The organism is Candidatus Tectomicrobia bacterium (assembly GCA_016192135.1).
In the GTDB taxonomy this organism is placed as follows: Bacteria; UBA8248; UBA8248; order UBA8248; family UBA8248; genus 2-12-FULL-69-37.
The window spans coordinates 1-55,162 of the sequence record JACPUR010000030.1 but is presented as its reverse complement, the minus strand read 5'-3'; the positions used below and the strand labels follow the sequence as shown (position 1 = coordinate 55,162).

54 protein-coding genes and 1 pseudogene (1 of these 55 cut by a window edge) are annotated in these 55,162 nt (G+C 69.9%); 29 read left to right on the top strand and 26 right to left on the bottom strand.

Features of this window, described 5'->3' with window-relative positions; genetic code table 11:
* Positions 1–156 carry the 5' portion of a PAS domain S-box protein gene (locus HYZ11_12580; GenBank protein MBI3128434.1) on the bottom strand. 1,791 nt of this gene lie to the left of the window's left edge, so the window shows 156 of its 1,947 coding nt (coding positions 1–156); the start codon lies at positions 154–156; its stop codon lies off the left edge, out of view.
* Positions 157–313: 157 nt separating this feature from the next.
* Positions 314–802, bottom strand: coding sequence for a pantetheine-phosphate adenylyltransferase (gene coaD / locus HYZ11_12575; GenBank protein MBI3128433.1), 489 nt, complete (start codon positions 800–802; stop codon positions 314–316).
* A 131-nt stretch (positions 803–933) separates the two neighbouring features.
* On the opposite strand from coaD, the gene HYZ11_12570 reads away from it, so the two are divergent.
* Positions 934–1,812 (top strand): EamA family transporter, encoded by an 879-nt coding sequence (locus tag HYZ11_12570; protein MBI3128432.1) that lies wholly within the window; start codon positions 934–936, stop codon positions 1,810–1,812.
* A gap of 13 nt (positions 1,813–1,825) precedes the next feature.
* On the opposite strand, the gene HYZ11_12565 is transcribed toward HYZ11_12570, so the two are convergent.
* On the bottom strand, positions 1,826–2,458 hold the full coding sequence (locus tag HYZ11_12565; protein MBI3128431.1) for a LysE family translocator: 633 nt from the start codon (positions 2,456–2,458) through the stop codon (positions 1,826–1,828).
* An 11-nt stretch (positions 2,459–2,469) separates the two neighbouring features.
* A complete protein-coding gene (locus tag HYZ11_12560) occupies positions 2,470–3,033 on the bottom strand; it encodes a molybdenum cofactor biosynthesis protein MoaB (GenBank protein ID MBI3128430.1) in 564 nt (187 codons plus the stop codon).
* Between the two features lie 547 nt (positions 3,034–3,580).
* On the opposite strand from HYZ11_12560, the gene HYZ11_12555 reads away from it, so the two are divergent.
* Complete coding sequence (locus HYZ11_12555; GenBank protein ID MBI3128429.1) at positions 3,581–4,135, top strand: hypothetical protein; 555 nt, start codon at positions 3,581–3,583, stop codon at positions 4,133–4,135.
* Between the two features lie 142 nt (positions 4,136–4,277).
* On the top strand, positions 4,278–4,808 hold the full coding sequence (locus HYZ11_12550) for a hypothetical protein (protein MBI3128428.1): 531 nt from the start codon (positions 4,278–4,280) through the stop codon (positions 4,806–4,808).
* 98 nt (positions 4,809–4,906) lie between these two features.
* On the opposite strand, the gene HYZ11_12545 is transcribed toward HYZ11_12550, so the two are convergent.
* Positions 4,907–5,164 carry a hypothetical protein gene (locus HYZ11_12545; GenBank protein MBI3128427.1) on the bottom strand — a complete coding sequence of 86 codons (258 nt, stop codon included), beginning with the start codon at positions 5,162–5,164 and terminating at the stop codon, positions 4,907–4,909.
* Positions 5,165–5,397: 233 nt separating this feature from the next.
* Between HYZ11_12545 and HYZ11_12540 the strand changes: the two genes are divergently transcribed.
* From HYZ11_12540 to HYZ11_12525, 4 genes are all read left to right on the top strand, one after another.
* Positions 5,398–6,192 (top strand): hypothetical protein, encoded by a 795-nt coding sequence (locus HYZ11_12540; protein MBI3128426.1) that lies wholly within the window; start codon positions 5,398–5,400, stop codon positions 6,190–6,192.
* Between the two features lie 540 nt (positions 6,193–6,732).
* On the top strand, positions 6,733–7,455 hold the full coding sequence (locus HYZ11_12535) for an SDR family oxidoreductase (protein ID MBI3128425.1): 723 nt from the start codon (positions 6,733–6,735) through the stop codon (positions 7,453–7,455).
* 328 nt (positions 7,456–7,783) lie between these two features.
* Complete coding sequence (locus HYZ11_12530) at positions 7,784–8,557, top strand: SDR family oxidoreductase (protein MBI3128424.1); 774 nt, start codon at positions 7,784–7,786, stop codon at positions 8,555–8,557.
* A 137-nt stretch (positions 8,558–8,694) separates the two neighbouring features.
* Complete coding sequence (locus HYZ11_12525) at positions 8,695–9,027, top strand: hypothetical protein (protein MBI3128423.1); 333 nt, start codon at positions 8,695–8,697, stop codon at positions 9,025–9,027.
* A 152-nt stretch (positions 9,028–9,179) separates the two neighbouring features.
* Here the strand turns inward: HYZ11_12525 and HYZ11_12520 are convergent, their stop codons facing one another.
* From HYZ11_12520 to HYZ11_12505, 4 genes are all read right to left on the bottom strand, one after another.
* Positions 9,180–9,629 (bottom strand): DUF2231 domain-containing protein, encoded by a 450-nt coding sequence (locus tag HYZ11_12520; protein ID MBI3128422.1) that lies wholly within the window; start codon positions 9,627–9,629, stop codon positions 9,180–9,182.
* 329 nt (positions 9,630–9,958) lie between these two features.
* The gene (locus HYZ11_12515; protein ID MBI3128421.1) at positions 9,959–10,258 is read right to left on the bottom strand and encodes a type II toxin-antitoxin system Phd/YefM family antitoxin; all 300 of its coding nucleotides are present in this window, start codon (positions 10,256–10,258) and stop codon (positions 9,959–9,961) included.
* A complete protein-coding gene (locus tag HYZ11_12510) occupies positions 10,255–10,524 on the bottom strand; it encodes a type II toxin-antitoxin system RelE/ParE family toxin (GenBank protein MBI3128420.1) in 270 nt (89 codons plus the stop codon). Before HYZ11_12510 ends, HYZ11_12515 begins: the two co-directional genes overlap by 4 nt.
* A gap of 247 nt (positions 10,525–10,771) precedes the next feature.
* Entirely contained in the window at positions 10,772–11,947 is a 1,176-nt protein-coding gene (locus HYZ11_12505) for an amidohydrolase family protein (GenBank protein ID MBI3128419.1), read from the bottom strand.
* Between the two features lie 359 nt (positions 11,948–12,306).
* Here HYZ11_12505 and HYZ11_12500 point away from each other — a divergent pair, with 359 nt between their 5' ends.
* The 3 genes from HYZ11_12500 (at position 12,307) to HYZ11_12490 (ending at position 13,724) form a co-directional block, all read left to right on the top strand.
* Positions 12,307–13,074, top strand: a complete 768-nt coding sequence (locus HYZ11_12500) for a class I SAM-dependent methyltransferase (GenBank protein ID MBI3128418.1) — start codon at positions 12,307–12,309, stop codon at positions 13,072–13,074.
* 183 nt (positions 13,075–13,257) lie between these two features.
* Positions 13,258–13,431, top strand: coding sequence for a hypothetical protein (locus HYZ11_12495; GenBank protein MBI3128417.1), 174 nt, complete (start codon positions 13,258–13,260; stop codon positions 13,429–13,431).
* Between the two features lie 101 nt (positions 13,432–13,532).
* Complete coding sequence (locus HYZ11_12490; GenBank protein ID MBI3128416.1) at positions 13,533–13,724, top strand: hypothetical protein; 192 nt, start codon at positions 13,533–13,535, stop codon at positions 13,722–13,724.
* 74 nt (positions 13,725–13,798) lie between these two features.
* Here the strand turns inward: HYZ11_12490 and HYZ11_12485 are convergent, their stop codons facing one another.
* Positions 13,799–14,884 (bottom strand): nitronate monooxygenase, encoded by a 1,086-nt coding sequence (locus tag HYZ11_12485; protein ID MBI3128415.1) that lies wholly within the window; start codon positions 14,882–14,884, stop codon positions 13,799–13,801.
* 202 nt (positions 14,885–15,086) lie between these two features.
* Here HYZ11_12485 and HYZ11_12480 point away from each other — a divergent pair, with 202 nt between their 5' ends.
* The gene (locus HYZ11_12480; GenBank protein ID MBI3128414.1) at positions 15,087–15,875 is read left to right on the top strand and encodes a PAS domain-containing protein; all 789 of its coding nucleotides are present in this window, start codon (positions 15,087–15,089) and stop codon (positions 15,873–15,875) included.
* Positions 15,876–16,079: 204 nt separating this feature from the next.
* Here HYZ11_12480 and HYZ11_12475 read toward each other — a convergent pair whose 3' ends face one another.
* A complete protein-coding gene (locus HYZ11_12475) occupies positions 16,080–16,367 on the bottom strand; it encodes a hypothetical protein (protein MBI3128413.1) in 288 nt (95 codons plus the stop codon).
* Between the two features lie 356 nt (positions 16,368–16,723).
* Between HYZ11_12475 and HYZ11_12470 the strand changes: the two genes are divergently transcribed.
* The 6 genes from HYZ11_12470 to HYZ11_12445 all read left to right on the top strand — a co-directional run bounded on the left by HYZ11_12470 (position 16,724) and on the right by HYZ11_12445 (position 22,869).
* The gene (locus tag HYZ11_12470; GenBank protein ID MBI3128412.1) at positions 16,724–17,785 is read left to right on the top strand and encodes an NTP transferase domain-containing protein; all 1,062 of its coding nucleotides are present in this window, start codon (positions 16,724–16,726) and stop codon (positions 17,783–17,785) included.
* Positions 17,782–18,060, top strand: coding sequence for a translation elongation factor-like protein (locus HYZ11_12465; protein ID MBI3128411.1), 279 nt, complete (start codon positions 17,782–17,784; stop codon positions 18,058–18,060). The genes HYZ11_12470 and HYZ11_12465 overlap by 4 nt, the downstream gene beginning before the upstream one ends.
* 41 nt (positions 18,061–18,101) lie before the next feature.
* Positions 18,102–18,641, top strand: a complete 540-nt coding sequence (locus HYZ11_12460) for a universal stress protein (protein ID MBI3128410.1) — start codon at positions 18,102–18,104, stop codon at positions 18,639–18,641.
* 381 nt (positions 18,642–19,022) lie between these two features.
* A complete protein-coding gene (locus HYZ11_12455; GenBank protein ID MBI3128409.1) occupies positions 19,023–19,361 on the top strand; it encodes a hypothetical protein in 339 nt (112 codons plus the stop codon).
* A 261-nt stretch (positions 19,362–19,622) separates the two neighbouring features.
* Complete coding sequence (locus HYZ11_12450; GenBank protein MBI3128408.1) at positions 19,623–21,695, top strand: 4Fe-4S binding protein; 2,073 nt, start codon at positions 19,623–19,625, stop codon at positions 21,693–21,695.
* A gap of 370 nt (positions 21,696–22,065) precedes the next feature.
* A complete protein-coding gene (locus HYZ11_12445) occupies positions 22,066–22,869 on the top strand; it encodes an SUMF1/EgtB/PvdO family nonheme iron enzyme (GenBank protein ID MBI3128407.1) in 804 nt (267 codons plus the stop codon).
* Between the two features lie 204 nt (positions 22,870–23,073).
* On the opposite strand, the gene HYZ11_12440 is transcribed toward HYZ11_12445, so the two are convergent.
* Both HYZ11_12440 and HYZ11_12435 read right to left on the bottom strand, forming a co-directional pair.
* Positions 23,074–24,069, bottom strand: coding sequence for an alpha-ketoacid dehydrogenase subunit beta (locus tag HYZ11_12440; protein MBI3128406.1), 996 nt, complete (start codon positions 24,067–24,069; stop codon positions 23,074–23,076).
* 18 nt (positions 24,070–24,087) lie between these two features.
* On the bottom strand, positions 24,088–25,062 hold the full coding sequence (locus tag HYZ11_12435) for a thiamine pyrophosphate-dependent dehydrogenase E1 component subunit alpha (protein ID MBI3128405.1): 975 nt from the start codon (positions 25,060–25,062) through the stop codon (positions 24,088–24,090).
* 132 nt (positions 25,063–25,194) lie between these two features.
* On the opposite strand from HYZ11_12435, the pseudogene HYZ11_12430 reads away from it, so the two are divergent.
* From HYZ11_12430 to HYZ11_12420, 3 genes and pseudogenes are all read left to right on the top strand, one after another.
* Positions 25,195–25,893 (top strand): annotated as a pseudogene (locus HYZ11_12430) (DUF3486 family protein).
* Positions 25,894–26,281: 388 nt separating this feature from the next.
* Complete coding sequence (locus HYZ11_12425; protein MBI3128404.1) at positions 26,282–27,334, top strand: carbon-nitrogen hydrolase family protein; 1,053 nt, start codon at positions 26,282–26,284, stop codon at positions 27,332–27,334.
* 180 nt (positions 27,335–27,514) lie between these two features.
* Complete coding sequence (locus HYZ11_12420; protein ID MBI3128403.1) at positions 27,515–29,005, top strand: HAMP domain-containing histidine kinase; 1,491 nt, start codon at positions 27,515–27,517, stop codon at positions 29,003–29,005.
* 73 nt (positions 29,006–29,078) lie between these two features.
* On the opposite strand, the gene HYZ11_12415 is transcribed toward HYZ11_12420, so the two are convergent.
* Together HYZ11_12415 and HYZ11_12410 are read right to left on the bottom strand one after the other, a co-directional pair.
* Positions 29,079–30,593 carry a NapC/NirT family cytochrome c gene (locus HYZ11_12415; protein ID MBI3128402.1) on the bottom strand — a complete coding sequence of 505 codons (1,515 nt, stop codon included), beginning with the start codon at positions 30,591–30,593 and terminating at the stop codon, positions 29,079–29,081.
* Between the two features lie 114 nt (positions 30,594–30,707).
* Positions 30,708–31,901 (bottom strand): tetratricopeptide repeat protein, encoded by a 1,194-nt coding sequence (locus tag HYZ11_12410; GenBank protein MBI3128401.1) that lies wholly within the window; start codon positions 31,899–31,901, stop codon positions 30,708–30,710.
* A gap of 342 nt (positions 31,902–32,243) precedes the next feature.
* Between HYZ11_12410 and HYZ11_12405 the strand changes: the two genes are divergently transcribed.
* Complete coding sequence (locus tag HYZ11_12405) at positions 32,244–33,413, top strand: FAD-binding oxidoreductase (protein ID MBI3128400.1); 1,170 nt, start codon at positions 32,244–32,246, stop codon at positions 33,411–33,413.
* A gap of 368 nt (positions 33,414–33,781) precedes the next feature.
* A complete protein-coding gene (locus HYZ11_12400; protein ID MBI3128399.1) occupies positions 33,782–34,204 on the top strand; it encodes a TM2 domain-containing protein in 423 nt (140 codons plus the stop codon).
* 26 nt (positions 34,205–34,230) lie between these two features.
* Here the strand turns inward: HYZ11_12400 and HYZ11_12395 are convergent, their stop codons facing one another.
* From HYZ11_12395 to HYZ11_12375, 5 genes are all read right to left on the bottom strand, one after another.
* The gene (locus tag HYZ11_12395) at positions 34,231–35,829 is read right to left on the bottom strand and encodes a sulfurtransferase (GenBank protein ID MBI3128398.1); all 1,599 of its coding nucleotides are present in this window, start codon (positions 35,827–35,829) and stop codon (positions 34,231–34,233) included.
* Positions 35,830–36,735 (bottom strand): NAD(P)-dependent oxidoreductase, encoded by a 906-nt coding sequence (locus HYZ11_12390; protein ID MBI3128397.1) that lies wholly within the window; start codon positions 36,733–36,735, stop codon positions 35,830–35,832.
* A 99-nt stretch (positions 36,736–36,834) separates the two neighbouring features.
* On the bottom strand, positions 36,835–37,941 hold the full coding sequence (locus HYZ11_12385) for a carotenoid 1,2-hydratase (protein ID MBI3128396.1): 1,107 nt from the start codon (positions 37,939–37,941) through the stop codon (positions 36,835–36,837).
* Complete coding sequence (locus HYZ11_12380; GenBank protein MBI3128395.1) at positions 37,941–40,550, bottom strand: ABC transporter permease; 2,610 nt, start codon at positions 40,548–40,550, stop codon at positions 37,941–37,943. The genes HYZ11_12385 and HYZ11_12380 overlap by 1 nt, the downstream gene beginning before the upstream one ends.
* The gene (locus HYZ11_12375; protein ID MBI3128394.1) at positions 40,547–41,233 is read right to left on the bottom strand and encodes an ABC transporter ATP-binding protein; all 687 of its coding nucleotides are present in this window, start codon (positions 41,231–41,233) and stop codon (positions 40,547–40,549) included. The genes HYZ11_12380 and HYZ11_12375 overlap by 4 nt, the downstream gene beginning before the upstream one ends.
* Before the next feature lie 76 nt (positions 41,234–41,309).
* Here HYZ11_12375 and HYZ11_12370 point away from each other — a divergent pair, with 76 nt between their 5' ends.
* Entirely contained in the window at positions 41,310–41,696 is a 387-nt protein-coding gene (locus HYZ11_12370) for a VOC family protein (GenBank protein MBI3128393.1), read from the top strand.
* 152 nt (positions 41,697–41,848) lie between these two features.
* On the opposite strand, the gene HYZ11_12365 is transcribed toward HYZ11_12370, so the two are convergent.
* From HYZ11_12365 to HYZ11_12350, 4 genes are all read right to left on the bottom strand, one after another.
* On the bottom strand, positions 41,849–42,730 hold the full coding sequence (locus HYZ11_12365) for a PIG-L family deacetylase (protein ID MBI3128392.1): 882 nt from the start codon (positions 42,728–42,730) through the stop codon (positions 41,849–41,851).
* Positions 42,731–42,806: 76 nt separating this feature from the next.
* On the bottom strand, positions 42,807–43,712 hold the full coding sequence (locus HYZ11_12360; GenBank protein MBI3128391.1) for a 2-oxoacid:ferredoxin oxidoreductase subunit beta: 906 nt from the start codon (positions 43,710–43,712) through the stop codon (positions 42,807–42,809).
* Positions 43,713–43,833: 121 nt separating this feature from the next.
* Positions 43,834–45,693 (bottom strand): 2-oxoacid:acceptor oxidoreductase subunit alpha, encoded by a 1,860-nt coding sequence (locus HYZ11_12355; GenBank protein ID MBI3128390.1) that lies wholly within the window; start codon positions 45,691–45,693, stop codon positions 43,834–43,836.
* Between the two features lie 262 nt (positions 45,694–45,955).
* Complete coding sequence (locus HYZ11_12350; GenBank protein ID MBI3128389.1) at positions 45,956–46,543, bottom strand: HDIG domain-containing protein; 588 nt, start codon at positions 46,541–46,543, stop codon at positions 45,956–45,958.
* 186 nt (positions 46,544–46,729) lie between these two features.
* Here HYZ11_12350 and HYZ11_12345 point away from each other — a divergent pair, with 186 nt between their 5' ends.
* Complete coding sequence (locus tag HYZ11_12345) at positions 46,730–47,962, top strand: aminopeptidase P family protein (protein ID MBI3128388.1); 1,233 nt, start codon at positions 46,730–46,732, stop codon at positions 47,960–47,962.
* 237 nt (positions 47,963–48,199) lie between these two features.
* Here HYZ11_12345 and HYZ11_12340 read toward each other — a convergent pair whose 3' ends face one another.
* Complete coding sequence (locus HYZ11_12340; protein ID MBI3128387.1) at positions 48,200–48,778, bottom strand: class I SAM-dependent methyltransferase; 579 nt, start codon at positions 48,776–48,778, stop codon at positions 48,200–48,202.
* Positions 48,779–49,095: 317 nt separating this feature from the next.
* On the opposite strand from HYZ11_12340, the gene HYZ11_12335 reads away from it, so the two are divergent.
* The 3 genes from HYZ11_12335 (at position 49,096) to HYZ11_12325 (ending at position 52,389) form a co-directional block, all read left to right on the top strand.
* Positions 49,096–50,352 (top strand): aldo/keto reductase, encoded by a 1,257-nt coding sequence (locus tag HYZ11_12335; protein MBI3128386.1) that lies wholly within the window; start codon positions 49,096–49,098, stop codon positions 50,350–50,352.
* 115 nt (positions 50,353–50,467) lie between these two features.
* Positions 50,468–51,415 carry an NAD(P)H-binding protein gene (locus HYZ11_12330; GenBank protein MBI3128385.1) on the top strand — a complete coding sequence of 316 codons (948 nt, stop codon included), beginning with the start codon at positions 50,468–50,470 and terminating at the stop codon, positions 51,413–51,415.
* A gap of 2 nt (positions 51,416–51,417) precedes the next feature.
* Entirely contained in the window at positions 51,418–52,389 is a 972-nt protein-coding gene (locus HYZ11_12325; GenBank protein ID MBI3128384.1) for a flippase-like domain-containing protein, read from the top strand.
* Here HYZ11_12325 and HYZ11_12320 read toward each other — a convergent pair.
* The gene (locus tag HYZ11_12320; protein ID MBI3128383.1) at positions 52,292–52,879 is read right to left on the bottom strand and encodes a CDP-alcohol phosphatidyltransferase family protein; all 588 of its coding nucleotides are present in this window, start codon (positions 52,877–52,879) and stop codon (positions 52,292–52,294) included. The genes HYZ11_12325 and HYZ11_12320 overlap by 98 nt on opposite strands.
* 219 nt (positions 52,880–53,098) lie before the next feature.
* Between HYZ11_12320 and nrfD the strand changes: the two genes are divergently transcribed.
* Both nrfD and HYZ11_12310 read left to right on the top strand, forming a co-directional pair.
* The gene (gene nrfD / locus HYZ11_12315) at positions 53,099–54,619 is read left to right on the top strand and encodes a polysulfide reductase NrfD (GenBank protein ID MBI3128382.1); all 1,521 of its coding nucleotides are present in this window, start codon (positions 53,099–53,101) and stop codon (positions 54,617–54,619) included.
* Between the two features lie 13 nt (positions 54,620–54,632).
* Positions 54,633–55,162 (top strand): molybdopterin-dependent oxidoreductase (locus tag HYZ11_12310; GenBank protein ID MBI3128381.1); only part of this gene is annotated, 530 nt, incomplete at its 3' end.

The window sequence follows — 55,162 nt, the reverse complement described above, 5'->3', positions numbered from 1 at the left end:
GCCGGGCATCCAGGCGTCGAGGAGGCGGTCGGCCAGGGTGAGGGCGGCGAAGGAGGCCAGGGAGGCGACGGCGTAGGAGAGGAAGACCAGGCCGGGGTCGTAGGCCCCCACCAGGGCCTGGGAGGGGTCCCGCGTTCCGTCGAGGAAATGAAGCAAATGCGGCCCAATCATATTCGCAGTCATATTGCGGCGGCGGAAGTCCGAAGCCTGCGGGAAAAAAGGAGTATAGCGGACGAACCGGGGATATTAAAGAGGCCATTTCCCGAAAGAGGCCATTTCTCGAAAGAGGCCGTTTCCCGCGCCTAGAGGCGCCTTATGCCTTGAGGCGCCGGGCCAGGGCCTCGCAGACGGAGGGGGGGGCCAGGCGGCTGATGTCCCCGCCGAGGGAGGCCACCTCCTTCACGAGGCTCGAGCTGATGAAGCTGTACTGCTCGCTGGGCATGAGGAAGATGGTTTCGAGCTGGTCGTCCAGGCGGCGGTTCATCAAGGTCATCTGGAACTCGTAGTCGAAATCGCTCACCGCGCGCAGCCCCCGGATGATGGCCCGGGCGCCGATGCGCCGGGCGAAGGCCACCAGGAGCTCGCGCTCGAAGCTCATCACCTCGACGTCCGCCGTGTCCCGGAACTCCTCCAGGAAGAACGCGCGGCGCTCCTCGAAGCTGAACAGGGGCGCCTTCGAGGGGTGGACCGAGATCGCCACCGTCACCCGGGAGAAGAGCCTGAGGCCGCGCCGGACGATGTCCAGGTGGCCGTTCGTGGGCGGATCGAAGGTGCCCGGGTAGATGGCATGGGTATTCGCCAAGGAGGGCCGCCTCCTTCTCCGGTCCGGCGGAAGCCGGCATGCGATCGTTCCAAATGGCCCGGCCAACCTAGTCTTAACGCCCGAGGTGTGTCAACCTGACGCCATCTCAACGCCCGGCTTCGGAGGCCGCCTTGGAGCCCCTCGCCCTCCTCCTCGTCGTGGTCTCGGGCTTCATCCACGCCGGGTGGAACTTCTGGGTGAAGGGCAGCGGCGACCCGCTGGCCGCCCTCTGGAGCGCGCTCGCCGCGGCCCTCGTCCTCTACCTCCCCCTGTTCGTCGCCCGCTTCCCGGGGATGGACTCCCTCCAGGCGGGGGCGCCTTTCATCCTGGCGACGGGCGTCATCCACGCCTTCTACTTCCTCGCCCTGGCGCGCGCCTACCAGACCGGAGACCTCTCGACCGTCTATCCCCTGGCCCGTGGCTCGGCCCCGCTCCTGACCGCCGTCTTCGCCGGGATCTTCCTGGGGGAGCGCGTCTCCCCCGCGGGGGGCGCCGGCATCCTCCTGATCGTGTCGGGGGCCGCCGCCGTCCACGCTTTCCCGCTGTGGGCCGGGCCGCGGGCGCCCGCCCAGGCGGGCCGCGGCGGCGCCATCCGCTGGGCCTTGGCGACGGGGCTCGCGACCTCCGTCTACTCGGTGGTGGACAAGGCGGGGGTAACGCGAGTCTCCCCCGAGGCCTACATCTACCTCATGGTCCTCATCTCGGTCCTCTTCCTCGCGCCCTGGGCGCTGAGCGGCGGGCGCGGGCGGAGCCTGCGGGCGCTGGCGGGGGAGCCCGGCGCCTGGCTCCGGATCGCGGTCGGGGGGCTGTGCACCATGGGCTCCTACCTCCTCGTCCTCTTCGCCATGCGGATGAGCAAGGTGAGCTACGTGGTGCCGGCGCGCGAGGTGAGCGTGGTGCTGGGGGCCGCGCTGGGGGTCTTCGTCCTCAAGGAAGGGGGCGCGGCCCGTAAGATGGGCGGGGCGGCCCTCGTCGCGGCGGGGCTGGCGCTACTGGCGATGGCGAGGTGAGGGGCGGCCCCCTTCAGCCCCTCTTGGAGACCACCAGCCGCGCGGCGAGGCCGATGAACACCAGGCCCGAGAACCACGCCAAGGCCTTGGAGAACCCGACGCTGCGGAGAAGCCGCTGGCTGAGCCCGCCGCTAAAAACCGCCACCACCACGTTCACCGCCGTGTCGGTGACGTTAAAAAGCAGCCCGAGCAGGAGGATCTGAAGCGCGGCCGAACCGATCTCCGGGCGGACGAACTGGGGCAGAAACGCCAGGAAGAAGAGCGCCACCTTGGGGTTCAGCACGTTGGTGATGACCCCCTGGAGGAACAGCGCCTCCGGCGAGGACGTTGCGTCCCCGTCCAGCCTCTTCTGCGCGACCGGCTTGCGGATGGCCTGCACGCCCAGCCACACGAGGTAGGCGGCGCCCGCGTAGCGGACGGCGTCGAAGGCCGCGGGGGACGCGGCGAGGATGGCCGAGAGCCCGAAGGCCGCGGCGACGGCGTGGAGCAAGGCTCCCACCCCGACGCCGAGCGAGGAGACGAGGCCGGCCCTCGGCCCCTGGCCCACCGCATTCGCCAGCACGTAGAGCATATTCGGGCCGGGTGTGATGCTGAGCACGAAGCCCGTCACGATGAACACGGCGAGCGCACCCGGGTCGATCGGCATGTCCGCTTCTCCTACTTCTTCAGCACCTCTCTTACCATGTGGCTGATCTCGGGGAGGATGATCTTCTCCATCCCGGTGCGGCAGGCGTTCCCGGAGCCGGGGAGGGTCATGACGATCGATTCGCGGTAGGTGCCGGCGGTGGCGCGGGTGAGCATGGCCGCGGTACCGATGTCCTGGTAGCTCACGAAGCGGAAGAGCTCGCCGAAGCCCGGCATCTCCTTCTCGATCATCGAGGCGACGACGTCGTAGGTGGTGTCGCGCCGGGTGATGCCGGTGCCGCCGCTGGTGATGACGACCTGCACCCCCGCCCCGGCGCAGGCGGCCTCGATGGCGGCGCGGATCTGGTCGGGCTCGTCCTTCACGATGCGGTAGAAGGCCACGCGGTGGCCGCGGTCCTGGAGCATGTCCTGGATGAGCCTGCCGCTCGTGTCGTTGGCCTCGGTGCGGGTGTCGCTCACGGTGATGACGGCGCAGGTGACGGCGTCCGGCCCCTCGGCCCGGTGCTCCTCGTAAGTCTTCTTCTGGGCGGCGGCCGAGACCTCCTCGCGCGAGGGGCCTCCGGGCGTGGGGTTCATGGCGATCTCCTCGGGTTTTCCGGGCGACAAGCGCATTTCTTTTGTATCCCAGGGCCGGGGGAGGGGCAAACTTCAAACCCGGACATGAATGGCGTTGGTTATTTCTCCCTCCCCCGCCGGGGGAGGGCTGGGGTGGGGGAAGGCCCGCTGGCGGGTTTTCCCCCCCCCCGTCCCCCCCCCCGGGGGGGGGGGGGGGGGGGGGGGGGAAAGGCCCGCTGGCGGGTTTTCCCTCCCCCCGTCCCCCTCCCGGAGGGAGGGGGGGGGCCGCCCCGCTTCCGCTTGCCGTCCAAGTTACGCGTGGCTTGCCATACGTCCCTGACAGCCGCGCGCATGGATGCTTCTTATTTCAGGGGCGGCCGGGCCGGGCAAAGGCTGGCTCCGCCTGCGAATTTGGGCCGCAGGGCCGCTCGATCTCCCCGGGACGAAAACACAAAATTCTTCGAAAGCCCGCGGAGAGCGGAAACAATTCTCCTCCTCCGCGTGTCTGATCATGTAGAGGCGCGGCTCGGGCCGCGCGCAGGCCGCCGGCGATGGGGAGGGCAGCGCGGTGCTCAAGATTCTCCGTTACCTTGGGATGGCGGGTTTCGCCGCGCTCGCGGGATGCGCGGGCATCTACTACTCCCCCTCCTCGGGCCCGGTGGGGGAGGCGCACCAGCCCCGGCTCGAGGCCGTCTGGGCGGCGGAAGCCGTGGGGTACGGCAACATCTGGCGCGTCTACATCCGGGCGAGCGACCCGGACGGGGACCTCGACAAGGTCTGGGTCACCTTCGCCCGCTTCGGGGGCACCTATCCCGGGACCTTCGTCCCCCTGACGCAGCCCCTCCGCGAGGCGAACGGATACGTCCAGTTCTGGGCCTGGCCCAAGGGCGGGCTCAAGCTGGGCGAGCTGCCCATCTACGCCTCGGCGATGGTGCGCGTGGAGGACCGGGCGGGGAACCAGAGCCACGCCATCGCCATCCCCTTCGTCCTCATGCATCATTCGGGGCCGGACGGGGCGGCGCCTCCGGCGGGTTTCAGCCGCGACACCAAGCTGGCCGAGATGGAGATGAACATGGAGATCGAGCTCGGCGCGGGCGACGGCGACCGGGGCTCGGGGAACTGACTGAAGGCGAAAGGCCCAGAGAGCGTTCCGCGCCGGGGGGTGGGAAATACTTTTCCCCCGCGGCACGTTGTGCAGGTGGACGTGTTGTGCGGATGGAGAGGGCGCGGCACGATCCCCTGCCGCCAGCGGGGAGGAGACTTCGGTGTCGTGGTTCCAGCGCGCGATCACACTGGTCTGCCTGGCCGCCCTCGGGGGATGCACGGGATTCTACCGGTCCCCGGAAGGCCCCATCGGGGAAGGGCACCGTCCCACCCTGGAGGCCGTCTGGGCCGAGGAGACCGCCGGCTTCAGCAACCTCTGGCGCATCTACATCCGGGCGAGCGATCCGGACGGGGACCTCGACAAGGTGTGGGTCACCTTCAGACGCTTCGGGGGCACCTATCCGGGCACTTTCGTCATGCTCTCGCAGCCCCAGGGCGCGGCCAACGGCTACATCCGGCTCTGGGTGAGGCCCAGGGGCGCGACCGACACGGTTGAGCTGCCCATCCATGCGGCCGCCGAGATCAGCGTGGGGGACCGGGCCGGGAACCAGAGCCTCACCCGCGTCATCTCCTTCACCATCGCCCACGGGCCCGTGCCGGAGGGGAGCGTCCCCCCGGCCGGCTTCGCGCGGGACAACATGCTGGCCGAGATGAACATGGAGAACCTGGATCTCCGGCAGGGCAAAGGATGACGTCGGCCGGGACCGCTGAATGTACCGCGAGAAGCGAAGGGCCCGGAGAGGATGCCCTCTCCGGGCCCGGTTTTTTTCCGGCCGGAGCGCCCGGCGGGCTACATCTTCGCCTTGTAGCCCTTGTCCGTCATGCACTTGGTGTAGACCTTCTCCTGTTCGTAGGAGTAGGGCATGACGTGGCCGGCGACGGGGTTGTTGCCCTCGATGACCGGCAGGCCCGCCTTGCCGGCGCACTCGTTCACGTCTTTCACGCTTTGGGCATGCATCGCCCCCGGCTTGTTCCAGGTGGTCGAGACGCACCCGGCCGCGATCAGGGCCAGGACGAGCAATCCCGCGATTCCCAGACACTTGCGCATGCAACTCCCTCCTCGCTGGACAACCGAAAGTGCGGGCGCCGCCCCAGTGCCCAATCCTCGCCCGGCGCGGCGAACTCTGCCTGAATGGAAGGCTTCCGGAGGGCCCCACCCCCTCCGGCAACGTAAATCCAATGTAACACAGGGGAGGGCCGCAATCGAGCCGCCCCCGCCGTGCTAGAATCGCCCGCGTTTCCGCCCGTTTCCTTCCCCCGCACGGCGCCGGAGGCTTCCGGATGTCCCGCACGAGCGCGGCGCGGCGCACCGGCTGGGCCCTGCCCGCCCTCCTCCTGGCCGCGCTCTTCCTCCTAGGCCCGGAGGCCCGGGCCGCCGGCGTCCGCGTCTCCCAGGAATCGAAGCCCGGCGCCGGCGACTTCGCCCGCAACGTGCTGGGCCGCCTCCAGATCGTCCACGCGCCCGGCCAGACGGCCGGGGAGTTCTACGCCTACAACGAAGTCGCGAACTGGTCCTACAACGGCCGGCGGCCCGTCCTGCGCGCCGGGGCCAGCCATCTCTTCCTCGCGCGGGTGAAGGAGGGCCTCGCCCTCTTCATGGTGCACGACCGGCCGAACAACTCCGGCGGCGGCATGGCCGTCACCCGCACCGAGGCGGAGGGCAACGCCCTGACGGCCCGCATGCTGGTGCAGGACGACCCCCTGGGGCAGCGCGACCAGTACGAGGCGGACCCCCGCGGCGCCTCCTTCACCGCCTGGCACATGTGGAACCTCTGCTGCACCGACGGCCTCGTCACCGGCCCCTACGCCGGGAACTGGAAGATCTACGTCCGCTTCCTCGAGCCGCCCGCCGGGCTCAAGGAGTGGGCCGCCCTCTCGGGCGACGGGGGGGAGATCCGCCTCCGCCTCGAGCCCGGGCGGCGCGTGCTCCTCGAGCCGGAGGGGGACATGGTGAGGGGGCCGGGGCCATCCACTGCGGATGCCGCTGTCATTCCGAGCGCAGCGCTGGTATTCAGGGCAGGCCAAGCGGAAAGCCGTCATTCTGAGCCCTGCGCTTGCGCTCAGGACTCGGAATGACGGCCACAGGCCCCGGACCCTGCAGGTAAGGCAGGATTGGCTCTCCCCTCCTCCCGTCCCCCTGTGGCAAGTAGCTGCGCGGTTTTACGCTCTTCCCTCCCCTCCGGGGGAGGGTTAGGGTGGGGGAAGATTCTCAGCGGCCTCCCTCCCCCGCCCCCTCCCAAGGGGAGGGGGAAATGGACAGTGGGTCAGTTTCGCGATTCCGCTGTCATTCCGAGCGCAGCGAGGAATCTGCTTTTGTAAGAACCAGAAGCAGATTCCTCGGTCGCCCTCTTTTGGGTCCCCAGGCGGCTTGCCGCCTGGGCGGGCTCCCTCGGAATGACATCCGTGGCACAGACTGACCCACTACCGGGAAATGCGCGCTCCATGAAGGTGCCGTGCATAATCGCAAAATGGAAGGAAGCGGCTCAGCGGCTCCCAGCCTTCCCCCCTCCCCGTCCCCTCCCCCCGCTGTGGTAGGATGAAGCCCCAGCGGCTCCCTTTCCCCGGCGGCGCGAGGGTCCTCCGCGCCCGCGGATAGGTCCGCGAGGAGGCGATGCCATGGACCTGACCGGCAAGGTGGCCCTCATCCAGGGCGGCGGCGCGGGGGTGGGCCGGGCCTGCGCCCTCGCCTTGGCGGCCCGGGGCTGCAAGGTCGCCTTCGGCGGGAGGACGCTCGAGCCCATCCAGCAGCTGGCCGAGGAGATCCGCGCCGGGGGCGGCGAGGCGCTGCCCGTGCGGGCGGACGTGACGGACCCGGCCGGCGCCCGCCACCTCTTCGGGCAGGCCCGGGAGGCGTTCGGCCCCGTGGACATCCTGGTGAACAACGTGGGGAGCCTCGTGATGGGGCCCCTCTCCGAGCTCGAGCCGGAGGGCTGGCACCTCGTCCTGGCGCAGAACCTCCACGCGGCCTATTACTGCTGCCGCGAGGCGCTGGCCGACATGCTGCCCCGGCGCTCGGGCGTCATCGTCAACATCGGCTCGGGCGGCGCCATCCACCCCGAGGGCAACGCCGCGGCCTACTGCACCGCCAAGCACGGCCTGCGGGGGCTCACCCTCTCCCTCGCCGAGGAGGTCCGGCGGAAGGGCGTGAAGGTGGCCCTCGTGAACCCGGTCGGGATCATCGACAAGCCCGCCATCCGCAAGCGCGGGCGCGCCGGCAAGCCCGACTCCTGGATGCTCCCCGAGGACATCGCCCGGGCCGTTCTCTTCCTCGCCGAGCAGGGCCCCCGGGGCCTCACCACCGAGATCAACGTCGCGCCCCAGGCGCCGGAGTACGGATGAGGGGGGAGAATTTTCACCCGCCCTCTGGTAAGGTGCGGCCGTTCGCCGGCCCGGGAGAGCCCCTCGCATCGCGCAAGGCATGCCCCGCAAAGGGTGTCATCCTGAGCCCTGCGCTTGCGCTCAGGACAGGCTCCGCGAAGGATATCGGCTTCGGTTCTTTTTGAAGCGAACCCCGAGATTCTTCGGCCCTCGGCAAGCTCGGGCCTCAGAATGACACCCAGGGACGGGCAGCCGGAACGGGAAAGGAGAGCGTCATCGAATCCTCGCCCACGATCCTCTCGAAGGAGATTCGCGCGTGACGGAAACGGACCTCAAGGGCAAGTGGGCCTTGATCCTCGGGTCGAGCAGCGGCTTCGGCGGCGCCGTGGCCGCCCGGCTCGCCCGGGAGGGGATGAACGTCTTCGGCGTCCATCTCGACCGCAAGGCCACCATCCCCAACGCCGAGCGCGTCCAGGAGGAGATCAAGAGGGCGGGCGCCCAGGCGGTCTTCTTCAACACGAACGCCGCCGGGCACGGCGAGCGCGCCGAGGTGCTCGCCCAGATGAAGGCCCACCTCGGCGCCGGGGCGCAGGGCGCGGTGCGGGTGCTCTTGCACAGCCTGGCCTTCGGCACCCTCAAGCCCTACATCTCGGACGACCCGGCCGGCGCCCTCACCCCCAAGCAGCTCGAGATGACCCTCGACGTCATGGCCAACAGCCTCGTCTACTGGACGCAGGACCTGGTGCGCGAGGGCCTGATGGGCGAGGGCGGGCGCATCTTCGCCATGACGAGCTCGGGCGGCCACCGCGTGTGGCCCACCTACGGGGCCGTCTCGGCCGCCAAGGCGGCCCTCGAGAGCCACATCCGCCAGCTCGCCTTCGAGCTCGCCTCCAAGGGCATCTCGGCGAACAGCGTCCAGGCCGGGGTCACCGACACCCCGGCGCTGCGCAAGATCCCGGGCAACGAGGAGATGCTCGAGCTGGCGCAGCGCATGAACCCCCACAAGCGCCTCACCACGCCCGGGGTGGTGGCGGACGCCATCGCCTGCTTCTCCCGCCCGGGCACGCGGTGGATGACGGGCAACGTCATCCGCGTGGACGGCGGCGAGGACATCGCGGGGTAGGCCGGGGCTGATCACCGGCAGCGAATCCGCTGTCATTCCGAGCGAGCAAAGCGAGAGAGGAATCTGCTTTTGAACAGCAGATTCCTCGGGCATGCGCCCTCGGAATGACAACCGACGGGCCGCAGGAGCCTTCCCCCATGCCCAAATCCACCTGGCGCCCCTGGGCGGGGGCCGCCTTCGCCGCCCTGGGCGGCCTCCTCCTCCTCTGGAGCCTCGGCCGCCCGCCCGCCCCGCCCGGCCCCGGGCCCTTCGACCTCACCCTCGCCTTCGCGGGCCAGACGCTCCTCCGCCTCCCCGTCTCCCCCGAGGCCATGGCCGCCCTCCTCTGGCTCCGGTGGCTGCTCGTCCCGCTCGCGCCCCTCCTGCTGGGCGCCTTCCTCCTGTTCCTCGAGACGCCGCGCGGGCGGCGGGCGGAGGAGAGAATCCTCGGCTGGATCGAGCGGGTGCGGGAGTGGGAGAAGGGGGAGTGAGCGGGGAATCCCGCCTCTGAAAGCGCAGGGGCGCATTGCAATACGCCCCTACAGAATTCGAGGCCCAAGCGTTTGTAGGGGCGAGGCATGCCTCGCCTCATCCAGATGAACGGACGAGCGGCGAATTCGTAGGGGCGACCGGCCGGTCGCCCCTACTCCTTCCGCCCGATCCCGAACTTGAAGACGAGCTCGCCCCCGAGCCAGCCGCCCGCGCCGAGGAGGACGAGCCCGATGAGGGAGGCCAGCAGGGACGGAAGGGACGAGACGCCGGCCGCGGGACGGAGGAAGAGGCTGGCCCCGAAGGCGAGGGTGGCCCCGGCCATGCAGATCATGTGCAGGACGGCGGTGCGCGAGGCCGGGCCGCGCCTGGGCATGACGAAGTACTCCATCAGGCCCGCCGCGATGGTGGGCAGGCTCATCACCAGCCCGGCGGCGATGCTCCAGAAGGCGAACAGCGCCCAAGCGGTGCCTCCCCACAACAGGCTGACCACGTCCCAGAGCACCGACACCGTCCACATGACGATGGGGAAATCCGTCAGGATGGGGTGGACCGGGCGGCCCCGGAAGCGGGCCCCGCACGAGCGGTCCCCGGGGCTAGCCATGGTGGTACACCGCGAAGAGGAGGAGGAAGCCGAGGGCGAAGCCGAAGACGGCCCCCTGGAGGCACAGGATGTGGTCCGCCACGGGCATGGTTTTCTCCTTCCGCGGGGGGCGGGCAGGCGGCGGGGGAGCGCGGGGGAAAGGGCGGCGGCCGGATGTAAATCTAATGTATCGGGGATTGGCGGTGCGTATCGGATTGTATGGAAAACCGGCCGGAAGATACCTGGAGGGGGAGACGGGGGATCGCCCTACCGGCGGGACGGGTGGCCCCCGGCCGCGCGAAAAAACCGCCCGCCCGGCGGGGGCCGGGCGGGCGGCAGAGCTTCGCGCGTTACGCCGTCTTTCGCCTCTTGCGGGCGGGGAGCCTCACCCCGAGCTCCCGGGCCACCTCCTCCAAGGGATAGGTCTTCTCTTTGCCCTGGGCCACCCTCGCCACGATCTTGCGCGCCGCCTCGGCGTCGATGCGGTCCTCGATGGCCTCCAATGCCTCTATGTCGTCCGGCGGCACGACGTAGGCGATGGTCTTGCCGCGCCGGGTGAGCGCGATCCTCTCTTTCCCGTAAGCGGCCAAGTTGATCACCTCGGAAAACGCATTCCGCGCCGCGACCGTCGTAAAAGTCGTCTTCTTCATCCGAACCCCCGATACACTTCCCTGCGATGCCCCACGCGTACAACAAGGATCAAAAGCCGCACATCAAAAATCTGGTAAATCACACGGTAGGCGCCGACTCGAATCCTGTAGGCGTCAGCACCTCTCACCTTCTTGCACCCAACGGGCCTGGGCTCCTCCGCCAGCTCTTCAATGGCGGTCAGGATGTCCTCTTTCGTTTGGGGCGATACCTTCTTGAGATCACGTTTTGCGCTTTCAGCAAGCTCTACCCTATAATGTCCATGCACCGAACTCTTCGAGAGCCAAGTCGGTCACCGTCCGGGCGGGGTAACACAAGACCACATTGCACACGCTTAAACGTACATTTAAGCGCTCTCAATGTCAATGGTATTCCTCCCTCGAACAAAACCGCCCGCCCCAGGGGACCGGAGCGGGCGGGGGAGCCTTGGTCTGTAGGGGCAGGCCCCTGTGCCTGCCCCCTGCACGGGGCGGCCACGGGGGGCCGCCCCTACAGATGGGAACCGCGTCTCTCCCTCACCCCTTCTTCTGCTTGGCCATGATCCTGCGGGTGACGTCGCCCTCGGCGGTCTTGCCCTTGGGGGGCTGGTTCCGGCCCGGGAAGTCGAGCTGGTTCTTCTTGGGGTCGATGCCCGCGAGGCGCGCCAGGGTGAGCCCCAGGAACTCGGCCTTGAGCTCCTTGGTGATGGGCGGGTAGCCCCACTTCTCCTGGAGCTCCTCGTCGATCTCGAGCTTCAAGACGGCCTCGACCGCCTGGTAGGGGTCGGACGCGGGCCAGTCGCTCCCCCAGACGAAGCGGTTGTAGCCCGCGATCTGAAGGGTGGTGCCCACCATGTGGGCGAAGCGGTGGGGCGCCCGCATGAGCCAGGGCAGGAGGATGGAGTAGCTCACGTAGATGTGGGGGTGCTTCCACATAAGCATCACCAGGTCTTCCCAGTAGGGATAGCCGCCGTGGTAGGCGACTATCTTGAGGTCCGGGAAGTCCATGGCCACGTCGTCCAGCAGGATGGGCTGGGTATAGCGGGTGGGCCCCATGCGGATGGTGATGCCGGTGTGGAAGTAGCAGACGATGCCCTTGGCCTGGCACATCTCGTAGACGGGCCAGAGCCGGCGATCGTTCATGGGGCAGTCCTCGGGCTGGTAGAACTTGGTGAACTTGAAGTTGTAGTTGTCGTGGAGGTACTCGAGCTCCCAGAGCACGTCCTTGATCTTCCTCTTCGAGAACGGCCCCACGTTCGAGATGCCGATGACGCGGTCGGGGTACTTCTCGATGGCGTCGATCACGTGCTGGTTGGTCGAGAAGGGGGCGCTGTCGCCCGAGGTGTCGATGAAGGACTCGCGCATCAGGGTGATCTGGTCCACCCCCGAGCGGTCCATGTCGCCCATGATCTTGTCGATGTGCCAGTCCATGCCCGGGTGGATGGCCGCCTGCTTGCCGGAGCGGTGGTCCACCCACTGCCACCAGTTGCACATCTTGTGGGCGTACTCGAAGGTCTTGGTGCCCGGGAAGTACTTGATGAAGCGGCGGTAGTTCTCGGGCATGACGTGCACTTCGCAGTCGAGGATGTAGTAGTCGTTGGCCGTCTCGCCCGTCTTGGGGTTCGAGGGCAGCGGCATGATGGTGTCCCAGGTGGGGGGCTTCCCGCCGCCTCCCGTCCGAGCCGCGGCCTTCGGATTCGCCTTTCTCGCCATGACGTGCCTCCCTGAATGAGGTCAGAAACCGCGCGCGGGGCGCCCCGCCGAATCCCGCCGTTCCCATGTGCAAGAGTGCGGCTGTGCAAGTGGGGCCATGGTAAGGGGCCGCCCCCGGGCTGTAAAGCCGACGGTAGGGGGTCAGTCAGTGCCACAGATGTCATTCCGAGGGAGCGCAGCGACCGAGGAATCTGCTTCCGGTTCTTGCAAAAGCAGATTCCTCGCTGCGCTCGGAATGACAACAGAATCGCGAAACTGACCCACTCCCAAGCCAACCGCCCCCCGGGACAGGGCGCCCATCCCGGGCTACAATGCGGCATCCGCCGCTTTTCGGACCCCAAGGCGTTCCGGGAGCCGCCATGGACCACCACGCCACCGTCCGCGAGGAGTTCGCCCGCCAGGCCGTGACCTTCGGCCGGTCCTCCGTCGTGGCGGCGGAGGGCGAGGCCGAGCGCCTGGCCTGGGCCCTGGGGGAGGCGGGGCGGGGGCGCGTGCTGGACCTGGCCTGCGGGCCGGGCCTCATCAGCGAGGCCCTGGGGCGCGGGGCGCGCGAGGTGGTGGCGTTCGACCTCACCCCCGAGATGCTCGGCGAGGCGCGGGCGCGCTGCGAAAGAGCGGGGCTCCGGAACGTCACCTTCCGCCAGGGCCGGGCCGAGGCCCTGCCCTTCGCCGAGGGCGAGTTCGACGGCGCCGTGACGCGCCTCTCGCTCCACCACTTTCCCGACCCGGCTCCGCCCCTGCGCGAGATGCTCCGCGTCCTCAAGCCGGGGGGGGCCGCCGTGGTGGCGGACTTCGTGGCGTCCGAGGACCCGGGGGAGGCCGCCCTCCACAACGCGCTGGAAGTGCTGCGCGATCCCTCCCACGTGCGGGCGCTCCCCCGGAGCGAACTGCTCGCGCTCGTCCGGGAGGCGGGCTTCGGGATCGTCTCGGAATCGAGGTGGGAGGCCGGGCGGGAGTTCGGGGAGTGGGCCCGGATCGCCAACGCCCCCGCCCGCACCGCGGCGGTGCGGACGGTGATGGAGGCCCTGGCCCGGCGGGGCGCCGCGGCCGGGATCGATCTGCGGGTGGAGGGCGGGGAGATCCGCTTCGCCCACCGCTGGGTGATGCTGACGCTGCGGAGACCGTAGGGGACGGCCTGCCGCGGGGGCGGCCCCCCGTGGGGCGGGCACAGGTTGCCCCTGCACAGACCCAAGACGCCCCTGCGGACACGCATCCCAGTTCGCCTCTATAGGGGCGGTTCGCGAACCGCCCCTACATGGATTCGCGAATCCGATGCACGGCCCCGCCGCCGCGAATCCAAGGAGAATTCCATGCGGAAAGAGCTGGACGACGCCCTCACCCTCTACGAGGGGATGAACGAGGCGGGCCGCAGGCACTGGCGCGAGCGGGCCGTCCCCTCCATCCGCTTCGCGGACGACGCGGAGCGGGAGCTTTTCCTGGAGAACCTCGGCCGCATCGACCGGGGCGAGGAGACGCGGGACTAGGCGCCGGCTTTTCCCCCTTTTCCCCGAAAAATCAATTGCCCGCGGCCCGATTCTGCCTTACCTTTCCTTTACGTTACTTTCTCTCACAACGAGGAGAAATAATGAAAGCCGCCATGGCATGGACGAAGGCCCTCATCGCCGTCGTCGCCCTGGGCGCTCTCAGCGGGTGCTCGGCCATCCACTCTGAGGTGGGTACGCTCTTTGACGAGGAGAAATCGTTCAAGGAATGGTCCACCTGGGACTATCCCGGCAACGAAACCGGCAACCGCCACCGCTACGAGGGGAGGAAGTAGCGCCCGGAGGGGGCGCGTCCCGGTTTCCGTCAAGACACCTGGAAGCCCCGGCCGCGAGGCCGGGGCTTCTTTTTTCACACCGGCTGCACGGGCCGCTCTCCGGGGGCGGGGCCGGCGGAGGGCGCCGGGCGCTCGCCGGCGCCGGAGACCTGCACGAGGCCGGGCAGGCGCTCCGAGAGGATCGCCTCCGCCTCCTCGACGATGCGCCGCACCACCTCCCCCGCCGGCAGGACGGCGCGGATGAGGCCCGCGTCCTGCCCGATCAGGATGGAGGCCTCCTGCGGGTCGCCGTGCTTGCGGGCCTCCTGGACCGCGGCGAAGGCCTCGGCCCGGCACTGCCTCAAGTCCCACTCCCGCCCCGCCCAGCGCTCGATGAAGCGGTTGCGCCAGGCCCGGGCCATGGCCCCCGGCCACACCTGGCCCGAGGCGATGTCGGGGATCTCGGTCAGCACGGTGTCGTGCCCGTCGCTGCGCACGATGACCTCCTTGAAGGACTGCGGCAGCGGCGACTCCTCCGTCGCGAGGAAGCGGGTGCCGATGAGCGCGCCCTGGGCGCCCAGGCAGAGCGCGGCCGCGAGCCCCCGGCCGTCCGCGATCCCCCCGGCCGCGAGCACGGGCACGGGCGAGACGGCGTCCACCATCATGGGGACGAGGGGCAGCGAGCCCATCCAGCCCACGTGGCCGCCCCCCTCGGAGCCCTGCGCCACGATCACGTCCGCCCCCGCCTCGGCCGCGCGCCGGGCCTCGTCCACCCGCCCCGCCATGAACATCACCTTCGAGCCCGCGTCCCGGGCCCGGTCGAAGTAGGGCTTGAGGGGCGTCTCGCGGCGGCACCAGGCGAAGGCCATGACGTCGGGGCGCTCGGCCAGGCCGGCGGCGAAGCCCTCCTCCTGGAGGCGGAAGACGAGGTAGTTGAGGGCGTAGGGCTTCCCGGTCGCGGCGCGGATGGCGGCGCAGGTCTCCCTCAGCTCCTGGGCGCCCATCGGCGTGGCGCCGACCGTGCCGAGCCCTCCCGCCTCCGAGACCGCCGCCGTGAGCTTGGCGGAGCTCGCCGAGGCCATCCCGCCGAGGAAGACGGGGTGGGTGATGCCCAGCAGATCGCAAACCGGGGTGCGGATCATGGCGGTCCCTCCCAGGGCTGTCGCGGCCGGCGACCGCATGCGGGGATTTCCTTCGAGGGAATGCATTATACCGCGAAATCGGCAACCGCGAAGAGCGGTCGGCAGCTCCTGGCGGGCCGAAGGGGCGAGAAGCGCGTGAAAAATAAGATTGAGTCGTTTGCGCGTGTAACGTACTCAATCTTGTCAAGGCACGCCAATTTGCTAGCTTCTGTTGCGGAATGCCGCTGCGGAAATCCGGTGGATGTTAAGAATCCGTAACGAGACTTTCGTCGGGCTCTTTCAGGAAGTCATCGATCCAGGAATTCAGCTCCTGCGCGCCCGTTATGGAACCTGGGTTCTTTTAAGAGATCCCCGCACCTCCGTGGAGTTCATCCCGGCTCGAGATTCCTCGGGCTTGCCCGCTTTCCCTCCATCCATTTCTTCCGGCAGGGTTCGGGAACTGCTCGATATGCCCCGGCCACTCATTGGGATGGATAAGACGTGGGGCGAATCCTTTCTCTCTATCCCGCTCCCTCTGCGCGATTGGACCGCGGGCCTTCTGTACGCCGCGGAGAAGGAGGGTGCATATCGGTTCGAGGGCCCGGATATATTCTTGGGCCAAATCCTCGTGCGGATCATGGATGAGCTGGTCTGCGGAAATAAAACCACCATAGAAATACGCCGGTGCATACGGTTCATGCACGAGATGTTGAACGAAAGCTCCGTCACCTGCATCACGGATGCCGCCCGAACCATCGTCTTCTGGAGCCGGGGAGCCCAGAATTTCTTTGGCTATACGGAACGGGAAGCCCTCGGCCAGTCAATCGTCTCCCTCCTGGTTCCTCCGGAGCAACAGCCAAAGTTCAAGAGAGGGTATTACCCTGGCGTCCATGGCGCCATTGTTCGGGGGAATATTGCGCGCTTCAGCAGCGACCGCCTCCACAAGGATGGGCGGCGGATCTATGCCTCCACCATCATTCATCCCTTCTGTTACGAGATAACCGGCATCGCCGTCTGCGTTTGTTTTATCCGATTCGAGCCCGCTGCGTAATTCGGGAATGCACCGGCCATGGTGGTGCCTCCAACTCCGATGTTCCCGCCAATTTCTCCGAGCTTCGGATTGCGGTATGCCCGTGAGTGAAATTCGCGCTACCTGCGAGCCCGGGGCGAAAAAAACCGCCCCCGCCCCGGAGGGCGGAGGCGTCGGGCGGCTTCACGCGCGGTCAACGGCGCTCGCTTCGAGGCCGCGCCCCCCTCATCCGATCGGCAGGTCCATCGAGAGCCGTTCGTTCTTCGCGGCGGCCGACCGGTCTTTCTCCGCCGCGACCCACACCAGCTCCACCGCGCAATGGTTGCAGATGGGGCCGCCCTCCCCGGTCGCGGCCTCGAAGACGTGCTCGCGGAAGACGCGCCCGCACTTGGGGCAGCGCCACACCATCTCGAACGAGTCCTTCCCCCGGTTCATGGCCAGCCTCCCGGTGACGGCCCTGGGCGGGGGCCCGGCCGCTCCAGGCGAGGGGCCCCCCTCCACGAAAATGAGCAAGCCGCGTGCCTCCCGGGCGGCCCGGCCCGCCGATTCCGGACGGGAGCGGAAATCCCATGCGTCCTTTTTCCCTCCCGCCGCGCCGGCAAGGGTCCGGTTTTCCGGCCCTGGCGCAGGATGCCGCACGATGCGGCCGGCTTGAGGGCATTTTGCCCCTGGCCGACGGGCGGGCGCCGGGGCGGACGGGGGCCTCTCCCGATTCGCGCCGCCCCGCGCGTCGAATCGGGCTTCCGGAATCCTCCCGCCCCAGGCCGCCCGCGGCACCGGGTTTGCTTTTCCCCTGGGCGAGGGCCGGCCCCCGCGCCTTCGCTTCCGAAGGCCCCGCTCCGGCACGCCGCCGCAGGGGAACGCCCGCCATGCCCCCGGCCGTGGAAGCACTCCTCCAGGAGCCGAAAACCGATCCGTGCGCTTGTCCCGCTCCCGAGGGCCGGGCCTGGGCCATCCTCCTCGCGGGGGGCCAGGGGCAGAGGCTCTCCTGCCTCGTCGGCCGGCTCCACGCGGACCGCCGCCCCAAGCAGTTCGCCACCATCATCGGAACCCGCTCCATGCTCCAGCACACCTACGGCCGGGCGCTCGCCCACGCCTCGCCGGACCGCACCCTCGTCGTCATCACCGAGGGGCAGGAGCGCTGGGCCCTCGCCCAGCTCCCGGACGTCCCGGCCGAGAACTTCCTCATCCAGCCCCGGGGCCTGGACACGGGGCCCGCCCTTCTCTTCGCCCTCGCCCTCCTGCTGGAGCGCGACCCGGCCGCTACCTTCCTGAGCTTTCCCACAGACCACTTCATTTTTCCCGAATGGGGACTGAGGCGCTCCGTCGCGCGGGCGCTCTCGGCCCTCGAGGACGCGGGGGAGGAGGCCGCCATCCTCCTCGCCGCCCGCCCCACGGGGCCGCGCGGCGGCATGGGATGGATCCTCCCCGGGGCTCTGGTGCGGCGGAGCCCCGCCCCCCTGCGCCGCGTCGCCCGCTTCGCGGAGAAGCCGGACCCGGAGGCCGCGCGGGACCTCCTCGCCGGGGGCGCGCTCTGGAACACCTTCATCATGGCCGGGAACGCGGGCTCCATGCACCGCCTGATCGCGAGGCGCCACCCCCGCGCCGCCGAGGGCGTGTCGCTCTATCTGGGGCTTCGCCGGCAGGGCGCGTGGAAGCGGGAGTGCGACCGGGCCTTCGGGGGGATCGAGCCCTTCAACCTCTCCAGCCAGGTGCTCGCCCGGGAGCCGGACGCCCTGCTCGTGGCCACGCTCGAAGAAGCCCACTGGAGCGACTGGGGGACGCCGGAAGGCGTCTGGGAAACGCTGCATGCCCTGGCGTGGGACTGCCGGTTCCAGGCGCGCTCCAGCGGGAAGGAGAGTATCGCCGTCCGGACGTGCCGTTTCCCGCAGTGCGTGACCCGCGGGAATACTGAAGGAGGAAGCCAATGACCGAGCACCGCATCGGAAGGATCACCCACTACTACAAGAGGCTTGGGGTCGCCGCCCTCGAGCTGGAGGAGCCGCTGCGGGTGGGCGACCGGGTGCACATCGCCGGCCACACGACCGACCTGGCCCAGCCCGTCGAAACCCTCGAGATCGACCACCGCCGGGTGCTGAAGGCGCTCCCCGGCCAGAGCGCCGGGGTGAAGGTGTACGGCCGGGTGCGCCCGGGAGACGCCGTCCTCCTCGAGGAAGAAGACGGGGACGAGGAGTTCCTTTGGTAGCGGATAGCCGCCTCCACGCAAGAGAGAAAGGACAACGCGATATGAGAATCTTCCAGCCCCGCAGGATCCTCGTGCCAATCGATTTCTCGCCCATCAGCCCGGGCGTGCTCCAGGCGGGCGTGGACATCGCCCAAAAGTGGGAGGCCGAGGTGGTGGCGCTCCATGTGGCGCGGGAGTCCGACTACGTCCCCCACTCCGCCTACGAGTCCCCCTTCCCGCCCCTCGCCCACGACGGCGCGCGGACCGGCCAGCTCAGCAAGTTCCGCGAGGACACCCGGGCCCGCCTCACCTACCAGCTCGAGGACATGCTCCGGCAGGCGGGCGGGGGCCGGAAGTGCAAGGCCCTGCTCCTGTGGGGCGAGCCGGCCAAGGACATCATCCAGATGGCCGGGAGCGGCGGCTTCGACCTCATCGTCATGGCCACCCACGGCCGCACCGGCCTCAACCGCGTGTTCGTGGGCAGCGTGACCGAGGAGGTGCTCCGCCACGCGCCCTGCCCCGTCTTCGCCATCCGCATCAAGGAAGGCCGCGTGGTTCAGGCGGGCCGGGAGGAGGAGGAATTCGCCCTTCCCCTGGTGTAGCCGTGAAATCGAAACAAGTTGCCCGCTCATGTGCCTGTTCCCCGGCGTACTCCCGGCAGGGTTCCGCCCTCTCACTCCGGGAGAGGGGCTGGGGGTGAGGGGCCGCGGCGCCAGGGCCGATTCTGTAGTGGCGAGGCATGCCTCGCCCCTACGAATGGAAACACGGAATGAATGACGTGCTTGGATTCCACATCCAGCTTCCGACTGGGGGGTGTCCACCGGGGAAACCCGGGCGCCCCCCTTTTTTTCGTCAAACATTCGCCTATCTTTTCAATATTGGGGGCCGGCCGGTCAAAAAGGATTGCCGAGTAATTCGGATTATCATATCTTAATTGGGCGGGCCAATGCCAGGAAACCCAACGTGAGCCGGGAGGAACATGGATGACCAAGAAGAAACACAAGCCGCAGGCGAAAAAGGCGTCCGGGGCGCGCATCGCCGCCGGCCTCTTGGCCGCCCTCGGGCTGGCCGGGGGGGTCTTCTACTGGATGGCGCCGCCCTCGAAGATTGACCCCGCGGCCCTCAAGGCCCGGGTGCCGGGCGGGGAACGCCGGCCCACCCTCTCCCCGGCCCTCTTCACCGGGGTGGTGGCCCAGGCCTACCAGGTGGCGAAGGAGATCCCCCAAATCCTCGACCAGCTCTACTGCTGGTGCAGGTGCATCGAGAACTCCGGCCACAAGAGCAACCTCTCCTGCTTCGTGGACAGCCACGCCGCCGGGTGAGGGGTCTGCACCGAGACGGCGCTGGTGGCGTCGCAGATGACCAAGCAGGGCAAGTCAATCGCCCAGATCCAGGCGGAGCTCGACCGGCGGTACGCGAACTAGGGACGATTGCACAACAGACGAACCATGTCATTCCGAGGGAGCGCAGCGACCGAGGAATCTGCTTTTGAAAAGCAGATTCCTCGCGCCTCCGGCGCTCGGAATGACAGGGATACGGGGACCTCCATCGGATTTCTGTATTGCCGGGGGGAGCGGATGAAGATGCCGGCGATCATCCGGGCGGGCGCGCTCCTCGCCGCCCTCCTCCTCGCCCCCGCCCTGGCGCTGGCGCACGGGACCGTCTCCCACATCCCCACGGACGCCGACTTCGGCGCCGTGGTGGGGCGGTACCAGTTCCTCATCGAGAACAAGGACGAGATCGTCCGCTCGGACGAGCCCATCTACGTCGTCCTGCGGGTGATCGACCTGGAGAAGAGCGCCCCCCTCGCCGGGGCGCGCGTCCTGGCCGCCCCGCGCATCCCCCAGGGCTTCCGCGAGCTTCCCTCCCCGAACGGGGACAGGCCCGCCCCGGGCCACGGCGAGCACGGCGGCAAGACCGATCACGCATCCCCCCCGCCGGGGAGCTTCCTCACGTGGGGGCCGGACGGCCGGCCCGACCTGAGCGGCTTCTCCGCCGCGCCGGAGGGCACGGAGCCGGGACACTACCTGGTGAGCCTGCGGCCCGTACTCTCCGGGCCCCACCTCCTCCAGGTGGCGCTCCTCCTGCCGGGCGGGGAGGGCCGGCCGGAGGTGCTCCTCACCCAGCTTCCCTTCAAGGTGAGCAAGCCGGCCGGCCTGAACCTCCGGCTGTGGGTCTCCCTCGGCGCGGCCCTCCTGAGCTTCGTCCTCGCGGGCTACGCGCTCAGGGTGCGCCACCTCCGCCCCCCGCTCGAGACGGGGCCCTTCGACCTCCTCTCGCTCCCCTGGCTCGCGCGGGCGCTCCGCAGCCCCTGGTGGCAGCCCGTCCTCCAGGCGCCCTTCCTCCTGGGCTTCGGGCTCATCATCTGGCTGGGGCTCGTGGACACGCCCGAGTCCTCGCGCAACCTGGCGACCCTCCTGATGTGGACGCTGTGGTGGGCGGGCGTGATCTTCACCTTCATCCTGGCGGGGCGCCTGTGGTGCGTCATGTGCCCCATCGGCGCCGTGAACGAGTGGGCGAACCGCTGGAGCGGAGCCTCGCGCCAGCTCCCCCGCAGGCTCCGCACGCTGTGGCCCGCGACGGCCCTCTTCCTCCTCCTCACCTGGGCGGACGGCTACTGGGGCATCGTGAAGAGCCCCTACGTCACCGCCTGGGTCCTCCTCGCCTTCTTCGCCGCCGCCCTGCTCATGGGGGCGCTCTTCGCCCGGCGCACCTTCTGCCGCTACGTCTGCCCCATCGGCGGGGTCATCGCCCTCTACTCGATGGCGGCCCCCGTCGAGCTGCGCGCCAAGAGCGCCCGGGTCTGTCGCGAGGACCCGGACAAGTGCTGCTACACCGGGAGCGACCTCGGCCGGGGCTGCCCCATGTTCGAGTTCCCCCAGCGGATGGACTCGAACGCCTACTGCATCTACTGCGGGGAGTGCCTGAAGACCTGCGACCGCGATAACCTCGCGCTCCGCTTCCGCGCCTTCGGCAAGGACCTGTGGGCCGCCGCCACCCGGAGGCTCGACGAGGCGTTCCTCGCCGTGGCCATGGTGGCCGTGGCCGGGATGGCCGCCGGGCACATGGTCGCCCCCTGGCACGGCTGGATGGACGCCCTGACCGCCTACCTGCCCTGGGGCGCCCTGGCGGACCACGCCCGGGCCGAGAAGCTCACCTACACCCTCGTGTTCTCGGCCTCGGTGGTCCTCGTCCCCCTCGCCGTCTACGGGGCGGGCTGGCTCACCTGGCGGCTGGCGGGCCGGCCCGGGAAGGCCTCGCCCCGCCAGCTCTTCGTGCGCTACGGCTACGCCTTCCTGCCCCTGGGCCTGGCCATGCACCTCGCGCACAACCTGCCGCACCTCTTCCTGGAGGGGCCGCTCGCCGTCCCCGTCCTCCAGAAGACGGTGAACCTCTTCACCCCCTGGTTCATCGGCGCGCCGGACTTCAGCCCCGGCCCCTGGCTGGAGCTGCCCGTCCTCCAGGCCCTGCAGACCCTCATCCTGCTGGCCGCGCTCCTCTACAGCCTCTACACGGCCTGCCGGCTCTCCACAGCCCAGTGGGGCGCGGCGTCGTTTTCCTTCAGGGGCCCCTGGCCCTATCTCGCCCTCATCCTCCTCTTCACCCTGGCGAATCTCTATCTCTTGAACCTTCCGATGGACGCGAGGCACGGGTAAGGCCCTTTCATCTATCCATTCATCCGCCTCCTGCCCGCCTCGACGCCAAAGCCAGGGTGAAGAGGAACGGGGGGAGGGCCTTCCCCCACGGCCGCGTGCTCCCGTAGGGGCAGGCCCCCGTGCCTGCCCCGTCTTCCAGGGCGGCCACGGGGGGCCGCCCCTACATGAAACTGCATGATGGGTGTGGTGAGTGGCGAACGCCATTCGCCCCGGCCATGCCCGAAATCCGCAGTGGCTGGATCTTCGCGGGGGCGGTTCGCGAACCGCCCCTACAGGCGGCGCGACAGACGCGGCGAGGGGCAAAAGGCCGATGGAGGGCGCGCGCGCCATCCGCTAGAATGCCCGCCTGATCTCTCCTTCGGGACCCCTCATGCGCGCGCGGCTCGTCCTCTGGATGGCGATCGCCCTGCTCTTCGCCCCCCCGGCCCCCGCCGCGCCTGTGGACCCTCCCGCCGGGATGATCCTCGTCCCCGCGGGGCCCTTCGCCATGGGGCGCGAGGGAGGCCCCCCGGACGAGGCCCCGCCCCACACCCTCACCCTCCCCGCCTTCTGGATCGACCGGACCCTCGTCACCCAGGCGGACTTCGCCCGCTTCCTGAACGCGAATGGATCGAGGGGCCCCCGGGGGGAGCGCTACTTCGACGAGGAGGACGAGGACGCGCGCATCCACCGGAAGGAGGGCCGGTGGGCGGCCGACCCGGGCTTCGAGCGCCACCCCGCCTCCGAGGCCAGCCTGAGGGGAGCCGCCGCCTACTGCGCCTGGGCCGGCAAGCGCCTCCCGAGCGAGGCCGAGTGGGAGAAGGCCGCCCGGGGGACGGACGGGAGGCTCTACCCCTGGGGCAATGAACCTCCCTCGCCCCGCACCTCCCACACGGCCCGCCATCATGGGGACGCCGCCCCCGCCGGGAGCCTGCCCGGGGGCGCGAGCTTCTACGGCGTCCTGGACATGGGGGCGTTTCTCTCGGAGTGGACCCGCTCGGCCCGCCGGCCCTACCCCTACCGGCCCGGGGACGGGCGCGAGGCTTTTACGCTGGAGGAGGAGATGGTCCTGCGCGGGGGCCTGACCCTGGGTCAGCGCGGCCCCCGCACCGCCACCCACCGCGAGGCCATGAGCCCCCGGCGCGTCCGCGCGGGCCACGCCTACGTGGGCTTCCGCTGCGCCAGGGAGGGCTAGGTGTGAAGCCTGAACAGGTTGTTCACTGAGCGAGCGCCTGAAAACGGAATCCGAGGGGCTTCCGCCCCTCTCCCTCCGGGAGAGGGGAAGGGGGTGAGGGAAAAGCCGCGCGCTGAGATTCCTCCCTCACCCTACCCTCTCCCGGAGGGAGAGGGGACAAATCCCAGCCCTTCCCGAGATGAACAACGTTGCGAGATATCCCGGCTAGGCCCGCGCGGCTCGCTCCCCGCACAGCCCCCGCGCCGCCTCGGCGATGCTTTCCTCGCTTGGGATGCAGAACTTCTCCATCACCGGCGCGAAGGGGAGGGGGACGTCCGGGCAGGCGAGCCGCCTGGGCGGGGCCGCGAGGGCGCCGAAGGCGCGCTCGGCCGCCAGGGCCGCGATCTCGGCCCCCAGGCCCGCCGTGAGGGGCGCCTCGTGCACGACGAGCAGCCGCCGCGTCCGGCGGACGGACTCCACGATCGCCTCCGCGTCGAGGGGGCTCAGGGTCCGAGGGTCCACCACCTCGGCCTCGATCCCCTCTCCGGCCAGCTTCTCCGCCGCCGCCAGCGCCCGCCCGAGCATGAGCGAATAGGCCACGATGGTCAGGTCCCGCCCCTTGCGCTTCACCTCGGCCTCGCCGAGGGGGATGGTGTAGTCGCCCTCGGGCACGGGGCCCTTGGCCTGGTAGAGGGCCTTGTGTTCCACGAAGAGCACGGGGTTGTCCTCACGGATGGCGCTCTTGAGCAGCCCCTTGGCGTCCCGGGGCGTGCCGGGCATCACCACCTTGAGGCCGGGCACGTGGGCGAACCACGCCTCGAGGGTCTGCGAGTGCTGGGCGGCCGCGCCGAAGCCCCCGCCGCCCTGGGTGCGGATGACGAGGGGCACCCTCGCCGCGCCCCCGTACATGTAGCGCGTCTTGGCGATCTGGTTCACCACCTCGTCCATGCACGAGCAGAGGAAGTCCATGAACTGGATCTCGACGACCGGCCGCAGCCCCGTGAGGGCGGAGCCCAGCGCGAGGCCCGCGATGGCGGACTCGCTGATGGGGGTGTCCTTCACCCGCTTGGGGCCGAACTTCTTGAGGAGCCCCGCCGTGACGCCGAAGATGCCCCCGAAGCGGGCCACGTCCTCGCCCGCGACGAAGATGGTCTTGTCGCGCCCCATCTCCTCCATCAGGGCTTCGTTCAGGGCTTGGCTGAAGGTGATCTCACGCATGATGCGCTCTCCCGGATGGGGTCACGGACGCGGGGCGTAGAGGTCTTCCAGGGCCGCCTCGGCGGCGGGGAGAGGGCTCTCCTCCGCGAAGCGGACCGCTTCCTCGATGCGGGCGCGCACTTCTTCCTCCATCTGATCGAACTGCGCGGCGGTCAAGAGCTTGCGGCCGAGGAGCGTCTTCTTGAAGCGCTCCAGCGGGTCGCGGGACTTGTCGCGCCAGACCTCATTCTCCTTCTTGGAGCGGTAGGCCTGGGGGTCGCCCTCGAAGTGCCCCCGCCAGCGCTCGATGCGGCACTCGACGAGGCTGGGCCCCTTGCCCCGCCGGGCCCGGCGCACCGCCTCGCTCATGGCCTCGTAGACCGCAATCGCGTCGCCGCCGTCCACGCTGGCTCCGGGGACGCCGTAGGCGGAGGCGCGGTCCGCCACGTTCTCCACCCGCTGGTGCTCGCTCTGGCGGATTGAGATGGCCCAGCCGTTGTTCTCGCACAGGAAGATGACGGGAAGGCTCCAGATCGAGGCCAGGTTGAGCCCCTCGTGGAAGGTGGAGTGATTCGAGGCGCCGTCCCCGAAGAAGCACACCGTCACCTGGTCCGTCCCCCGGTACTGGGCGCTGAAGCCCGCCCCGACGGCGATGGGGAAGCCGGCCCCGACGATCCCGTTCGCCCCCAGCATTCCGACGCGCGCGTCCGCGATGTGCATGGAGCCGCCCTTCCCCTTGCACAGCCCGGTGCTCTTGCCGAAGAGCTCGGCCATCATGCCCTTGAGGTCCGCCCCCTTGGCGATCGAGTGGCCGTGGCCGCGGTGGGTGGAAATAATGTGGTCGTCCACGCGCAGGCAGGCGCAGACGGCGGCCGCGGCCGCCTCCCCGCCCAAGGAGAGGTGGACGAAGCCGGGCAGGCGGCCGGCGCCGTAGAGCTCCGCCACCCGGCCCTCGAAGTGGCGGATCGCGAGCATCCTCTCCAGGATCGCGAGACAGACCTTCTTGCTGGGAACCATGGCCGAGCCTCCTCTTTCGCGCGCGGGGCGCCGCCGGGCACAGGGAGAAAAGCCGGGCGCCCCGGGTTGAACAGGTGAACAGGGGGGCATTCTACACCACCCGAAACCGGACCCGTCCGGCCGAATCGGCCTATGCGCGCGCGGCCCCCGCGCCGCCACCCACCGCGAGGCCATGAGCCCCCGGCGCCTCCGCGCCGGCCACGCCTACGTCGGGTTCAGGTGCGCGAGGGAGGGCCAAAAAGAAACCTCCGTTTCACTGCCATTTTCCCCCCATCCATGAAATTGCTGCGATTTGCGCGAAATTGCGGTAACGGGCTTTCCCTCCCCCCGGCCTATCTTGGCGATGGCCGCATGTCGCGGCCGGGCTTGGCGTTGGCCGCGCGTCGCGGCCGGAGAGGAGAAGCGGAGATGGGAGAAGGACGGAAGCGCGGCCCCGACCGGGGCTCCCGCAAGCGGCGGGCGGGGAAGATCGCCGGGAGCAAGGCCGAGGGGGCGGTGAAGGAGTGCCTGCTCAACGGGGGCACGCTGACAGAGGCGTCACGGATAATAACGGATATTGAGGGAAAAAACGTGTCAAAAGAGTCGGTGTCCCGGTATTACCACCGGCTCGTCGAGGCCGCCGAGCGCGCCCAGATGACGGAGAGCCTGGCCCGCGCCCTGGCCGGGGGCACGGCGCCCGCCTCGGGCCGGAACGTGGCGGGCGCGGCCCGCCGGATGCTCCTCGTCCGGGCGGTGGAGGCGGCGGCCGCCCTGGCGCCCGAGGCCATGGAAAAACTCCCGCCGGACCGCCTCGCCCTCCTCGTCTGCAGCCTGGGCCGGGCCGAGGCGGATGCCGACCGCCACCGGTGGGAGACGTGGCGGAATTCGAATGCCGACGGCCACTCCCGGCACGAAGACCTCCACGGGCGAGCGGCCCGCCCGCCCCTCCCCGACCTCGGCGCGAGGCTGCGCGAGATGCTGGGGCTGGAGGCGGAGGAGGATGATCCGGAAGAGGACGGCCCGGACCTCGAAGAGGATGACCCGGAGGAGGAAGATCCGGATCCCGAGGAAACTCCCCCCGTCCCGCCCCAGCCCGCCCGCCGAGCGCCCGCCCCGCCCTCCCGGGCGAGGCGACTTTCCCCTGCCATGGATGGGATGGAATTTGACGGCGAGGCGGGGAACTGCCTATTATTTCAGAATGCAGGGTCCCATTTTCCCGTATCAGGGGGAGTCGCCGATCATGACGTACCGTGCCGCGCACGTCCGGGTGGGGATCGTCCTGCCCGAGTCCCGCTACGGCGAGGAGGAGTGGCGCAACGCCGAGGAGGCCGTGGCCTACGCCGACGAGGCGGCGGCGAAGGGCGCCCAGCTCCTGCTCTACCCGGAGGGCTACCCCGGGCCGATGACGGGGCCGCTCGACAACAAGAAGTTCCCCTTCGACCCGGTGGAGGAGCTCAAGAAGAAGGCCAAGCAGCACGCCATGTACATCATCGCGGGCAACGTGGTCGAGAGCAAGATGCCGGGGGCCCACCTCTTGACGCTCCGCCTCTTCGGCCCCGAGGGCAAGGAGCTCGCCTGCTATTGCCGGCAGCAGCCCGACACCCCGCCGCTCAACGCCTACCTCTACGGCGGCAAGGCCCACCTCCTCCCGGGCCAGGGCCCCTGCTGCGTGGAGACCGACCTGGGGCGGGTCGGCCTCCAGATCTGCAGCGAGCTCTGGGTGCCGGAGCTCCCGCGCCTGCTCATGCTCGAGGGGGCCGAGATCATCGTCTCGCCCATCCACGGCATGCACAGCCAGACGGGCTACGCGCTGCGGGACACCTGGCGCTGCGTGGCGCGCTCGCGGGCGGCCGAGAACCTCTTCTACGTGCTGGTGACGCAGAACCTCTACAAGGTGGAGGGCTTCGACTACGAGCAGTCCATCGTGGGCGGGGCCTTCGCCGCCGGCCCCGAGCGCATGGAGGGGCTGCGCGAGAGCCGGGGCGTGCTGATCACGGACCTCGACATGGAGCGGCTGCGCTACCTGCGCACGCGCAACTACGACGAGGAGAACCTCTCCAAGCCCGACGACCCGAACTGGCGCCCCATCGGCTGCCGCCCCGGCCAGATCTTCGAGCGCTACCCGGCCCTCTACAAGCGGCTCGCCGAGCCCAGCAAGTTTTCCTACGACTACGAGTACTGGCGCGAGGGCGACCTCGACGCCTGGCTCCCCGAGTACGACCGCCTCTACGAGGGCGACTACGAGCGCATCCTCAAGAAGTACGGCGGGCCCTTCCGGTTCAAGGAGAAGTAGGCAGTTCACGCCTGTAGGGGCGGCCCCCCGTGGCCGCCCTCGGGATGGGGCAGGCACAGGGGCCTGCCCCTACGGGGGCCGCCGCCGTCTTGCATATCTAGCGGGGGCGGGCTTCAAACCCGCCCCCGCGGCGCCCCCGCCCGGGAAAGTGAGGGCCGTCCGGAGAATGAGAGCGCCAAGATGACGGTCCCCATGGAGACCGCCCGGCCGGCGGGAAAGAGGACCTTCCGGCTGCTGCGGCACTTTTCCCTCCTGAGCGCGGTCGCCCTCGCGCTGGTCATCGCCGCGCTGGTGATCCTCTACCGCCACTTCGCCGTGGGCGGCATCATCTTGCTGGCGGAGCGCCAGAACGAGCTTCTGACGCGCACGGTGTTTCACGCCATCTGGCCGCCCTACGGCGCCCACCTCGCCTCGGCGGGCCGCCTCGACGCCGTCGCCCTGAGGAACCGCCCGGAGACCGGAGAGATCCACCGGAGCCTCCAGGAGCTCGCCCGGCACCTCCCCATCCTCAAGGTGAAAATCTACGATCTGAAGGGGCGGGTCGTCTTCTCGACGGAGGCGCGCGAGATCGGGCAGGGGGAGGAAGCGAACGTGCTCCGTTTCCTCTCCTCGGGCGCGGAGAAACCGCTCACCATCCTCGGCTGGAAGGAGAGATTCAACGGCATCTCAGGGACGGCCGTCCGCCGGTTCATCGCCGAAAGCTACATCCCCGTCCGCTGGGAGAAAAAGTCGGCCGAAGCCGTGTTCGAGACGTACGCGGACGTGACGGGCCTGATGGCCGAGGTGAACTCCAACGCCGGCTATTTCTTCTTCGGCCTCTTCCTCTCCTTCGGGGCGTTGTACGGGTGCTTGCTCCTGGTCGTGCGGCGGGCGGAGGGAATCCTGAATTCGCAGCACGATGAGATACTGAAGGAGCGCTCCCGGCTGGCGGCATCCCTGGACGAGATCCAGCGCACCCAAAAGATGCTCGTCCGGGCCGAGAAGCTCTCCTCCATCGGGACGCTGACGGCGGGGGCCTCCCACGAGATTTTGAACCCCGCCAACATCATCGGCCTCCACGCCCAGCGGCTCCAGTGGGAGCACGGAGAGGATACGCCGGTCCGGGAGTCGGCGGGGGTGATCCTCCGCAACGTGAAGCGGATCACCCGGATCTGCGACAACCTGAGGCGCTTCTCGAGCGACGAGAAGCTGGCGATGGAGCCGTTCTCCCCGGAGGAGGTCCTCTCGCAGTGCGTCAAGCGCCTGGAGCCGGAACTCCGCCTCGCGGGCGTCGAAATCGCGCGGGACCTCCTGGAGCCTCCCGCCAGGGCCGTGGGAGACGAAAATCAGATCCAGCACGTGTTCCTCAACCTGCTCCGCAACGCCATGGACGCCATGCCGGAGGGGGGGACGCTGACGGTTTCCTCCAGGAAGGTGAGCGAGGACGGCGGGAAGTGGTGGGAGCTCCGCGTCGCCGACACCGGCGCGGGCATCCCGGCGGACATCCTGCACCTGATCTTCGATCCCTTTTTCACCACCAAGCCCGAGGGCAAGGGCATGGGCTTGGGGCTTTCCGTCTCCCACGGGATCGTCGAGGCGCACGGCGGCAAGATCTGGGCCGAGAGCGCTCCGCGGGAAGGAGCCGCCTTCGTCATCCGTCTCCCGCTGGAGGCCGCTCAGCCGCCGCCCTGACATCGTCCCCCCCCCAAAAAAACGGCCCCTCCCCATCGCGGGAGAGGGGCCGGCCCGACCTGTGAAAACCGCCCTACGGCTTCACCCCCTTGTGGCAGTTGAAGCAGCCGATGAACCTCTCGGCCCCGCCGACGTTGACGGGGTGCTGGAACGGAAGGCCCTGCTCGGAGGAGACGAACTCCTTCTGGGGCCCCGGGCCCTGGGAGAGGATGATGTGGCAGACGTCGCAGTTGTGGGTGATGATCTTGCCGCCCTCGCTCTTGTGCTTCCCGCCGTGGCACCGCCAGCAGCCGGGGAAGATGAAGTGGCCGATGTCGTTCGGATAGGAGGACCACTTGGCCCTCATCTCGGGGAAGATGTTGCTGCGGAAGGCCGCCTGCGCGGCCTTGATGGCCTTGTCCACGAAGTCTTTCTTCTGCCCGTAGAAGCCGGCGTGGTTCTTCTTGTAGAAGTCCGCGATCTCCCGCTCGATGCCTTCCATGGCCGCCTTCTCGGTCGGGTAATCCTTCGCCATCGCCGTGACGGTGGCCAGCTTGATCTGGGGGATGGAGGGGTCGACCCGGCCCGCGAACATCTCCAGGTCCATCACGTAGTCCGGGGGGAAGAGGTTGTGGCTGGGCCGGTTGTGGCAATCCATGCAGTCCATCTTCCGGACCTCGGCCTTGGCGATCTGCTCCTTCGTCAGCGGCTTGGCCGAATCCTGGAAGACCTCGGCCCGCCCGCTGCGCTTGTCCGTCACGCGCACCCAGGGGACGTCCTGGCGCTTCTCGTCCCGGGCGATGTACTCCACCGTCACCGCCGGGTTGATGTGCCAGTGAATGCCCGACTCCTGGGCGGTGGCGGGGTTCCCGCTCCCGACCTTCAGCAGCATGTTGAGGGTCCAGCGGGTGTTCTCCTTGTCGTAGCGGTAGTGGTCGAACCGGCGCTGCATGGCGCCATAGAACTTCTGGGGCCAGTGGCACTGCTCGCAGGTTTCGCGCGCCGGGCGCAGGCTGGTGATGGGCGTGGGGATGGGGCGCGGGAAGGCGTTGAACGTCACCGCGTAGACCTGGTAGAGCCCCTGCATCTTGGACTTGGCGTACCAGCCCGCGCCCGCCCCGACGTGGCACTCGGCGCAGGTCACCCGGGCGTGCGGCGAGTGCTGGTAGGTCGTGAACTCGGGCTTCATCACGGCATGGCAGGTCTGCCCGCAGAAGGTGACGGACTCGGTGAAGTGGTAGGCCTGGTAGGTCCCCACGCTCCCCAGCAGGGTGAAGGCCATGAAGCCCAGGATGAAGGCGAGGGTCGCGTTGCGGTGGCGCTCGATGTTGAGGTCCAGGTGCGGCCACCTCATGAAGGGCACTTCGCCCGTCCGCTGCCAGACGCGCCAGTGGACGTACATGCCGATGGGGATGAGGAGCGCCCCAGCCACCAAAATCATGGGCAGGATGAGGTAGATCAGGATGCCGAGGTAGGGGTTCTCGGTCCCGAGGTACATCGAGATGATGAAGAGAAAGACGATGGCGAAGAGGGCCAGCGCCGCGACGAGGGCCCCGGCCGCGCTGATCCAGTTGTAGGCGTACCGGGGCAGTCTCCTGCCTTCTTCCATGCGATGCTCCCTGGGATGGAAGAGCGCGAGGCAGGCCGACCAGGTGGAATTATAGGGGAATGCGGGCCCGCTTTTCCAGCGATGCCGGGACCGGAAAGGCGGGGGGCGGAAGGCCTAGTTGGAGGCCTCCATCCGGCCCATGATCCGGCGGAGCAGGCTCTCGGCGGCCTCGAAGTGGGGGTCAAGCACCAGGGCGCGGCGGAGGGTGCCGATGGCCTGGGTGAGCTCGCCCGCTTCGGCCTGGGCGATGGCCAGGTTGTAGTAGAGGACCGGGTCGTTCGCCACCACCTGGATGGCCTTGCGGTAGTTCGCCACGGCCTCGGCGTACTTCTTCTGGCGCCGGAAGGCGATGCCCAGCCGGTTGAAATAATGCGCGTTGGCGGGATCGGCCTCGAGGGCGAAGGCGTATTCCTTCTCCGCCAGGTCGGCGCGCCCGGCCGCCATGAGGAACTCCGCCGCGGCGGCGCTGCGGGCGGCCGGGGAGGAGGCCTCTCCCCCCGCCTCGATGCCCCGGTGGATGGCCAGCCGCGCGCCCTCTTCGTCCCCCTGGGCGAGCAGGGTCTTGGCCAGGGAGAACTGGCGGTCCCGGTTGCGCGGGCTGATCTGGGAGGAGGCGGTGTAGAACTTCACCGCCCCGGCCGTGTCCCCCTCCTCCTCGAGGAGGGCGCCGAGGCTGTCGTAGGCGCGGGCGTAGGTGCGGTCGAGCTCGATGCTGCGGCGGAAGCACTGCTTGGCCTCGGCCTGGGCGTCCATCGCGCCGAGGAGGCTGCCCGCCTCGCTCCACACGCGGGGGGACTCGGCGCCCTCCCGCTGGGCGGCCTGGATCTCCTTGCGGGCCTCGCCGAAGTCCTCGATGTCGATGAAGGCGGCGGCGCGGGCCAGGTGGGTGTAGGCCTTGGCCATCGAGTTGTAGCGGGCGACGGCGCCGCGGACCTTCTGCTGCAGGTCCTCCTGGGTGATCGGCTTGAAGAGGTGGCCGTCCACGTCGTAGTCGCGGGTGGCGGCGATCTCCGCCTCGTTGAGCTGCCCGACCCGGCTCATCATCAGGAAGGGGAGATACTTGGTGAGGGGGAAGGTGCGGACGTCGCGGAGGAACTCGACGCCGTCCGTGTCGGAGGCGCCCCAGTCGCACACCACCACGTCCACGGGCTCCTTGAGGAGCACCTCCTTCCCCGCCTTCCCGTTGGGCATGTTGTGGACGATCTTCGCCCCCGCCCCCTGGAGCATCGAGGAGAGGAGGCGGCGGATGCGCGCCTCGCCCTCGATCAGGAGAAAGCGCGAATGGCTGTCCGGCGGCTGCGGCGGCATCCGGCGTCCTCAATCGTCCGTAGGGAGCGCGGCGGCCGGCCCCACGCCGGAGTGCCGCTTGGATCAGGTGGGAATCCCGCTTATTGGAACTAACGAGCCGTCGGCGGCAATTGGAGCAAAACTGTTAAGGCAATCTACACCTGCAGTTAATTCAAGTCAATCTCATCCTGAAACAAACCGTGTGTATTGGTACAAATAATCCAATAAGATACCTGGGACGGCGGCCGGGATCAAGAGGTCAATTTGGGCCCAGCGTGACCCAATTCACTGATTCCCAAAAGATTCCGCCTCCCGCCGAAAAGGGTTACACTCAGGGGACTTCCGGCCCGAAGGAGTCCCCGTATGACCATCCCGAGCACCTCCCCCTGCATCGTCATCGGCGGGGGGGCGGTGGGCCTCTCTGTCGCCTACCACCTGGCCCGGGCCGGGATGAAGGGCGCCGTCCTCCTCGAGCGGGGCGCCCTGGGGGAAGGCTCCACCGGTGCCTGCATGGGGGGCATCCGGCTGGACTTCTCCACCGAGGTGAACGTGCGCTTCTCCCTGGCCGCCCTGCCCCGCTGGGAGGGCTTCGCCGGGGAGTTCGGGGTGGACCCGGGCTTCCGCCGGGTGGGCTACCTCATGCTCGCCAGCCTGGAGGAGGACTGGGCCCTCCTCCAGGAGAGCCGCGCCCTGCACGCCCGCCTCGGGGTGCCGAGCGAGCTCCTCCCGCCCGAGGAGATCGCCCGCCGCTGGCCCTTCATCCGGACGGACGACCTGCGCGGGGGGAGCTTCTGCGGGGCGGACGGCTACGCGGGCCCCCAGGAGGCCGTCCAGGGCTACGCCCGGCGCTGCCGGGAGCTGGGCGTCCGCATCCTCCAGGAGACCCCGGCCACGGGCATCCGCATCGAGGGCGCGAGGGTCCGGGGGGTGGAGACGCCACGGGGGAGCATCGAGACCGATTGCGCCGTCTGCTGCGCCGGGCCCTGGGCGGCCGAGGTGGCCCGCATGGCCGGGGTGGAGCTCCCGGTCCGGCCCATCCGCCGCCAGGTGTTCGCGAGCGGGCCCGTCCCCGGCCTCACACCCGGGATGCCGCTCACCATCGACCTTGGGCAGCACACGACCTACAAGCCCGAGGGGGAGGGCTTCATCCTCTACGGCCCCCAGGACGCGGAGCCCAGCTACAACACGCGCGTGGACTGGGAGGCCGCCGAGTGGGCCGTCGGGCGCGCCGCGAGGCGAATCCCCGCCTTCGAGCGCGCGCGGATCCTGAGGGGCTGGGCCGGGCTCTACGAGGTGACGCCGGACAACCACGGCATCATGGGGGGCTTCGCCGGGCTTGAGGGCTTCCACGCGGCCGCCGGCTTCAGCGGGCACGGCTTCCAGCACAGCCCCGCCATCGGCCAGGCCATGGCCGAGCGGATACTGGAGGGCGAGGCCCGCTCCGTGGACATCGGCCCCCTCGCGCCGGACCGCTTCGCGCGGGGCGCCGCCCTGCCCGAGCGCCTCACCGCCCACCACGCCGAGGCGGGGTAGGGGGGAGAATCGTGAACCGATGTCATTCCGAGGGAGCCCGCCCAGGCGGCTCGCCGCCTGGGGACCCAAGAGAGGGCGACCGAGGAATCTGCTTTGGGGACGCAGTGCCTGCGGCTTACGGAATAGCGATGGCAGGACCCATGTGTAGGGGCGGTTCGCGAACCGCCCCTACAATGACCGGAGGCCCATCGATCCGTGGGCATATTGCCATACGCCCCTACGCGGGACCGGCCGAACGTCCGTGATTTCGAATCCAGAAGCAGATGCCTCGCTGCACCCGGAATGAAATCATTACAGATCTGGCCTGTCTTCTCTTGAGAGTCAGCGAGGGTTATCATGCTCCCGCCATCTCGCCAGGAGCCGCCGCCATGACCGGGGAAACCGCGCCCCGTCCGAGGAAGCGCAAGTCCCTCTTCGTCGCCTTCCTGCTGTGGTTCTTCCTCGGCATCGTGGCCGCGCACAAGATCTACCTGGGCCGGGGGCGCGAGGGGGTGAAGCTCCTCCTCGCCTACTTCTTCATCCCCCTGGGCGCGGCGGCGGCGGCGATCATTGTCCTCCACGCCTTCGGCGTGCGGCTCGTCGCTGGGCCGCTCCGGCCCGAGGACCTCCAGGCGCTCGCCCGGAGCCGGCCCTTCGCCCTCCTGGCCGCCCTGGTGACCGCCGTGCTGACCGTCATCTGGATCTGGGATTTCCGGGTGCTGGTGCGGCAGGTGCGGGAGCACAACGAGGCGGCGGCGCGGGAGGAGCGAGCCGGCAAGAGGGAAGAACCGCCCAGGGTCCCGGCCGGCTGAGCCGAGGCCGTCAACGGCCTTCGCATTCAGCCTTGCCGGTGCTTCCCGCCCAGGGCCTCCTCCCAGGAGAGGTAGCTCTCCATCGCCTCGCGGCCGATGTCGTAGGGCTTCAGGGCCACGTCCTGGGGCGTCTCGTCGAGTCCCTTCTCCCCCTCCTGAAGGGGAAGCCCGGCCGCCGCCCAGGCCCGCTTGCCCCCGTCGAGATAGGCGGCGCGCGCGTAGCCCATCTCGACGAGCGCCCGGGCCGCCAGGGCCGAGCGCATGCCGTCCGCGCAGGTGACGAGGACGGGCGTCTCCTTCTCCCTGAGGAGCTTCTTCGCCCGTTCCTCGAGCCATCCCCTCGGCACCCAGGATGCCCCCGCGAGGTGGCCCTTCCGGAAGCCGGGGCTCGGGTCCACGTCGATGACGTACGAGATCGCCGTCACCACCCGCGCCGCGGAGGGGGCCAGGCCGCGCGCGACTTTCCGCGCCTCCGCCAGCCCCAGGGGCTCCGCCGCCTCGGCGGGGCTCTCGCCCGAGGCGCCCTCCTCCCCTTCCCGGAGGGGCAGCCCCGCCTCGCGCCAGGCCGCGACGCCGCCGCGCAGGGCCGACGCGCCGAGCCCCATCCGCCGGAGCCAGTAGGCCGTCATCACCCCGCGCGCGCTGGCGTCGCAGCAGGTCACGACCCGGGCGGCCCGCACCGCCACCACCTCGTCCGTGCGCTGGACGGCCTGCCCTCCCGGGATGGAGAGGGCGCCGGGGATGTGCCCCGCCCGGAACTCCGGCGCGAGCCGCACGTCGAGGAGGTAGACCGTCTCCTCGTCCGCCCTGGCCAGGAGCGCCCTCAGCTCCCCGACGGAGACGAAGAGGATGCCCTCCTCCGCCGCGATGCGCGCCGCGAGCTCCTCGGCGTAGGCCCGGCTCCTCTCCGAGGGAGCGGGGATCTCGCCCGGCTTGCCCCGGTCGAGGGGAAGGCCCGCGAGCATGATGCCCATCCCGCCGTTCCGCAGCGCCCGCGCCGAGGGGATGCCGAGACGCCGCAGCGTCTGGGCTCCGATGATGCTCCGGGTGCGCCCCGCGCAGTTGATGACGAGGGGGGTGCCCTGGTCCTGCATGAGATCCCAGGCGTGGAGGATGAGCTCGCCGCCGGGGAGGCTCCGCGCGGTGGGCACGGAGAAGCGCTCATACTCGGCCTCGGTCCGGGCGTCGAAGATGCAGGGGGAGGCGCCGCTCCCGATCAGCTCGTAGAGCTCCTTCGCCTCGATCTCGGGCACGGCATCCTGCACGTGGATCTTCTCGCCGAAATCCTTGCTCGGCACGTTCGTGCCGCTCACCGTGGGCAGGCCCGCGGCCTTCCAGGCGGCGAGGCCGCCCGCGAGCGGCCGGACGTCCGCGTAGCCCAGCTCCTCGAGGGTCCGGGCCGCCCGCCCCGCCCGCGCGCCTCCCTCGTCCACGAGGACGACGGGGGTCTTCTTCACCGGCACGAGCTTGGCGATGCGGAACTCGAGGCTCCCCCGGGGGAGGTTCGTCGCGCGGAAGACCTGCTCCGCGTGGAACTCCATGGGCTCGCGCACGTCCAGGACGGCGTGCGGGGCGGCGCCCTCCATGAGCGAGCGGAGGTCCGGGGGCTTGATGGGCGTCGGCATTCAGCCTCCCCAGCGAGAGGGGATTCCCGCCAGGCGGCGCAGCACCTCGATGATGGCTCCGGTGTCGGCGTCGGCCAGGCCGTTCACCTCCGCCGCCTGCAGCACCTGCTGGTGCGCCTGCTCGAGCGGCATCGGGGCGCCCAGCTTCTGGCCCTGGGCGAGGATGAGCCGCACGTCCTTGTGGTGCTGGCGGACGCGCGAGACGGGGTTCCCGTAGTCCGCCTCGATCATGATCCGGCCGCGCTGGTCCATGGCCTTGCTGTAGGCGGCGCTGTCCTTGAGCACGGCGAGCAGGGTCTCCATCTCCACCCCCGCTTTCATCCCGAACACCAGACCCTCGGCCAGGACCAGGCGGTTCAGCCCCAGCACGTGGTTGATGATGAGCTTGGTGAGCGCCCCCGCCCCGTTCGCGCCCAGGTGGTAGACCGAGCGGGAGAAGCAATCGATGACGGGCCTGGCCCGCTCGAAATCCGCCTTCTCCCCTCCAACCACGGCGACCAGCCTGCGCGCCCAGGCGTCGTTGCTGGCCCCGCTCAGGCTCGCGTCCAGGAAGCCGATGCCCCTCTCCCGGAGGAGGCGGGCCGTCTCGGCCGAGTCGTCGGGGCTTGAGGTCGAGGCGTCGATGACGATGAGGCCCGGCTCCGCCGCCTCCGCCACGCCGTCCTTGCCTAAGCACACCTCGCGCACGGTGCTGCTGTAGAGAAGGGAGGTGATCACGAACTGGGCTCCGCGGGCGGCGCCGGCGGGGGAGGATGCCGGCCGGCCGCCCCGGCCCTCCAGCTCCTTCACCCGGGCCGGCTCGATGTCGAAGCCGCTCACCTCGTAGCCGCTCTGGATCAGGTTCCCGCTGAGGGCCGAGCCCATGAGGCCCAGGCCGATGACGCCCACCTTCCCCTTCCCACTCATCAGGATAAACTCCCTATCGCGAGGAATTGTTCCGGTCAAAGGTGAAATTCGCTCTCGGGTCTTCCCATGGGCGAAAGCCGCCGGCCGCCCTAACCCCCGCTAAAACCGGGGCCGGCCCTTCTCGGCGTAGCCGACCAGCTCGGCGAAGCCCGCGCCCGTGACGAAAACGCCGCCCGATCGGCCCCCGGCCTCGACGCCCCCTTCCCAGTAGATCACCCGGGTGCTCCCCTCCGTGGTGAGTTCCTGGTCCTCGGCCAGGGGGATGACGCGGAGCTCAATGCCCTCCCCCGGCACCCGAACCCGCCACCCCATCGGATAGACGGCTCCGCTCACGGGGCTCTTCCATGTCCCTGCGGGCTCGAGGCGGAAGGCCTCCCGGGGAAGATGCCGCGCCCGGCCGTCCGCGTCCACCACCGTCCCGCTGCTGTGGGGGTCGGGCGTGCCGTCCTCGCGCCGCATGAGGTAGAGCATGAGCTCGCGGCCGTCCGAGAGCTGGAGGCTCAGCCAGTCCCAGCCCGCCTGGCCGGGGGCGAGCTGGTTCGAGCCGAACTCGTGATCCATCCAGGCCGAGCCCTCCACCCGGTAGTCCTTCCCGTCCACCGTCAATCCGCCCCGGGCCGCGAGGCGGGTCAGGGAGTAGTAGTGCGAGGCGCGCCCCTCGCCCTCCCCCTTCCGGCTGATGCCGTCCTTCCCATGGACGACCGGAGGCTTCCGGGACTCGAGCGAGAGCGCGAGCCGGGCCCCCACCCCCTCGGCCGCGAGGCGGATGGACCCGTCCTTCTCCCCCTCCGCCCGCCAGTCCCCGATCCAGACGTTCAGGCGTCCCTGGTCCGCGCCGGATTCCCCGAGCGCCCCCCGGCTGAAGCGCTCGGTGTGGCGGTGGCGCTTCGTCCCCGCCTCGAGCAGCGCGAAGTGCGCGAGGTAGAGATCGGTCAGGGCCCAGCGGCTCCGCCGGGGCGCCTCGCCCGCCACGGGCGGCCGCAGCCCCGAGCGGAAGAAGGTGATCATGAAGGCGAAGCGCTCCCCGCCCTCCGCCTTCAAGTGCCCGGAGAAGTACCACCACTCGGTCTTGAAGGCCGGATGCGTGCCGTGGTCGCGGGGGAACCCGTAGACGTAGCCGGGCCGGGCGGGCCGCCAGAGGGGGGCCTCGGCCGCTTGCGCGGGGAGCGCCAGGAAGAGCAGGGCGAGGGCCAGCGCGCGGCGCATCACTCCTCCCGCACCGCGGCGGCGATGGGGGCCCGGGCCGCCGCCCGGGCGGGCACCGCCCCCGCCACGAAGGCGGCCATGACCGCCACTCCAAGGTAGCCCCCCACCGCCAGCCAGGGAAAACCGTAGCGGATGGTCCACCCGAAGCTCTGCTTGTTGATGACGTAGATGAGGATGGCGGCCAGCGCCGCCCCCGCCGCCCCGCCCAGGAGGGCCGAGAGGAGGCCCAGCAGCCCCGCCTCCCCCATCACCGCCCCCGCGGCGCCCCGCCGGGTGAGGCCCAGGGAGCGGAGGACCCCGATCTCCCGGCGGCGCTCCAGCACGTTCGAGCTCAGCGCCGTCGCCACCCCCAGCAGGGCCACCAGCACGGCCACCGCCTCGAGCGCGTAGGTGATGGCGAAGGTCTGGTCGAAGACCTCCATCACCCGGGCCCTGAGCCCCGCGTTCGAGATGATGACCATGTTCGGGTCGAGAGTTCTCTCCATCTCGCGGGAGACCCGCCCCCGGTCCGCACCCTCGTCGAGATAGACCGCCATGGAGCTCACCCGCCGGTCCCCCCAGAGGCGGCGGAGCAGCGCCCGATCGATCACGGCGTGCCCGCCCTCGGTGGTGTAGTCGTGATACACCCCGGCGACCCGGAGGGGCACCTCCCCGCCCGGCGAGGGGAGCCGGATGACGTCCCCCCGCTTCAGCCCGAAGCGCAGGGCGAAGGTCTCGGTGACGACGGCCTCCCCCCGCTCCCGGGCACGGCGCAGGATTTCGGCGGATTCGCCCTCGAGGAAGAGCAGCCGCCCGCGCTCCGCCACGACGGAGAGATCCCCGGCCGAGAGGTTGATCCACTCCCCGCGCCAAGGGAGGCGGAGGCTCCGGAATCCGTCCACCGCAGCCACGCCCTCGATGCGGCGGACCCGGCCGAGCGCCTCCTCCGGAAAGCTCGCCCCCGAGCCCTTGATGAAGCGCGAGGCGGGGGCGGCGTAGAGGTCGGCCCGCAGGGTCTGCTCCGTCCAGACGGCCACCGTCCCCCGGAAGCTCTCGATCATGATGACGAGGCTGGCCAGCATGGCCATGGCCGTGGCGAGAGAGGCGATGGTGGCGGCGTTGCGGCCCGGGTTCCGGCCCAGGCCGTGGGCCGCGAGCCAGAGGGTGCGCCCCTGGCCGGGCAGGCGCCGCAGGAGGGCGGCTCCTCCCGCTGCCAGCGCGGGGCTCGCCAGGGCCACCGCCGCCAGGGCCGAGGCCGCCGCGAGGTAGCCCGCCACCGGCACCCCCTCCCACGCCGGGAGCCACGCCAGCCCGAAGGCAATCCCCGCCGCGAGCAGCGCCCCCGCCAGCGTCCCGCCGAGCCAGCGGGGGTCCGGGGCCCCTCCCGCGCCCGCCGCCCCCAGCTCGCGCGCTCCCTCGGCGGGGGCGACGCGGGCCGCCGCCAGGGCGGGCCCCAGCCCCGAGAGAAGCGCCACCCCCGTCCCCGCCCCCACGGCGAGAGCGAGGAGCAGGGGATCGAGGTCCACCCGGCCCGCCTCGAGGAAGGCGTAGAGGTTCCGGATGGTCACCGTCATCGCCCGCAGGGCCCCCCGCGCGAGGAGGACGCCCAGCAGCACCCCCAGGAGGGAGCCCGCCAGCCCGATGAGGGCGGCCTCCGCCGCGAACATCCAGCCCACCTGACGCGCCGTCATCCCCAGGGCGCGCAGCCGGGCGATCTCCCCCCGCCGCCGCACGACGGAGGCCGACATGGCGTTGAAGATGAGGAAGGAACCCACCAGGAGCGAGATGACGCTCAGCACGGTGAGGTTCAGCCGGAAGGAGGCGAGCATCTTCTCCACGTCCTCCCCGCGCCGCACGGGGCGCTCGGCGGCCGCGCCCGGGGGAAGCAGGGCCTCGATGCGCTGCTTCACCTCCTCCAGCCGCGCCGGGTCCTTGAGGATGAGGTCGACCCGGTCGAGCTTTCCGAGGCGGCCGAAGGCCTCCTGCGCCGCCCCGATGTCGAGGAGGGCGAGCCGCCCCTCCATCGCCTCGGCCAGGCCCGAGGGCCGGAGCACCCCGCGCACCCGGAAGCGCAGGCGGCGCTCGGCCTCGATCTCGATCCAATCCCCCTCCCCCGCCCCCAGGTCATCGGAGAGGGCGCGGGCGATGAAGACGCCCCTCGGGTCGGCGAGCCGCTCGAGGAACTCCGCCAGCGGGAGCTCCCCCTCGGTCCTGTAGCCCCGGAAGGCCGGGTCCCCGAGGAGGTCGACCCCCAGCACCAGCACCGCCCGGCCCTGGGAGGGCGCGCCGCGCCGCCAGCGGTCCGAGCTTCCGCCCGCCTTGCGGACCCAGGCCGTCTGCTGGATGACGGGCGCGGCCTTCCCGACGCCCTCGGCCTCGCGGAGCCTGGGGAAGAGGTCCTCCGGGATTCCCAGGTCGCCGCCCGAGACGTGGAGGTGGGTCTTCCCGGCGATGGCGTCCAGGCTGTTGCGGAAGGCGCGAACGGCGGTGGCGTTCGCGAGCTGGATGGCCAGATAGACGGCCACGCCGAGCGCCACCCCGGCCACGGTGAGCGAAAGGCGGAAGGGCTCCTGGCGCAGCCGCCGCCAGGCCAGCCGCCGCAGGAGCGCGAGCCAGGGCGGCGTCCTCATGGGGCCTCCTCCACCAGGCGGCCGTCGAGGAGGCTCACGCGGCGGGCGGCCAGGGCGAGGGGTTCCCGGGCGTGGGTGGCCATGACGAGGGCCGCGCCCTCCTCCCGGGCGAGCCCGGCGAGAAGATCGAGCATCTCCCGCCCGATGCGGGAGTCGAGGTTGCCAGTGGGCTCGTCGGCCAAGAGGAGCCTGGGGCGGGGGACGAGGGCCCGCGCCAGGGCCACGCGCTGCATCTCACCGCCCGAGAGTTGGCGCGGCAGGTGCTCCATCCGCTCCGCAAGCCCCACCCGGGCGAGCATTTCCTCCGCGCGGGCGGAGGCCTCATCCCAGGAGAGTCCCTGGAGGATGAGGGGCAGCGCCGCGTTCTCGCGCGCCGTCATCGTGGGGAGGAGGTGGAAGAACTGGTACACGAAGCCGACCTCCTCGCGGCGGATGCGGCTCAGCTCGGCGTCGCCGAGCCCGTCCAGGGCGCGGCCCCCGATGAAGACGCGCCCGGCCGTCGGCTCGTCCATCGCCCCCAGGAGGTGAAGGAGGGTGCTCTTGCCCGAGCCGCTCGGGCCCGTCACGGCGAGGAATTCCCCCGCCCGCACCGCGAGGTCCACCTCCACGAGGGCGCGAATGGGGGCGCCCCCCCGCAGGTAGGTCTTCGTCACCTTATCGAGCCGCGCCGCCTCTTGGCCCATTCACGCTCCAGGTTGCGGCGGCGCGGCGGCCCCGCTAGGGTGGGGGCTCCGCCCCGTGCGATGCAGGGGACCCACCATGTTCGAGGCCCTCTCCACCGTCTTCCTGATCGGGCGCGACCTCGCCGCCTCGCGCCGCTTCTACTCGGAAATTCTGGGCCTGGATGAGGCGAGCGTCCAGCGCGACCACGTGCGCTACAAGATCGGGGAGGCCTTCCTCGTCGTCCACGCGCCCATCCCGGACAAGGAGATGCGCGCCTGGAACCTGGAGCCCCTGCGGGAGCCGCGCGGCTCGGGGGTGGTCCTCACCCTCCGCCCGGCGGACGTGGACGCCGCCCACGCGGCGCTCCGGGAGCGCGGGGCGGACATCCTCTTCCCGCCCCGCGACGCCCCCTGGGGGGTGCGGCTCTTCATGGTGCGCGACCCGGACGGCTTCCTGATCGAGGTGAGCCGGCCTATCTCGTAGGGACAACCCCTTGCCTGCATATGGAATGGGACCCGATTTTCTCCCTCTCCCTCTGGGAGAGGGGCGAGACGCCAAACAAGCCGATGAGGCGTACGGAAACGCACCCTTAGAAATACCGTCCCGGACCCCGCTCCAATCCCTTGCCGCTTCCCTCAGCCCAGCCCCTCGAAGAGGCTCGCCTCGGGCCTCCGCACCGGCACGTCGCTGCGGATGAGGCCGAAGGTCTCGTCCGGGAAGGTCCAGCGGGCCGTGATGCGCATGAGGCGCCAGAAGGCGCTCCCGCCGATCTGGCTGCGGTGGGCCTTGAGCGCCCGCCACTTGAGCGGGAGATAGGGGCGGATATCCACCCGGGCGGAGATCTCCTCCTCCGCCGAGCCGAAGAGCTCCTCCCGGAAGCCGGGGCGGTTCATCGGGGTCTTCTGGCCGAGGAGGCGCAGGAGACGCCAGGCGCGCAGGAGCCGCTTCCTCGAGAAGGCGGTGTGGTAGACCTTGGGCACCCGCCAGGGCGCTTGGTCCGGCGCGGGCCGCTCGGCCTCCTCCAGGGCGGCCATCGCCGCGCGGTGGGCCATGACGTGGTCGGGGTGGCCGTAGCCTCCTTTCGCGTCGTAGGTCACGAGGACGTGGGGGCGGTGCTCCCGGATGAGCCGGGCGAGGCGCCCGGCCGGCCCCTCGATGGGCTGGCGGGCGAAGGAGGCGGGGTCGGCGTTGCTTGCCCAGCCCGCCATGCCCGAGTCCCGGTAGCCGAGCGGGTAGAGGCCGCCGATGCCCAGGATGCGGGCGGCCTCGCGGAGCTCCTCCAGGCGGATTTCACCGAGGCGGGCGCGGTCCTCGGGGCGCTCCCGGGGGCGGAGGCGGCTCAGGCGCCGGTCGAGCACCTCGCCCCATTCCCCGTTGGTGCAGGTGACGAGCACCGTCCGGTGCCCCTCCGCCGCGGCGCGAAGCAGGAGGCCCCCGGTCGAGCTTGCCTCGTCGTCGGGGTGGGCGTGCACGGCGAGCAGGGTGAAGGGCGCGCCCGATCCGGCTCCCGGGGCCATCGGGGCCTCCATGCGAGGGGAAAAAAATGCCGCCGGCGACGAGCGCCGGCGGCACCGGATCAGGTCGGGCCTGGTCCTACCTGTGCTCCCAGACGTCCCCGCTGCGCAGGAGCGCGTCGAGGTCGCCCTCGCCCTTGGCGCGGGCGGCGGCCACCTGGTCGTCCACCAGCTTCTCGAAGGATGGCCTCTTCATGCGGCGCAGGACGCCCAGGGGCATGGGGCCGCCCTCGGCGTCCAAGCGGCTCAACAGGAACGCGTAGCCGCCATGGGTGTCGTTCTCGCGGTGGACGGCGATGTCGGGCGAGTCGGCGGGGACGATCTCGGCCTTGAAGTCGTGGATCCGGATGCCCTTGCGGTCACCCTCGGGGCCGAAGACGAGGGGCTTGCCATCCTCGAGGTAGAGCACGTTCTGCTCCTTCATGCCCTTCTCGGTGTACTGGTGCCAGGCCCCGTCGTTGAAGACGATGCAGTTCTGCAGGATCTCGAGGAAGGCCGTCCCCTCGTGCTTGGCGGCCTCGGCGAGCATGGCCGCCATGTGTTTCTGGTCGCGGTCGGTGGTGCGCGCAATGAAGGTGCACTCGGCGCCCAGGGCCAGGGCCAGGGGATGCAGGGGGTAGTCCACCGAGCCGAAGGGAGTGGACTTCGTACGGGCGCCGGCGAGGGAGGTGGGCGAGTACTGGCCCTTCGTGAGGCCGTAGATGCGGTTGTTGAAGAGGATGATCTTCAGCCCCACGTTCCGGCGCATGGCGTGGATGAGATGGTTGCCGCCGATGCTCAGGGCGTCGCCGTCGCCCGAGATGACCCACACCGAGAGCTCCGGGTTGGTGACCTTCACGCCCGTCGCGATGGCGGGCGCCCGCCCGTGGATGGTGTGGAAGCCGTAGGTTTCCATGTAGTACGGGAAACGGGAGGCGCAGCCGATGCCGGAGACGAAGACGAAGTTCTCCCTCGGGATCTCCAGCTCGGGGAGAACTTTCTGCATCTGCGCCAGGATGGCGTAATCGCCGCACCCCGGGCACCAGCGCACGATCTGATCGGACTGGAAGTCTTTCCGGCTGAGGCCGAGACTCACGACGCCGTTGGATTTTGCCTGGGTAATCACGCTAGAGGAGCTCCTCAACCTTCGAGATGATCTCGCTGACCATGAAGGGGCGGCCTTGGACCTTGTTCAGGCCGACGGCGTCCACCAGGAATTCCGCCCGGATCAGCTTCGAGAGCTGGCCCAGGTTGAGCTCCGGGACGAGGACCTTGTCGAACTTCTTGAGGACCTCGCCCAGGTTGGGCGGGAAGGGGTTCAGGTGCCGCAGGTGCACCTGGGAAACCGAGGCCCCCCGCGCCTGGAGCGCCTCGATGGCGGCCGTGATGGCCCCGAAGGTGCCGCCCCAGCCCACCACGAGCACCTTGCCGGACTCCTTGCCGATGACCTGGACAGGGGGGATGTCCTTGACGATCCCGGCCACCTTGGCGGCCCGGGTGCGTACCATGTGCTCGTGGTTCTGGGGGTCGTAGCTGACGTTGCCGGTGATGTCGGCCTTCTCCAGGCCTCCGACCCGGTGCTGCATCTTCGGCGTGCCCGGGACGACCCAGGGCCGCGCCAGGGTGGCCTTGTCGCGCAGGTAGGGCTTGAAGTCCTCGGGATTGGTGAGGAACCGGACGGGCATCTCGGGGATGTCCGCCGCCCGGGGCAGCTTCCACGGCTCGGTCCCGTTGGCCAGGTAGCCGTCGCTCAGGAGGAGGACCGGGGTCATGTATTTGACTGCGAGCCGGCTCGCCTCGATGGCCGTCCAGAAGCAGTCCGAGGGGGTGCAGGCCGCCAGGACGGGAACCGGGCACTCGCCGTTGCGGCCGCACACGGCCTGGAGGAGGTCCGCCTGCTCGGTCTTGGTCGGGAGGCCCGTGCTGGGGCCGCCGCGCTGGACGTTGCAGATGACCATCGGGAGCTCGGCCATCACGCCGAGGCCGATGGCCTCGCCCTTGAGCGCGATGCCGGGGCCGCTCGAACAGGTGACGGCCAGGGCGCCCGTGTAGGAGGCGCCCACGGTCGCGGACATGGCCGCGATCTCGTCCTCGGCCTGGAAGGTGAGCACGCCGAACTTCTTGTGCCGGGAGAGCTCGTGGAGCACGTCGCTGGCGGGGGTGATGGGGTAGGCGCCCCAGAACAGCGGGAGCCCCATCTTCTTGGCCGCGGCGATGAAGCCGTAGGCCAGCGCCACGTTGCCCGAGATGTTGCGGTAGGTGCCGGGGGCGTAGGTGGCCTCTCGCACGACGTAGTGATGCTCGAAGATCTCGGCCGTCTCGCCGAAGAAGTAGCCCGCGTCGAAGGCCCGCAGGTTCGCGTTCAGCACGTCGGGCCGCTTGCCGAACTTGTCATGAATCCACTTCTTGGTGGGCTCGACGGGGCGGGAGTACATCCAGGACATCAAGCCGATGGCGAAGAAGTTCTTGCAGCGGTCCGCCAGGTTGGACTGCAGCTCCATGTCCTCGAGCGCCCGGCGCGTCATGGAGGTGATGGCCACCTCGTGGATCTTGTAGGCCCCGCGGATGGCCTCGTCCTGGAGCGGGCTGGACGTGTAGCCGGCCTTCTCGAGGTTCTTGTCGCCGAAGTTGTCGACGTTGGCGATGATGACGCCGCCCTTCTTCAAGTCGCCGAGGTTGGCCTTGAGGGCGGCCGGGTTCATCGCCACGAGGACGTCCACCTCGTCGCCGGGCGTGTGGACCTCCTTGTTGCTGAAGTTGATCTGGAAACCGCTCACGCCCGCCAGCGTGCCGGCAGGGGCCCGGATCTCGGCCGGGTAATCCGGGAAGGTGCTGAGGTCGTTGCCCGCCAGGGCGGTGGCGTTCGTGAAGCGGTCGCCGGCCAGCTGCATCCCATCGCCCGAGTCTCCGGCGAAGCGGATGGCGACGGTATCCACCTCGACGATTTGCTTGCTGTCCTTCCCGTTGCGTCCCGCGGATTCCACCATAGGTTTGATTGTCCTTTGGGCGGCCCAGCCTGCGCCCGCGCAGTCCCGCCGCGGGCGAGCCCGGGCGGGCGAAGAGGAGAAAAAGCATCTGCCGGAAGCCTCTTTCCCCGGCGCGCATCTCGATTGCGGCTCGATTCTTGAGTCGGCGATTTCCGTCCAAGCCCAAGACCAGCATCCATTATGGAAAATCCTGGGCAAGGCGTCAACAAATCAAGAAGATAATTTTGTCTTTTTAGACGAGTGGAGTCTTTTTAGACCACTCTCAGACCTCCCTGAAATCCGACCCACGGCCGTCCAGTCCCAGCCGCCCGGCCGCCCCCTGCATGGCCTCCAGGGTGAAGGCAATATGATCCTCCAGAGGCATCTCCAGCTCCCGGGCTCCCTTCTCGATGTCCTCCCGGTTCACCCCCCGCGCGAAGGCTTTGTCCTTCCATTTCTTGCGGACGCTGCCCGGCTTGACCTGCCGGACGTCCCTCGAAGGGTTCACCAGGGCCACCGCGGTGATGAGGCCCACCAGCTCGTCCACGGCGAAAAGGGCCTTGGCCAGGCGGCTCTCCCGGGGGACGTCCAAATACTCCGCGTGGCCCAGGATGGCCTGGAGCATTTCTTCAGGAGCCCCCTTCTCCCTCAGGTGGGCCACCCCCACCCGGGGATGCTCCTCCCGGGTGGGATGACGCTCGTAGTCGAGGTCGTGAAGGAGGCCCGTGAGACCCCAGAGCCCCTCATCCTCCTGGAACTTAAGCGCGTAGGCCCGGAGCGCCGCCTCGACCGCCAGGGCGTGGGCCCTGAGGCCGGGGCCCTGGGTCCATTCGAACAGCAGCGCCTCGGCCTCGGAGCGGGTCCAGTCCATCCACCTCCTCCCATGACAAACGGGGGATGTGCCTCCGCGCTTCCCCAAGATCCATCGTCCCGGCATCCGCCTGGCCTGTCAAGGAAGCCGCGCATCTGGCCGGAGACGGGCCCCTGTGCTACATATGGGAACGCTTCGCGCTTCCCCTTATTCCTTCTTTCAATGGCTCACATGGGAGACGCCCTCATGCTTCTGAACAAGCCCCGCGCGCTGGAGCTGATGCGAGAGCACGGCCTGGCCGCCGCCATCGGCACCACCCATGAAAACGTCACCTACCTGACCGGCCACGTCGGCTGGGCCACGCGGGTCTACCGCCAGCGGAAGAGCTGCGCCGTGGTGACGAACGATCCCTCGGCGGGCACCGACCTCATCCTCAACCGGGGCGACAACACCTACTACGCCGCCTACGGCGGCTACGCCGAGCGCGTCTACTCCTACGGCGGCCAGGCCTACCACGTCGAGCCCGCGGGCTGGAAGCCCCAGGATCCCGAGATGAGGCGCTACTTCGAGCTCCACGAGAGCGGGGGCAAGCACAAGACCCTGCTCGACGGCCTCCTGGCCGCCCTCAAGACCCGGGGGATCAGCAAGGGCAAGATCGCCCTGGACGAGGAGGGCTGCGCCCCCGAGCTCTTCGCGGCCCTCAAGGAGAAGCTCCCGGACTGCGAGTTCATTCCCGGCTCGGGGCTCTTCCTCATGATCCGGCTCGTCAAGACCGAGGACGAGATCAAGGCGCTGCGCGAGGCGGCCCAGGTGAACGAGAACGCCATCGGCGAGGTGTTCCGCTTCCTGCGCCCCGGCGTGGCCGAGAACGAAGTGGCCGAGGTCTGGCGCCAGGCGGTGGCCAAGCCGGGCGGCATGTGGCATTGGTTCCACTTCAACAGCGGCCCGCGCAGCATCTTCATCTTCCCCCCGACGGACCGGAAGCTCCAGAAGGGTGACCTCTTCATGTTCGACGCGGGCCTCTTCCACAAGAACTACAACGCCGACACCGGCTCCTGCGGCTCCATCGGGGAGCCCCCCGCCCAGGCCCGGAAGGAGTGGAAGGCCATCGAGGAGGGCTTCCACGAGGCGGTGAACACCGTGAAGGAGGGGGTGACGGGCGGGCAGGTCTACAAGGCCCTCCTCAAGGGCATCAAAGGCCGCTGGCCGCAGTTCGACGCCCCCTTCGCGGGCCACACCATCGGGCTCGAGGCCCGGGAGTTCCCCTTCATCCTGGGGGACGAGACCAGGCACAACCAGCCCTTCCTTCCCAAGACCTCGGAGATCCCGCTGCCGGCCGATTCCGTCATCAACATCGAGGCCCCGGTCGGCACCTGCGGCTTCGGCGGCTACCAGATCGAGTACTCGGTGGTGGTGAAGCCGAACGGCTGGGAGCCCCTCCTCAAGCAGGACCGGCATTTCCGGGTGATCGGGGGGTAGGGGGGATGCCAGCCAGCTCGATGGGACATCCCATGCAGGGGCGGTTCGCGAACCGCCCCTACGGGCAAATGCGGACCATTCCCATCCCGGGCGGCCGCGGGGGAGAAGCCTGGCCACCGATGAACGGCGCGTCACCCCTTTCCCCCCGCTGGGCCGGCCTAGGTGTCCGATGATATTTCATCTGCGGGGGCGCACGGCCGTGCGCCCCCGCAAGAACATTGCCGTCACAGGTTCGCCCTACCCCTTCCGCACCCGGAGCCGGAAGACGATGTCCCGCGCCCGGAAGAGCCCCGAGAGGTGGAACTCGTAGATCTCGGGGAAGCGGTTGGCGAGCCAGGCGACGCCCAGCCAGCGGTGCAGGCGGCAGAAGGTGAGCCGTCGCTCCAGCACCTCGAAGCGGGCCTTCGTGTAGAAGGGGAGCATCTCGTAGTAGCACTCGAGCAGCCGATTGGCCCACAGCCGCCAGCCCTTCGAGGGGTCGGGCCCCCCCTCGGAGACGAAGCCGAAGAGCTGGACCGAGAAATGGTGGCGGTGGGTCGGGTCGGCGAACGAGCAGGGGTTGGAGAAATGGGGGGTGACGCCCTCGACCTCCGCCCCGTCGCGCGAGACCCGGTGAATCTCCTCCAGGAGCCGGAGCGGGCTCTCCACGTGCTCGATGATGTGGCGGATGACCACCCGGCCGAAGGCGCCCTCCCGGAAGGGGAGGCCGTCCCGCGAGGCGTCGCCCCGGACGTCGGCGTCGGCCGCGGGGTTGAGGTCGAGCCCCACCGCGCCCGGGGCCTTGGCCCGGCCGCATCCCACGTCCAGTGTCCGCACGCAGCCTCCGGCGCTCGGGGCGGGAAGTCCCGCCGATTATAAGGAAGCCGGGAGAGCGGGCAACCCCGGCGCCCGGCATCCGCGAAACGCGCGCGAAAAACAGCCCTTCCGTGGAAAAAACCGGCCGGTACATGAAAGTGCGCGAAATTGGCGTAAGTGGCATCCGCCCGGGATGGGTTATCTTTTCTGTGGCGGGCGCGGCCGCGGTCGCCATTCGGGGAGAAGAATCCCCGCCGGCGGCCCCGATTCGGGCGGGTTGACCACCGCCCGAAAAAAGGGTGGGATGATTGGGAATCCCGCCTAAGGGAGGCCTTCCTATGACACCAGGGATGGATGGAGAGCTGGGCCGCCGCGAATTCCTCAAGCGCTCCGCGATGGCGGGCTTGGGCGCGGGGCTGCTCGGCCTGGCTCCGTCCATCGGAGAGGCCGCCCCGGCGGCGCCCCGGGTGCGGAGCTACCGGCCGCTGGGCAAGACGGGCCTCGAGATATCGGACATCTCCTTCGGGAGCAGCCGCCTCGGCCAGGGCGAGGAGCGGGTGGTGCTCCACGCCCTTGAGCGCGGCATCAACTACTTCGACACCGCCGAGAGCTATACCGGCGGGGCCTCCGAGACCACCATCGGCAACGCCCTGCGCGGCAAGCGGGACAAGGTCTACCTGACCTCCAAGGTCTACGTGAGCGGCGGCGAGACGGTGCGGTCCTTCATGTCCTCCCTGGAGGGGAGCCTGCGCCGCCTGCGCACCGACCACGTGGACGTCTACTTCCACCACGCCGTGAACGACGTGGATCGCCTCAAGAAGCCCGAGTGGCACGAGTTCACCGACCTGGCCAAGAAGCAGGGGAAGATCCGCTTCACCGGGGCCTCGGGCCACGCCGGGCGCCTCATCGAGTGCATGGACTACGTCATCGACTCGGGCCGCTTCGACATCATCCTCGTCTCCTACAACTTCGGCCAGGACCCCGCCTTTTATCAGAAATTCACCCGGGGCTTCGACTTCATCTCGCGCCACCCGGATCTCCCCCGGATCGTCCAGAAGGCCAAGTCCAAGGGAGTCGGCGTGGTGGCCATGAAGACCCTGATGGGGGCCCGCCTGAACGACATGCGGCCCTACGAGCGGGGCGGCGCTACCTTCTCCCAGGCGGCCTTCCGCTGGGTGCTCTCGAACCCGGGCGTGGACGCCCTCATCATCTCCATGACGGACCGGGAGCGCGTCGACGAGTTCCTCGGCGCCTCCGGCTGGAAGACGGCGGCCCGGCAGGACCTCCCCCTCCTCTACCGCTACGCCAAGCTGAACGGGGCGTCCTACTGCCGCCACGCCTGCAACGACTGCGCGGGCGCCTGCCCCGTCGGGGTGCCCATCGCGGACGTTCTGCGCACGCGGATGTACGCCGTGGACTACGGCGACCTCCGGCTCGCCCGCAGCGAGTACGCCCTGCTCGGCGCCGGGGCCTCGGCCTGCCTCACCTGCGCGCACCAGGCCTGCGCGGGCTCGTGCACCTACGGCCTCCCCGTCCAGACCCTCCTTCGGCCCACCCACCGGATGCTTGCCGGGAGGAGGGAGCTGGCCGTATAGGGTAAGTGCAGCGGTTCGCCGGTCCGCCGTTCCGAGGGAGCCCAGGCGGCTCCCGCCGGGGCGCCGAAGAATCTGTTTGTCGCGCGCAGAATGACGGCAAGGCCATTCGGGCGGAATCCGCGGCCCCGGCCGCACAGCCAGGAGCGGTACCATCGACATCGTCATCACCGGAGCGAACGGCGCCGTCGGCCAGGGCCTCATCCGGCACCTGGGCCGGAGCTCCACCATCGTCCCGACCAGGCTCCGCGCCCTGGTGCGGAGCCTGGAGCGCTCCCACGGCCTGCGGCCCCTGGACGCCGAGGTGATCGAGGTCCGCTACGGCGACCCCGCCTCCGTGCGCGCCTGCATCGAGGGGGCCGACGCCGTCGTCCACCTGGCCGGGGCCCTCCTTCCCCGGCCTCCCGAGAGCCTGATCGAGGCCAACACCGACTCGACCCGCGCGGTGGCGGAGGCGGCCCGGGCGGCGGGGGCCAAGCACTTCGTCTACCTCAGCTTCCCGGGCGCCGACCCGGCCTCGCGGAACGGCTATCTGCGCTCCAAGGGCTTCGCCGAGGAGATCCTCCGCCAGAAGCCCTTCTCGGGCGCGATCTTCCGCGTGCCGATGATCCTGGGCCCGGGCTGCCCCTCCATGCGGAAGCTCCGCCAGCTCGCGGGAGCCCCCCTCACTCCCCTCGTGAGCGGCGGCTCCGTGCGGCTCCAGCCCATCGCCCTGGCCGACGTGCTGGGGGCCATCGAGTGGGCCCTCTCCCTTCCCCCGGACGAGCCCCTCAAGGTGCTGGACCTCGTGGGGCCCGAGACGATCTCCTACGCCGACCTGCTGCGGCGGGTGGGCCAGCGGGTGGGGAAGCGCCCCCGCATCTTCCCCATCCCCCGGGCGGCCGGCTGGCTGACGGCGGCGCTCATGGGCCTCCTCGCTCCCTCGCTGGGCTGGAACCGCTCGGTGTTCGATATCCTCTTCAAGGAGCACCTGGGCGACGCCTCCCTGGCCCGGGCCGTGGTGCCCTTCCCCCTCACCCCCGTGAACGAGACGCTGGACCAGGCCCTCTCCCCGGGCGCGGGCTGAGCGTGGCCCCGCCGGAGCCGGCCCCAAAGCCCCGCCCGGACCGCCCGGCTCTCCTCCGGCAGGCGGTCCCGCTCGCGCTCACCCTCCTCATCTTCGGCGTCATCTTCTGGCGCATCCCCTTCGACCGCTTCGTGGAGGCTCTCTCGAAGGCCGACATCCCGCCCTTCCTCCTGATCATGGCCTGCATGTCCACGGCGTATTTCCTGGTGGACACCTTCGTGCTCTCGCGGATGATCCGCTGGTTCCACGGGCCCATCCGCTACCGGGAGCTGCTGCCGGTGCGCGCCGCTACCTACATCGTCTCCATCATCAACACCCAGCTCGCCCAGGCGGGGCTCGCGCTCTACATCCACCGGCGCTTCGGGACCCCGCTCGTCAAGCTCGCGGGCACGGTGGGCGCCCTCATCCTGCTGGAAGTGACGAACCTCTACCTCTTCGCAACGCTGGGGATGCTCTCGTTCCCGGGGCGGGCGCCGGCCGCGCTTCTCCTGGCGCCGGCGGCGCTGGCCGTGGTCTGGTGGGCGGTGATGCGGGCGGCGAGGGGGGGCCTGGGGCCGCTGGGGAGGCGCCTCGGCTCGGGGGAGCTCCTCGCCAGCTTCCGGGAGCTTCGTCTCCGGCAGGCGGCGGCGGTGCTGGCGCTCAAGGGCTCGATGACCCTGCTTTCGGTCTTCGTCCACGGCCAGGCGCTCCGGTTCTTCGGGATCGAGATCCCTTTCCTCCATCTCCTGGCCTTCCTGCCCGTCGTGTTCTTCATCGGGGCGCTCCCGGTGACGGTGGCCCACCTGGGGACCTCCCAGGCGGCCTGGATCTTCTTCTTCCGCGGGCAGGCCCCGGAGGCCGACCTCCTCGCCTACAGCCTGGCCTCGCACCTCACCTTCATGCTGGCGAACGGGTGCTTCGGCCTCGTCTTCCTCCCCCGGGTGTACGCCGACCTCTTCGGCGCCCGGCGCCCAGCTTCGCCAGGAGCACCATGAAGGCGTAGAGGGAGACGGCGTCCCCGGCCCGGGCCAGGACCCCCCCCCATTCCGCGCCTCCCGCGAAAGCCGCCTCCGCCGCCACCGCCCCCGTCATCAGGTAAAAGAGCACCCCGGCCGCCCGGCCAGCCGCGCCGGCTTCGCGCTCCGGCCCGCGCCAGAGGAAGCGCCCCCCCAGCACGAGCACCGCCGCGGGGAGCCAGAACCCCACCCGCCCCGTCCAGGCGGCGGCGGAGAGGGCCGCCGCGTTGAACATGATGTCCGCCAGGGGATCGAGCCGGGCCCACAGCGGCCGGGCGCCGCCCGAGCGCCGGGCGAGCGGGCCGTCGGCCAGATCGGAAAGGGGGAAAAAGAGATAGAACGCGAAAAAGCCGGGACCCAGGCTTCCGCCCCGCAGCAGCCACAGGGCGAACAGGGGCGCCGCCAGAAGGCGCGCCAGCGTCAGCCCGCGCGCCGCCCAAATTCCCGCCGAGAGCGCCGTAAATTTCATTTTATAGCCCACTGAATCGCTCGGTTATGCCGGGCCAAATATCGAACAACTCTCTTTCAATCCGGGCATTGACAGCGCCCGCACCCTACGCTCAAGTGCGCTCGCCGCTTTGAACCAAGGACCGTTCGAGAGAAAGCCGCCGCGCGGGCGCGGCGTCCGGAGCGGAATCACCTCAGTCTACCACCGCGGCGGCGGCCGCCGCGCCCGGCGAGGAGATCCATGCCGAGATACGCGATGGCCATCGATCTGCGCGCCTGCATCGGCTGCCACGCATGCACGATCGCCTGCAAGGCCGAGCACGACATCCCCATCGGCGTGTGGCGCTGCTGGGTGAAGGAGGTGGAGAAGGGCCTGTTCCCGGACACGCGCCGGGAGTTCCTCCCCGTCCTGTGCAACCAGTGCGGCGACGCCCCCTGCAAGAACATCTGCCCGACGGGAGCGCTCTTCCGGCGCCGGGACGGCATCGTGGACCTCGACGCCGACTGGTGCATCGGCTGCAAGTCCTGCATGGCGGCTTGCCCCTACGACCAGATATTCATCGACCCCAACACCAACACGGCCGAGAAGTGCAACTTCTGCGCGAACCGCCTCGAGTCGGGCATCGAGCCCGCCTGCGTCGTGGTGTGCCCCACCCAGTGCCGGGTATTCGGCGACGTGGACGACCCCTCCTCCAAGATCTCCCGGCTCACGGCGCACGAGCCCATCACCGTGCGCAAGCCGGAGTACAACACCCGCCCCAACATCTACTACGTCGAGGGGAGCCGGGGGCTCCTCGATCCGACGCACGCGGCACAGTCCGGCATCTACAAGCAGGGCGAGATGGACGAGCTGCGCAAGGCGGCGATGCCGCCCTGGGAGAACAAGCGGGGCGCGAGCCGCACGGTGTACGACACTTTCCACAAGACGCCGTGGGGGGAGCAGATCGAGCTGTATCTCCTGACCAAGGGCCTGAGCACGGGCCTCTTCGTGCTGAGCCTCCTCTTCTGGTGGCAGGGCTTCGAGAGCTCCCTCTTCTCGGTCTGGGCGCCCGTCCTGGGCGGCCTGCTCCTGGCGGGGACGGGGGCTCTCCTCATCACCGACCTCAAGCGCCCCGAGCGGTTCTACTACATCCTCCTGAGGCCGAACTGGGGGAGCTGGATGGCCTGGGGCACCTGGTTCATCGCGGCGAACGGCCTGCTCATCGGCCTGTGGGTGCTTGCCGGCCTCGCCGGCGCCGAGGGGCTGATGGAGGCCCTGCTCTGGCCCGCCGTCCTCTCGGGCGTCCTCGCCTCGATCTACACCGGCTTCTTCTTCGCGCAGGCGTCGGCCCGGGACCTCTGGAAGGGGAGCGAGAACACCCTCGGCATCGCCGCCCAGTCCGGCCTGAAGGGCGCCGCCGCGCTCCTCTTCCTCGCGGCCCTGCTGCCCATCCGGGAGCGGGAGGAGGCGGTCATCGCCCTGGGCGGCGTCCTGGCCGTCCTCGTCCTCCTGCATACTTGCATTCTGGCCTTCTCGGTCCTGGCGCACCGCTTCGGCGCCCCGGCCCACGAGCGGGCCATCGAGCTCCTCGTGCGCGGGCCGTTCCGGAGGGATTTCTGGGGGGGCGCCATTCTCCTCGGCTGCGCCCTGCCCCTGCTGCTCCTCTACTGGCGGGGCCTGGGCGGCTGGGGCTCGGTCGCGGCCGGCCTGCTCGCGCTGGCCGGCTCCTACTTCTGGGACAGGGCGTGGGTGCGGGCCGGGCAGGCCGTGCCCCTTTCTTAGCGGAGCCTCTACGATGGCGGCGAACCACCTTCAGGCGGCGCGCGGGGCGCGCGACATCTCCTCCCTGGGGCGGCCCGATCTCCTGGCCCGGGCGGAGCCCCCCGCCCCCGCGGGCCAGCGGAACTCCACGAACCTGAACGGCGCCCTGGCCTCCTATCCCTCCCCCGACAAGTGGGACCACTGGACGGAGTTCGAGAGCGCGCAGTGGCCCCGCAAGATCCAGCGCAACTACATGCTGGTGCCGACCCTGTGCTTCAACTGCGAGGCGGGCTGCGGCCTCCTCGCCTACGTGGACAAGGACGACCTCAAGATCCGCAAGATCGAGGGGAATCCCCTCCATCCGGCCTCGCGGGGCCGCAACTGCGCCAAGGGCTGGGTGACGCTCAACCAGATCTATGACCCCGACCGCATCCTCTACCCCCTCAAGCGGGCCGGGAAGCGCGGCGAGGGCAAGTGGGTGCGCGTGAGCTGGGACGAGGCCCTCGACGACATCGCCGCCCGGATGCGCAAGGCCATCCAGGAGGACCGCCGCAACGAGATCAT

Bases quoted from the DNA above. Each gene is read 5' to 3' on its own strand.
- HYZ11_12415 (MBI3128402.1), bottom strand. From the start codon at position 30,593: ATGGAAGAAGGCAGGAGACTGCCCCGGTACGCCTACAACTGGATCAGC.
- HYZ11_12560 (MBI3128430.1), bottom strand. From the start codon at position 3,033: ATGAACCCCACGCCCGGAGGCCCCTCGCGCGAGGAGGTCTCGGCCGCC.
- HYZ11_12410 (MBI3128401.1), bottom strand. From the start codon at position 31,901: ATGCCGCCGCAGCCGCCGGACAGCCATTCGCGCTTTCTCCTGATCGAG.
- HYZ11_12350 (MBI3128389.1), bottom strand. From the start codon at position 46,543: ATGGACTGGACCCGCTCCGAGGCCGAGGCGCTGCTGTTCGAATGGACC.
- HYZ11_12450 (MBI3128408.1), top strand. From the start codon at position 19,623: ATGCCGGCGATCATCCGGGCGGGCGCGCTCCTCGCCGCCCTCCTCCTC.
- HYZ11_12465 (MBI3128411.1), top strand. From the start codon at position 17,782: ATGACCGAGCACCGCATCGGAAGGATCACCCACTACTACAAGAGGCTT.
- HYZ11_12525 (MBI3128423.1), top strand. From the start codon at position 8,695: ATGCCCAAATCCACCTGGCGCCCCTGGGCGGGGGCCGCCTTCGCCGCC.
- HYZ11_12405 (MBI3128400.1), top strand. From the start codon at position 32,244: ATGACCATCCCGAGCACCTCCCCCTGCATCGTCATCGGCGGGGGGGCG.
- HYZ11_12370 (MBI3128393.1), top strand. From the start codon at position 41,310: ATGTTCGAGGCCCTCTCCACCGTCTTCCTGATCGGGCGCGACCTCGCC.
- HYZ11_12500 (MBI3128418.1), top strand. From the start codon at position 12,307: ATGGACCACCACGCCACCGTCCGCGAGGAGTTCGCCCGCCAGGCCGTG.
- HYZ11_12490 (MBI3128416.1), top strand. From the start codon at position 13,533: ATGAAAGCCGCCATGGCATGGACGAAGGCCCTCATCGCCGTCGTCGCC.
- nrfD (MBI3128382.1), top strand. From the start codon at position 53,099: ATGCCGAGATACGCGATGGCCATCGATCTGCGCGCCTGCATCGGCTGC.
- HYZ11_12470 (MBI3128412.1), top strand. From the start codon at position 16,724: ATGCCCCCGGCCGTGGAAGCACTCCTCCAGGAGCCGAAAACCGATCCG.
- HYZ11_12380 (MBI3128395.1), bottom strand. From the start codon at position 40,550: ATGAGGACGCCGCCCTGGCTCGCGCTCCTGCGGCGGCTGGCCTGGCGG.
- HYZ11_12390 (MBI3128397.1), bottom strand. From the start codon at position 36,735: ATGAGTGGGAAGGGGAAGGTGGGCGTCATCGGCCTGGGCCTCATGGGC.
- HYZ11_12485 (MBI3128415.1), bottom strand. From the start codon at position 14,884: ATGCGGTCGCCGGCCGCGACAGCCCTGGGAGGGACCGCCATGATCCGC.
- HYZ11_12565 (MBI3128431.1), bottom strand. From the start codon at position 2,458: ATGCCGATCGACCCGGGTGCGCTCGCCGTGTTCATCGTGACGGGCTTC.
- HYZ11_12460 (MBI3128410.1), top strand. From the start codon at position 18,102: ATGAGAATCTTCCAGCCCCGCAGGATCCTCGTGCCAATCGATTTCTCG.
- HYZ11_12455 (MBI3128409.1), top strand. From the start codon at position 19,023: ATGACCAAGAAGAAACACAAGCCGCAGGCGAAAAAGGCGTCCGGGGCG.
- HYZ11_12545 (MBI3128427.1), bottom strand. From the start codon at position 5,164: ATGCGCAAGTGTCTGGGAATCGCGGGATTGCTCGTCCTGGCCCTGATC.
- HYZ11_12425 (MBI3128404.1), top strand. From the start codon at position 26,282: ATGACGTACCGTGCCGCGCACGTCCGGGTGGGGATCGTCCTGCCCGAG.
- HYZ11_12400 (MBI3128399.1), top strand. From the start codon at position 33,782: ATGACCGGGGAAACCGCGCCCCGTCCGAGGAAGCGCAAGTCCCTCTTC.
- HYZ11_12535 (MBI3128425.1), top strand. From the start codon at position 6,733: ATGGACCTGACCGGCAAGGTGGCCCTCATCCAGGGCGGCGGCGCGGGG.
- HYZ11_12345 (MBI3128388.1), top strand. From the start codon at position 46,730: ATGCTTCTGAACAAGCCCCGCGCGCTGGAGCTGATGCGAGAGCACGGC.
- HYZ11_12395 (MBI3128398.1), bottom strand. From the start codon at position 35,829: ATGCCGACGCCCATCAAGCCCCCGGACCTCCGCTCGCTCATGGAGGGC.
- HYZ11_12540 (MBI3128426.1), top strand. From the start codon at position 5,398: ATGTCCCGCACGAGCGCGGCGCGGCGCACCGGCTGGGCCCTGCCCGCC.
- HYZ11_12375 (MBI3128394.1), bottom strand. From the start codon at position 41,233: ATGGGCCAAGAGGCGGCGCGGCTCGATAAGGTGACGAAGACCTACCTG.
- HYZ11_12495 (MBI3128417.1), top strand. From the start codon at position 13,258: ATGCGGAAAGAGCTGGACGACGCCCTCACCCTCTACGAGGGGATGAAC.
- HYZ11_12360 (MBI3128391.1), bottom strand. From the start codon at position 43,712: ATGCAGAAAGTTCTCCCCGAGCTGGAGATCCCGAGGGAGAACTTCGTC.
- HYZ11_12355 (MBI3128390.1), bottom strand. From the start codon at position 45,693: ATGGTGGAATCCGCGGGACGCAACGGGAAGGACAGCAAGCAAATCGTC.
- HYZ11_12445 (MBI3128407.1), top strand. From the start codon at position 22,066: ATGCGCGCGCGGCTCGTCCTCTGGATGGCGATCGCCCTGCTCTTCGCC.
- HYZ11_12515 (MBI3128421.1), bottom strand. From the start codon at position 10,258: ATGAAGAAGACGACTTTTACGACGGTCGCGGCGCGGAATGCGTTTTCC.
- HYZ11_12320 (MBI3128383.1), bottom strand. From the start codon at position 52,879: ATGAAATTTACGGCGCTCTCGGCGGGAATTTGGGCGGCGCGCGGGCTG.
- HYZ11_12335 (MBI3128386.1), top strand. From the start codon at position 49,096: ATGACACCAGGGATGGATGGAGAGCTGGGCCGCCGCGAATTCCTCAAG.
- HYZ11_12385 (MBI3128396.1), bottom strand. From the start codon at position 37,941: ATGCGCCGCGCGCTGGCCCTCGCCCTGCTCTTCCTGGCGCTCCCCGCG.
- HYZ11_12435 (MBI3128405.1), bottom strand. From the start codon at position 25,062: ATGGTTCCCAGCAAGAAGGTCTGTCTCGCGATCCTGGAGAGGATGCTC.
- HYZ11_12365 (MBI3128392.1), bottom strand. From the start codon at position 42,730: ATGGCCCCGGGAGCCGGATCGGGCGCGCCCTTCACCCTGCTCGCCGTG.
- HYZ11_12480 (MBI3128414.1), top strand. From the start codon at position 15,087: ATGTTAAGAATCCGTAACGAGACTTTCGTCGGGCTCTTTCAGGAAGTC.
- HYZ11_12520 (MBI3128422.1), bottom strand. From the start codon at position 9,629: ATGGCTAGCCCCGGGGACCGCTCGTGCGGGGCCCGCTTCCGGGGCCGC.
- HYZ11_12505 (MBI3128419.1), bottom strand. From the start codon at position 11,947: ATGGCGAGAAAGGCGAATCCGAAGGCCGCGGCTCGGACGGGAGGCGGC.
- HYZ11_12420 (MBI3128403.1), top strand. From the start codon at position 27,515: ATGACGGTCCCCATGGAGACCGCCCGGCCGGCGGGAAAGAGGACCTTC.